Origin of the sequence: Dactylosporangium sp. NPDC050688, from assembly GCF_040654515.1 — a bacterium.
Taxonomy (GTDB): Bacteria; Actinomycetota; Actinomycetes; order Mycobacteriales; family Micromonosporaceae; genus Dactylosporangium.
Genome location: NZ_JBFAIC010000047.1, coordinates 22,376 through 80,046 on the forward strand (window position 1 = coordinate 22,376; position 57,671 = coordinate 80,046).

Genomic DNA, 57,671 nt, shown 5'->3' on the forward strand with positions numbered 1-57,671 from the left:
GGAGCGGTCGGGTGGGGTGTCGCGTGGTGGTGCGGTGGAGTTGCCTGGGGTGGTTCGTGGTGGTGCGGGTGGTGGTGGTTCGGTGCCGCATGTGGGTGCGCCCGCGCCGCGGATGCCGGGTGTGCGGGAGGTGGTGCCGTCGGGTTTGGGTGAGCAGGCTGTGCCGCCGGTGGAGCGGTCGGGTGGGGTGTCGCGTGGTGGTGCGGTGGAGTTGCCTGGGGTGGTTCGTGGTGGTGCGGGTGGTGGTGGTTCGGTGCCGCATGTGGGCTCGGGCGCGCCCGCGCTGCGGATTCATGATCCAGCGCACCTCGGCACGGTGCCGCCCAACGTCAGGTCGGCCCCACCGTCGCCGCATGGCGGACCCGATGGAGCTGGGCCGGCCCTGGGCGCTGCCGGCCGCCGGCAGGTGGAAGTGTCGCTGTCGCCAGGGCACGAGTTGAGTGCCGCCGACAGCCGAGCGGTCGGGAAGCTGTCGACGTCGAACGGGTCGGTGGTGATCCGCAGTGGTGAGGGACAGTTCCCGGCCTCCGGCCTGCCCTCGCTGCGGCGGGCGATATGGGCCGGCGCCGAGGGTGGTGAGCTGGTGGTGCCGGCGTCTCGGGTGACCGGGCTGCCGATGGACCGCTCGGTGGTGCCGACGCTTCGTGGCAGGCCGGTGCCGGCCGCGGACGCCGACGAGTTCCGAGTCTTCGGCAGCGAGGCGAAGGCCAGATCGGCTCACCCGACATGGTCGCCGGTCGCCCAGCGGTCGACAGGCCCCGGCGTGACCTCGGTGGGTGAGGAGAGCGTGGCGGCGCGGCAGGCCGCCGGGGTCCGGCCACCGACACATGAGCTGCCGGGCGAGTCGGTTCCCACGCCGCATGACAGGAACCGGCCGTGGAGCCTCGAGCAACCATCCGGGTCGGATGTGGTCCCGCGGCGAGCGGGAGCCTCGAACTTCGGCGACCCGGTCGGCGCGGACCCCGCACACGCAGCGAATGTCGAATGGACCCGGCGGCTCGACGGCCTGCACGAAACCCACAATGGTGGGTCGCTGCGGCTGGGCGACGGAGGCACCGGGCCGGGCGTCGTGCACATACCGCCGGGGTCCAAGGCGGTGCTCGACGGTGCGGGCGAGCTGCGCCTCGTCATACGGCCCGACGGGCGCAGCTTCGACCGTGACCTCGCCGGAGCCTGGTCGATGCGGACCGGGCGCGAGGAGATCACCGTCAGCAGGCTCACCGGGCCGGAGCGCCTGTCGCTGACCGATGGCAGGACCATCACCCTCAGGTCGGGTGACGAGGTCCGTCATGCGGTCACCGGCGACGTGGTGGCGTACCGCGTGGGCCGGGACTCTGACGTCTCGGATGCGGTCAGCGGGAACACGTTCCTGCGCGGGGCGGATGGACGCTGGAGTGTCGCGGACATTCACTTGGCCGAATTCCAGGGATGGCTGGCCAGCGCGAACAGGGCGGCACAGGCGGCGCGGGCACTGTTTGACATCGCCGAACGCTACGGGCCGAAGGTCGCCGCCGGCTCACGGCTCAACGAGCTGGACGACGCCGCGATCGCCAGGTTGCTGCGCTCCGAGCGGGACGGCGACGTGACCGCGGCCGTGTACGAGGTGATCCGCCGGCACACGGGCATGGAGATGCGGTGGACCCAGGCGGATGCGGTCGACGGGCTCACCCGCATCGAGGTGGTCAACATGGCGGCCGGCGAGGGGAAGTCGCTGGCGTACCACGCCGCGGTGGGCCGGCTGGCCTTCGGGAGAGGAGTCGCGCAGTACATCACCACCCGCGACAACCTGGCCGTACGTGACGCTGAGGCCCTTCGTGGCATGTACGAGCCGTACGGCGCCAAGATCCATCGAATGAACGAGGAGGGCAACGTACCGAAGCCGGTGCCAGGCGAGCCGACCATCTACGCCGGCACGCACAACGACATCGGATTCAGTTTCCTGGGGGGAAAGCCGATCCCTGGCCGGACCGCGGTCATGGACGAGATCGACGAGGCGCTGGTCTTCGACGACACCATCTACCAGCACAGCGCGGGAGTCGGCAATCCGGCGCCGAAGGCGGTCGCCGGTCTGGTGACCTGGGCCCGCGACTTCCTGAACTCGCACCGGGCCAGCGGTTCGCTCACCGCGGCCGACTTCAACCTCGGCCCGGGCCGGCGTGGGGAGTCCGGGCTGACCGGACAAGGCCTGACGAAGGTCGAGCGGATCCTTGGACGGATGCCGTCCGCGGCAGAGCTGAAGCGACTGAACCTCGCGGCGTTCGCCGAGTTCCAGTACCGGTACAAGACGCACTACACGCTGGACCAGCACAGCAAGATCGTCATCATCAACCAGACGACGCACAAGGTCATGAAGGACCTCGCGGCATCGACGGGGAGGTTCGGTCGCGAGACCCGTTGGAACGACGGGTTGGCGCAGGCGATCGAGGCCAAGCACAACCTCCCCATCCGCGCCGACGCGGACACCACCAAGAAGGTCAGCGCGGGGCAGATCTACAGCAGCGAGAACTACGATGTCGTCGTGGGCGCGTCCGGGACCGCCCTGGGGAAGGAAGTGCAGTTCGCCCGGCAGGGTCTCTCCGGAACGATCCGGGACGTCGCGCGCTACTTCAAGTCGAAGCTGGTCGAAGGCGACGACCTGGTGTTCGGAGCCACCGGGGAGAAGCTCGATGCCGTTGTCGCCCATGCGATCCGCGACGCGACCGCTGGCCGTCCACAGTGGATCATCGTGCACGACAACGCCCTTGTCTCGAAACTCTCGGACCTGTTCAAGGCCAGGAACGTGGATCACACCGCGGTCGATGCCGACTGGTTCCTGGCGAAGGGGTTCAGAGCCGAAGCGGCGTTCCAGCGGGTCATCGATGAGGGCGGCCAGGCCGGCAAGATCACCGTCGTCAACATGCAGGGTGCGCGGGGCGTCGACGTCCCGATCGGCCTGGACGTGATCAAGTCCGGCGGCCTGGACGTGAAGGTGACCGCGCGCTCCAGCATTTCGCATGACATCGACGTCCAGGCCATGAATCGCGCCGGTCGCAGCGGGCATCCCGGCCGTGCACAGTTCTACGTCTCACTGGACGACGACCTGTTCGTCCACGCCGGCAATCCCCGGGCGACCGTGACCGTCACCCGGTACGAGATCGCCAGGCACGCCGACCAGGACCTGCCCACCCTGTGGAGCGCCGCCGACTTCAAGCAGGCCGAAGCGGACGTGCGGAATCTGGTCCCGACCCTGCAGGCGGAGGCGCAGGTACGGTTCCTCGCCTCGATCACGCCGACTCCGAGCCTTACCGCGGCCGGTCCGGCCCACGCGGTGGACACCGGTGCGTCTGCCTCGCCGGGCGTGGGCACCCCAGCCGAGCACTCTCCCGCCGTGCCCGTTGCCGGTATGAGGCCACCGACCCCGGCGCGGAACGTCGGATCCGACGGGTCGACGCCCCTGACAGTCGAGGATGTGATGCGCCCATCCGGCTCAGGCCTCATCGACCCCGCTGTTCAGCTCTCGACGCTGCGCGCCGCCGCGCCGCCCGGATCAGGGCTGGAGATCCGGCCGCTGGCGGGTCAGCCGGGGTACGCATTGACCCGTGACGGCGGGACGAACCCGGTCCAGCCGGCGTCCAGCCGGGCATTCGGTCAGCGGTCCGTCCTGGTGGTGAGTCCCGGCGTGTCCGGCGCCGGCGACACCACCGTGGTCACGGAGTTCCTGGGCGGGCTGCCCGACCCGCAACGCGCTGCCATGTTGATCGACGTGGGCACCGGGCCACGCGTGCCGGTCGATGTCGTCCAAGGGTGGGCCGACCAGGGCTGGACCGGCCCGGGTGGGACCGCACCGATCATCGTTCCGGCCGACCGTCTGCTCGAGGCCCCGAACTCGAAGTGGTTCGTGCCGTACGTCGACACGAACCTGCTGGGGTCCACCTCGGATCACTTCGCCAAGTATTTCCTCGTGTACCCGTCAACCGGTCCGGCTCCCGTCGCCACACCGCACGACCTTCCGCCGTCCGGGGTGGCCAACCAGTTCAGGCTTGGCCAGGACTGGGTCCTCGACACCGCCCGGCCGGGCGCGGCGCTGGTGAGCCCACGCGCCGGCGGCTCGGGGCTGCTGCCTTCGCACCCGCTGACCGGCGGTCCGCCCGGGTCGATGCGGCTCGAGGTCACCGACTCCGCGACGATGCCGCCCGCGGTCAAAGCCCAGGTGCATCGACTGCTGAGCGAGCTGCCGCCCACAGTGCACCTTGTCGTCGACGGGCGGAGCGGGACGGACGTCGCGTCCTGGCGGTCCGGCCTGGAGGTCGCCGCCCTCGCGCAGCGCGTGCCGCCCGGCTACAAGGTGGAGAAGGTGCCGGCCGGTTATGCCGTCGGACGTGTCGGAGCTCGTCTCGCGGACCTGGAGGCCGCCCGGACGCTGCCGCCGCTGACCGGTTCGGTGGTGATCTTCCTCGATCCGTCCATCGGCGGTACCGCCGCGGTGACCCAGGTCCTCACCGCGGCCCAGATGACCGTGAGTGGTCAGGTGGTGGCGCACCTGAACCCGTCAACGGCGGTGGCGCCGGAGTGGGTCGCCAACACCGCCGGGGAACTGCGGCGGCGGGCCGGAGTTCCGGTCCTCATCTCCGCCAACGGACTGACCAGCCAGCCATCGCCGGATCAGTTCCTGCCGGTCGGTTCGGTCGCCGGCCACTACCTGGTGCTTGCGTCGCCGCGACGCCAGTCACCGGATTCAGCGATTAGCGATGCCGGTTCGACTTCGGATGCCGCCTCGGTGACGACGGTCGGCACGTCAGTGACCACGTCATCGTCCTACGGCGACAACGAACCGACAAACGGTGTCTCGACCGAGGAGATCCCGTCCGGGCTCTTCCTGCATGGCCCGGAATGGTCTGTCATCGCTCGGGAAGCGGCCACCGCACTGCCCCCGTCGAAACTCGGGACCAGAATCGTTCCGGATGCTGGCCTGTTCGCCGAGCTCGGATCGCTCGCGTCCGCCATCGGGACCATGAGCGGGCAGGTTTTCATCGATCCGCGATTCGCCGACGTCGAGCGGACGCCCGAGAGGCTGGCCGAGATCGCCGACACGCTGGGCGCCCCGGTCGTGGTCGGGGTCCACGAACTGTCCGGACTGCCGCCGGCGCACAGCATCGGCCTCGACGAAGCAGAACGAACGATCCAAGGCAGCGGCGTGGCCACCGCGTTCCTGGTGCCACCACGGGCCGGGAACCGGTCACCGTCCACGAACCTGGTGCGGCTGCGGGTGTGGCGCGACGATCTGCGGGCAAGGTTCGACGGCCCGGCCGTGGACGGGCCGTCGGCCGGAAACTTCCTGGCGGCATGGCGGGCGTTCAGCGACAAGGTGGACAACGCCGCAGGACGGGTGACGCAGACCGAGGTCGAGACGGTCGTCCGTGCGTACGTCGACGCGTCTGCGCAACTGCCCACGCACCTGGACCCGCTGCCGACGGTGGCGCAGATCCTCGGCCTGGCCCCGCCGTTGACACCGTTGCCGAACACGACGGGAGCCGACGGGCGCTACGTCGCTGGTGCGTTGAGCAAGGCCCTCAACGCGCTGTCGCTGGTTGCCAAGGCCGACGTCCGCGGCGCGGCGCTCGGCTGGAATCGCTGGGTGTCATCGCTGGGCACCGCCGCGGATCCCCAGGAGGTTCTCAAGACGGCGACCGCTCGGGTCACCGACATCTTCATGGCGGCGCGGCCCGTCGACGATCCGGCTTCAGTGCGCGCCGCGGCCCTGTACCTCGCCGGACGGGGCGCGACCCGGACTGTGCTCGGCTACCTCGCCGAGCCCGATTCGTTCCGCAGCGGACGCGTCATCCGCGCCGCGCTGCCCGCGGCAGACGCCGACCTCCTGAAGGCGCTGCGGAACCTGACACGCGGTTTCGCGAAGCTCAACTCGGAGAACGCCCTCGTCAACATGATCGGGGCGCTGGCCAACGCGTTGGAGCGCGAGACCGACATCCCTGACCTCCGCGACAAGCCCGCGATGGCCGCAGCAGTGGACATCGCACGCAGGTCCGTCCCTGGCATGGCCGGAGCCGGCTTCGAGGCGGACTTCAATCCCAACCGCGAGATGGCCGCGGCGCTGGGCATCTCGCGCGAGTTCATCCCTCGGTACTTCACCAACTCGGAGCGCGTCGATTTGGTGGAGCTCATCAACAGTATGATTGCCCGGAATCCCAGCCGGACCAATGTCCTGCGGTTGCTCGCGATCGCGGCTCTGGACTGCTGAAGCGCCCGATCGAACGGGCTGGACCTCACCTCGGACAGCCGGGGTGAGGTCCTGGGTGCGGCGGTGGTGGGGTTCTGCTCGCGTCTTCAGCACACCGTGTCGGGGAACGGCGCCATCATCAGCTTCGCGTACTCCTCGGCGGTCATGGTCGCACCGAGATCGGTGACGCGCAGCCGGAAGAGCCAACCGGCACCGAACGGATCGCGGTTGACCAGACCCGGGTCTTCCCGGAGGGCGGCGTTGACCGTGAGGACCACACCGGAGGCGGGGGAGTCCACATCGCTGGCTGTCTTCGCCGACTCGACGGCGCCGCATGGCTGTCCTACGCTCAGTTCGGCGCCGATGTCTGGCAGGTGGACGTACACGATGTCGCGCATGCCGTCGGCCGCGTGCCTGGTCACACCGATCGTGACCGAGTCGCCGGCCTGTTCCAGCCAGGTGTGACCAGCGCTGTAGCGCAGGTGTACCGGCACTGTCATCGGTATCTCCCCTCGGGTGCGCCGGGCGGCGCAAACCCTTACCGGAATACGACGTCAGCGGCGGCCCGGTTCACGCCTGCGGGCGTGAAAGCCGCGGCGGGGTGTCCCGGTTCAGGGGACCCCGTCCGGCAGTACCCGCCGTGACCCAAACATCGGGAACTGGGGTTGAGCGACGCCACGACCTAGCCTTCTGTGACGCGCTGCTGGGGCTGATCGGAAGTGGGGCCTGGTGAAGGGTCAACAGGACGGGCCGACTGGCACCGCCGGCGAGGAACCTGGTGGGCCGGCCAGGCGTTCAGATCCGGTTTCGCATCCGGAGCGCCGCCCCGACCCGCCAGCTGCTCGGCCCGGATCGCCGGCCGGATCGCCGGTGCCGTTGATCGCGTGGGAGCCACCGGCCGGGCGGTGGCCCACCTCGCCGGTGGAGTCGGAGCTGGCCGCCGCGGACACGGCGGCTGACGCGTCGCTGCCACCACGGACTGTCGAGGATCCGGCAGGGACGAGCCCCTGGTTGGAGCCGTCGGCGATCCGTCCCGTGCCGAGTCCCGCGATGTTGGCGGCGCCGGAAGACGGCCAGGTGGTGCTCCCGGACGAGGCTGAGCGCACCTACGGCATCCCCGTGGAGAATCAGGAGAAGTTCTGGCTGATCGCCACCCGGCACAACGTGGTGATCACCGTCCGGCCATCGAACCCGTGGGTGCCCGGACATCTCCGCGGGGGTGCGCTGCCCAAAGGTGAGGAGATCAAGGCCAAGACCATCAACAGGGTCGATGTCCAGTTGGGCGCCGACCCGAACTACCGGGGTCTGGTCGGCTTCTTCAAACCCGATTCGCCGGCACCTGAGTCGGAGCCGGCGCAGCGTCGCTGGAACCAGCGACGTCGTGAGCATCGGGCCCTGTATGAGACGATCACGAATCTGGTCGAGAGCGGCCGGTTCGCGATTCGCGACGGTCTGATCTTCGAGAAGGGCGAGGACGGAGTACTGCGGCCGATCACCGGCGACCACGATCTGTGGAACATCCAGGATCTGGACGGCAACGCGCTGCCGGCCGACCGCTATTACGACATCGTTCAAGAGATGATCGACAGCCGGATGGCGGTCAAGCACGGAGCGCACCGGTACTGGTACCCGACCTCCGAGTTCGGCGCGACCATCTACCGCGACGTCGTCATGGGGCACTTGCCCGGTCAGGAGCCGCTGCTCCGCTTCGATCCGAGCCGTCCGGCCGAGCCCGACGGGTGGCCGCGGATGACCGCCACCTACGCCGCCGAGGCTGACCTGCGACCGAATTCAGCGTTGGCCGACCATCAGGGCGCCGGCCGGCAGCGTCGAACCCCCACCAGGCCGACCCGGGCCTCACCCTCACGGAACTGCCACCGCCGGCTCGGCCGCGCGACCTTGCGCCGACCGAAACGGGGGAGCCGGAGGGTGCCCGAACCGGTCATCCTGTCGCCGCTGCCACGGCGCGCCGCACACGAACGCAAAGCGGTGCCTGTTCATATTCGCGGCCGGACCCGGCGTGGGGTGTTCCGCGGCCCTGGCGCACCACCGGCGCGTCGACCTCGACCGCCTTGACGGCGGGCCCGTCCGGAAGGTCGCCACGAGCCCGCACGGCTCTTCCAGCCGCTTCTCAGCTGGGCCCACATCATCGCCGCAGCGCCGGCCCGGCGCGTCGTCGCGGCACATCGACCCTGCCGGCGCCAGACAGCCCGCCTCCACCGTCATTGGCCGCTCCGCGCGAAAGGCCGACGCCGGCGCGCTGGGGGTGACGGGTCGCCCCAGTAGGCGATCACGACGGCCTGGACGCGAGCCGATCTTCTCCGATGACGATTCGACGGCGACGGCGACGGCGAGCGGCTGGATCAGGATCCCGGCCGTGCCGCCGCCAACGTCGAGCACGACGCCGGTGGCGCGGCGACGAGTGCGACCGACAGGCAAACCTGTTCACCGCACAGCCAGTCAGCCGCCGGCTGCGCCGTGATCGCCCGCGAAATAGCACAGCCCGATCACATCAGCGTGACCGGGAGGGCTGATGGCTCGACGAGCCACCCTGGAAACCCGGGACTCCGGGTTCTGGTGAACGACAGCAACAGCCACGACGTCTTATTCACTGACCGGCTACAACCAAAGGCGTATGGAGATCGCATGGCACCGGGAGTCAACCGCAAAACACTGGCGTCGCCGGCTGCGTGGCGGGCTGGCCGCGGCGGTGACGGTCCTGATCGGCGGCGCACTCGCAGTGGGCGGGGACAGCCCCGTCACGGCCAATTCGTTCTCGCCGAAGTGAATGGGCCAATGGGCGTTCCTCAACCACCAAACCGGACGGTGCCTGGACAGCAACGCCGCGGGCAACGTCTACACCAGCCCGTGCAACTGGAACAACACGCACCAGAACTGGCAGATTACCGAGCCCAAGGCCTTCCGACCGTCCCGTATCCGGTCCAGACAGCTCGCCGGTCTCGGTCGGGGCGGCCTGGCCCGTCAGGCCGGGGCCACCGGGTGTCAGATCCGACGCTCGGCACTGTGGCTCGCGAAGCAGGGACTGCCCCTGTCCCCACGCAGTCTCCACCGTGTGGTGACGGCTCTGGGCCGTCGCGCCGTCGACGCTCGCGCTGCTGACGTACGCCTGGGTGGTACGGCGAACGGAGCGCCGCGCACCCGCAGCGACGGCACCGGCTGGTGCTGGCCTCGTTCTCGGCCGAGGGCGGGGCCGGCACCTGCTCGTCCGCGGCGGACAGACCCGCGCACGTGCGCGGACGAACAATGTTCATATCGCTGTGCACCATTGGGGTAAATGTGACGAGTCCGAACTCGCCGAGGCTGCAGTGGCAGCCGTCCGTGTCACATTTGGCGGCTGCGGTGTTGCGGCGGTTGGGCGGTGCCGGCCAGCGCACTAGGCTGGGCAACTGGACGGTAACGGTCACGCGCTCGGGATTGGATGTGCGCCGTGCCGGCGCTGCGGTTCCCGACCGCGCGGGGGTGAACGGGCTGTTCCGGATCACCGCTTCTGATTTGCCGGGCTTGAGCGGGCTGTTGCCTGTCGTGCGCCAGGCACTCAACAGCGATGATCTCACGGGTATGGGAGTGCTCGCTGAGCTGTGGCCGGATTCCGATGATCCCGTGCGAACGCAGGCGGTGGGGGCACAGATTCATCGACTCGACGAACTGGTGGAGTTCGCTCAACAACAAGCTGTGTCGATTGCGGTGAGGCCAGACCTGTTCGCGGGCGAAACGCCGGACCATCGATGGGTCGCGCACGATCAGCACGGCCGGCCGACGTCTGATTCGGCTCTAGTGGTCGAGTACCGTCTACGACAATCGCAGGAGGCGCCCAGCGAGAGCGGTGAGCGGCTGACGCCTGCCGGAACCACACATGGTGCCGAACCCGCACCGGAACCGGCGCAGAGCCAGCCGCCGCAAACCGGCTTTGAGTCCGAGATTCCGCAGTCTCGTTCGGCTCTCCCGCGACCGCTGGAAGGACGCCGGCCGACGGTGGAGATGGTGCTTCCTCCGTCCGGGACACGGTTGCCCGACGATGTTGTCCGGCGACTGGAAGCGCAAGCGGAGACAGCACAGGGTTTCGCTGGCCGGGGCCGGGTGACCACGCCGAACCTGCCGAGGCCGCGGTGGCGGCCGTCCGTGTCACGTTTGGTGGCTGCGGTGTCGCGACGGTTGGACGGTGCTGGCAGGCGCGTTCGGCTGGGCGGCCGGACGGTGACGGTCACACCCTCGGGATTGGATGTGCGCCGTGCCGGCGGCGCGGTTCCCGACCGCGCTGATCCGGCTTTCGTGGCCGAGTACCGTGAGCGGCTGACGCCCGCCGGAGCCACGCATGGTGCCGAGCCCGCACCGGAACCGGCACAGAGCGGGCCGCCGCAGACCGGCGTTGAGCCCGAGCGTGCGTCGTTTCGTTCGGCTCTCCTTGACGAGCCGATGGCAACCACCGAGCCTGATCGGCCGATCGTGACCCGGCCCGGTTCCTCCGGCGTGCCCGACGCGGGTGCTGGCCCAACGACCGGCCCGCGACCGGCGGAAGGACGCCAGCCGGCGGAAGGACGCCGGCCGACGGTGGAGGTGGTGCTTCCTCCGTCCGGGACACGGTTGCCCGACGATGTTGTCCGGCGGCTGGAAGCGCAAGCTGAGTTGAGCCTACGGACGTGGCTGGTGGTGGTGCTGGAGGTCGGGGATCGGGATGAGGTGGTGCGTCAGGTCGGTGCGTTGTTGGCCGGAGGGCAGGTGCCGTCCGATGCGGTGGTCGCGTTGTATCCGATTCGGGGCACCCGCCTTTCGCCCGAGACGGTCGCGGAGGTTGCGCAGATGCGGCCGACTTGGCGGGTCGATAACTGGACCGTGCACGCGGGTCCGGTGGCGGTCTTCGAGGAGGACTTGACCGAGCCTGTAAGGCGGTCATGGTTCTCGGACGACCCGCAGTCGAGCGAGAACCAGGCGGTGCGGGTCGATTATGCGGGACGGCGGACGTTTCGCGCTCTTGATTATCAGGTCTGGTTCGTCCGGCGATTCGACGAGCACCGAAATCTGATTGATACGAGGCTTACAGAGGGGCCATATCGTCTTTCGAGCCATGCGAGAATTTCGAATCCCACACCGGCGGGACAGCAGCGGATACGTCGGATGGACATGTGGCGTTCGTCGCCGTGGCGTGCTTACGAGTATGACCGGGCGTGGGTGTTCCTGGAGCGGCCCGAGCCGGACGGTGACGAAGGCGGGAATCGTCGGTTGGTTTGGCTGCGTCAGGCAGCTTTGCTGCCGGGTGAGGACGTGCGGGCGGCAGAGCCGGATCTGGGACCGCTTCGGTTTGACGACCTGGAGGCCTCAGCCCGGGTCGTGGTGGTGCAGACCCCACAGCTGTTCTCACACAGCCGACGCGACCTGAACTCGGTTGGTGGTACGGCGCTGACCCCCAGCGGGATCATCTCGGCAGCCAGGCTGTTCGACGAGTTTCTCAATGACGCGCTGCCGCCGGCGGCACTGGGGAATCGCCCTCGGGTCCATGTGGTGGTGCATGGCTGGCCGGGTGGGTGGAACTCGACTGTGGTGCTGACGCATTCAGCGGAGGATGAATGGTGGCCGGAAGGGCTGGACGAGCTGATGACGGAGGCGGCGCCGGCGCAGGTCGGCGTCGCCCCGCAGCCCGCCCAGAGCGCGTCAGTGCCACTGCGGGTCAGCGTCGATCCGGTCGAGGTGGAGCGTTGGTACCGGGTCCTGCTCGCCTGGGATGAGCTGATCGCCGGTCAGAACGGGTTGGATCAGAGGGTCACACAGTGGCGGGCAGAGCTGGCCTTGTCACACCTTCCCGAGGATCATGCCGCCGCGCTGATGGCGCAGCGGGTGGAGCAGTTGGCGGCGTGGGGAGGCCGGCTGGTTGGGCTCGCCGCCGCCGTGCCACGGTTCGAGGCGCGGGTGGCGCTGGCCCGTCAGGAGCTTCAAAACCTTGACCAGCAACGCAGGCAGACCGGTGGGGAGCTGACGCAGGTTCGCATGCCGACGGACGGACCCCATGTGCCGGCCGCGCCGATGGCTCTGTACTCCCTGGTCAGCGGGGTCGGGCTAGCCGAGACGTGGCTCGCCACCAACATGATTCTCCTTGCCTCCCACGTTTTCCGGCCTGATCTCAGCGTCGAAGAGCAGGCCGTGGAGTCGGAGTGGGTGATCGGGGAGAACGGCATCACCCCTTTGACTGCCGGGCTCGCCCGGCGCCTGCCGCCCTTCGTCCGCCCAGGAACATCCGACGGCACCGGGAACTTGTGCCTGCTTGACTCCGTTCGCCAGCTCATGGCCCACCTGGCACCTGAGCTGTACACGGGGCTGACGAACCATCAGTTCCTGGACCAGCTACGCTCCCGTCTCGGCCTCGATCACCCAGTGCTGGTCGATCTCCAACAAGGCCGGGGTGCGGACGCGTTGCAGGATCGCTTCCCCGACATGCTCGCCGAACATACCGGGTTCCGGCTGCAGCTCTTCGAACACGTCACCGTGCGCGACGGCGACCGGACCACGACGGGATGGGCGCGCAGCCGCGTGTACGGCAACACCGGGCCGCTGCTCACCATCGGCTATTGGCCGGGCCACTACATCCCCCTATTCATCGACGACGGAGACATCCGCGCCGTCATCGACGCGGCCGTTTCGGACACCACACCCAGCCCAAATACCCACCCGGCCAGCGATCCACAGGCCACCGGGCAGGCTGAGATCGCTCGACGTGATCTCAGCAGGCGATGGCAGCGCATGACCGACAACCACGAGTGGCGCTTGCGTCCACTCACGCTCGCCGAACGGGCGACTCGGGACGAGCCCGACGCGGATGCCCGCCAGACGGTGCTTGATCAGCTGGAGCGAGTTGCTTCCCCCTACATGGCCGGCCTGAGTGCGCTCAGGCGGGAACTACGGACGCGGACGATCGATGATTTCGTCCAGCGCCTCAGCGAGGACCGGCTGGACTGGCTCGCCGGTCGGCTCGACGACCTGGAGGAGGCCGCCGACCGCCTCGACGCGGAGGTGGCCCGCCTCCGAGGCGTCCCCGTACCCGACTTCGATGAGGAAAGAACCAACACCACACCCCATGACGAAGCGCTCGTGGTCCACCCAACCCGAGCGTCCGTCCTGAACGATCACGTGGACAACCAGCCCGACTGGCCACACGGAGCGCTCTGGTTCCACGTGCACCCGCAACGCACGGTCGTGACCGACACCTATCCGTACAACGGCACCGGCTTCGCCCGCGCAATCCCACTCGCCGCTGACGCACTCCTCATGCAAACCCTCGAGGCCGAATCGATCGGGCACGAGTGGGACGACGGGGTGACGGCGGACGAACTCACCGGCCACGACGGGCCGGTGAGGGCGCTGACCTGGTGGCAGCGACCCGACGGCCAGGTCATCCTCGCCAGCGCCAGCGACGACAGGACAGTGCGACGGTGGGACGGGAACACCGGCACCCAGATCGGGCTACCCCTCACCGGCCACGACGGCCCGGTGAGGGCGCTGACCTGGTGGCAGCGATTCGACGGCCAGGTCGTCCTCGCCAGCGCCGGCGAGGATGGGACGGTGCGACGGTGGGACGGGAACACCGGCACCCAGTTCGGGCGACCCCTCACCGGCCACACCGGCCCGGTGAGGGCGCTGACCTGGTGGCCGCGACCCGGCGGCCAGGTCGTCCTCGCCACCGCCAGCACCGACCAGACGGTGCGACTGTGGGACGGGGGTCTCGGCATCCCGATCGGGCAACCCCTCACCGGCCACGACGGCCCGGTGAGGGCGCTGACCTGGTGGCCGCGACCCGGCGGCCGGGTCGTCCTCGTCACCGCCAGCGACGACAGGACAGTGCGACTGTGGGACGGGAACACCGGCACCCAGTTCGGGCTACCCCTCACCGGCCACGACGGCCCGGTGAGGGTGCTGACCTGGTGGCAGCGACCCGACGGCAGGGTCGTCCTCGCCAGCGCCGGCGACGACGGGACGGTGCGACTGTGGGACGGGGACACCGGCAGCCCGATCGGGCAACCCCTCGCCCTCCACGACGGCCCGGTGACAGCGCTGACCTGGTGGCAGCAACCCGACGGCCAGGTCGTCCTCGCCACCGCCAGTGACGACCGGACGGTGCGGCTGTGGGACGGGGACACCGGCAGCCCGATCGGGCAACCCCTCACCGGCCACACCGGCTGGGTGACAGTGCTGACCTGGTGGCAGCAACCCGACGGCCGGGCCGTCCTCGCCACCGCCAGCAATGACGGGACGGTGCGACTGTGGGACGGGGACACCGGCAGCCCGATCGGGCAACCCCTCACCGGCCACACCGGCTGGGTGACAGTGCTGGCCTGGTGGCAGCAGCCCGGCGGCCAGGTCAGGCTCGCCACCATCAACAGCGGCGGGCCGGTGGAGTTCTGGCAGGACCATGGGGACCACTGGATGGCCAGAGACGGTGCGCAGCCCAACCCGGCCGACGAGGCGACGGCGGTCGAACTCATCGGCCACACCGACTGGGTGACAGCGCTGACCTGGTGGCAGCGACCCGACGGCCGGGTCGTCCTCGCCACCGCCAGCAACGACGGGACAGCGCGACTGTGGGACGGGGACACCGGCAGCCCGATCGGGCAACCCCTCACCGGCCACACCGGGCCGGTGACAGCGCTGACCTGGTGGCAGCAACCCGACGGCCAGGTCATCCTCGCCACCACCAGCCGCGACCGGACAGCGCGACTGTGGGACGGAAACACCGGCACCCAGATCGGGCTACCCCTCACCGGCCACACCCACTGGGTGACAGCGCTGACCTGGTGGCAGCGACCCGACGGCCGGGTCGTCCTCGCCACCACCAGCCTCGACGGGACGGTGCGACTGTGGGACGGGAACACCGGCACCCAGATCGGGCAACCCCTCGCCCTCCACGACGGCCAGGTGAGGGCGCTGACCTGGTGGCAGCAACCCGACGGCCAGGTCGTCCTCGCCACCGCCAGTGACGACCGGACGGTGCGACTGTGGGACGGGAACACCGGCAGCCCGATCGGGCAACCCCTCACCGGCCACACCGGCTGGGTGAGGGCGCTGACCTGGTGGCAGCAACCCGACGGCCAGGTCGTCCTCGCCACCGCCAGCAACGACGGGACGGTGCGACTGTGGGACGGGAACACCGGCAGCCCGATCGGGCAACCCCTCACCGGCCACACCGAGTGGGTGACAGTGCTGACCTGGTGGCAGCGACCCGACGGCCAGGTCATCCTCGCCAGCGCCGGCGACGACGGGACGGTGCGGCTGTGGGACGGGGACACCGGCAGCCCGATCGGGCAACCCCTCACCGGCCACACCGACCCGGTGAGGGCGCTGACCTGGTGGCAGCGACCCGACGGCCGGGTCATCCTCGCCACCGCCGGCACCGACGGGACGGTGCGGCTGTGGGACGGGGACACCGGCAGCCCGATCGGGCAACCCCTCACCGACCCCACCAGCTGGGTGACAGCGCTGACCTGGTGGCAGCGACCCGACCGCCGGGTCACACTCGCCGCCGCCACCCGCCGCGGGCCGGTGCGACTGTGGCAGGGCCATTGGGACCACTGGATGGCTGCCAGCGCCGACGAGCAGGCCGACGGTGCGCAGCCCAACCCGGCCGGTGAGGCGACGGCGGTCGAACTCATCGGCCACAGAAACCAGGTGACAGCGCTGACCTGGTGGCAGCAACCCGACGGCCGGGTCGTACTCGCCACCGCCAGCCACGACCGGACGGTGCGACTGTGGGACGGGGACACCGGCGCCCAGATCGGGCAACCCCTCACCGGCCACACCAACTGGGTGACAGCGCTGACCTGGTGGCAGCGACCCGACGGCCGGGTGGTCCTCGCCACCGTCAGCGACGACGGGACAGCGCGACTGTGGGACGGGGACACCGGTAGCCCGATCGGGCAACCCCTCACCGGCCACACCGAGTGGGTGAGGGCGCTGACCTGGTGGCAGCGACCCGACGGCCGGGTGGTCCTCGCCACCGTCAGCGACGACGGGACAGTGCGACTGTGGGACGGGGACACCGGTAGCCCGATCGGGCAACCCCTCACCGGCCACACCGACCCGGTGAGGGTGCTGACCTGGTGGCAGCGACCCGACGGCCGGGTCGTCCTCGCCACCGCCGGCTTCGACGTGACGGTGCGGCTGTGGGACGGGGACACCGGTAGCCCGATCGGGCAGCCCCTCATCGGCCACACCGGCTGGGTGACAGCGCTGACCTGGTGGCAGCGACCCGACGGCCGGGTCGTCCTCGCCACCGCCAGCCTCGACGGGACAGTGCGACTGTGGGACGGGGACACCGGCAGCCCGATCGGGCGACCCCTCACCGGCCACACCGACCCGGTGAGGGCGCTGACCTGGTGGCAGCGACCCGACGGCCAGGTCATCCTCGCCACCGCCAGTGACGACCGGACGGTGCGACTGTGGGACGGGGACACCGGCGCCCAGATCGGGCAGCCCTTCGCCCTCCACGACGGCCCGGTGACAGCGCTGACCTGGTGGCAGCAACCCGACGGCCGGGTCGTACTCGCCACCGCCAGTGACGACTGGGCGGTGCGGCTGTGGGACGGGAACACCGGCAGCCCGATCGGGCAACCCCTCACCGGCCACACCGGGCCGGTGACAGCGCTGACCTGGTGGCAGCGACCCGACCGCCGGGTCATACTCGCCGCCGCCACCCGCGGCGGGACGGTGCGACTGTGGCAGGGCCATGGGGACCACTGGATGGCTGCCAGCGCCGACGAGCAGGACGACGGTGCGCAGCCCAACCCGGCCGGTGAGGCGACGGCGGTCGAGGCTGACCAGGGCTCCCTTCTTGAGGAACTCGACGAGCCCCGCACACCGACACGCAGTCCCGCAGCCATGGCCGATCCCATCGACGGATTCTCCTTGTCCGAGGTGGGCTCGGACGTGTCGTCAGTGGTCGGTCGTGCGGCTTCGAATGAGGTCGAGCTGCTCCTGAGGGCGTTTGCACATCAGGCGAAGGCGTTACTGGGGTCATCAGTTGGGCCGTCCGACGATGACGTCCTGGCGGAACTCCAGCGCCTTGCGGCCTGGTGGGCGCAGGCAACAGGTCTCGACCGACCGGTGACAGTGCATTGGGCTGTTGAGAGCGATGATGGCCCGCCGCACGGGCGCATGGGTGACGACCCCGACGGCCCGGGCCTGCACACCGGTCCCGGCGACGGGTCGCGCGCAGCGCGAGGCCACCTCGAAGGATCCTCGATCTGGCTGGCCCACGACGGCGTGGCTGACCGTCGCCGACTGCTACTGACGTTGGTGCACGAACTCGTCCACGCACTGCAGTACGCGACCGTGGCTACGCCACCAGCCACCGATTCCATCTGGACGCACGCAGCGGATCGCTGGCGCACCTCGATGACCGGCGCGGGCGCACAGAGGGCAGCACATCTCCGCGACGCACACCGGCAAGCGGCCGGGAGAGGCCTCAACGCCCAGCTCGCCGCCTATGTCGCCTACTGGACCATCCCCCACGAGGCCGATGCCCGCATCTTCCAAATTCGGCTCGCTGAACTGCTGGATGACCAACTGACCACGCCGAACCCGCCGGACTTGCTCCATGCCGGAGTCGTGCCGACCCTGCGAGGTGGGGCAGGATCCCCGGACTCATCCGGTGCCGACGACTCCTCTTCCCACTCGTCCGACACGCAAGTCCCGAACAGCGAGGCCCGGCTGGGCGAGGCCGGGTTGTTTGCGCGGTATGACGAGGTGCTTGCCGGCATGCCGGTGCTGGCTCGTCCTGCGGCGGTCCGGTCCACGATGGACGAGTTGGTGGGGCTGGTCGATTTCGCCGGGTTCACCGACCGGAGTTCGCTGGTGTTCGACAACGATGAGGTCGGGCGCGGGCTGGCTGCGGTGCATGATGGTCTGGTCGGCCGTGCGGATGACGGTTCCCGGTCGGTGTTGGTGTCGTTGGTGAACGACGCGCTGGTCGCCGCGGCGGTCGTTAGGACGTTCTCGGCGGATGCCGGGCACGGGCGGGCGGAGTGGCGGTGGATCGCTCCGCTCAGTGTGGCCCGGCTCAGTGCGTTGCTTGACTTCGTGGCGGTGGAGCTGGCCGACGGCCGCGACCCTCTGGCGTCGCCTGAGTTGGCGGCGGTGGGGTATGTGCCGGACGAGTCGGTGGCCCGGCGGTGGGCCCGGCTCGGGTTGCTGAACCTGAGTCCCGTGTTGGCGGCGGGCATGCTGGCGCCGGGGAGCCTGTTCTCGGCGTTGCTGGACAGCCCGGTCCTGGCGGAGGCGTTGCTCGCGGCGGGTGGGATTCCGGCGCTGGAGGAGGCGTCGCTGTGGCGGCCGGTATTGGCCGGTCTGCCCACGGTGGCCGGGGTCGTCATGGTGGCGCGGCAACTGGCCCGGCAGATCGCCGCTCCGCTGGATGGGCCGGACCGCGGCGAGGATTTCGTTGTGGCGCCGCGGGTTGTGGCTGAGCTCGATGAGGTGGGCGCGGCGCTGGACCGGATCGAGGATGCGGCCCGGGAGATCATGGCGAGCCGCCGCGGCGTGCCGGCGTTTGAGGCGCTGGTGTCGTTGGGTGGTGAGGCGGCGCGGGTTCTGGACCGTCTGGCCGGGTTGATCGCGCTGCGTGAGGTACCGGCGCCGGGGGAGCGTCCGACCGGGCCGAATTCGGCACTCGCTGCGGCGATGAACGCGTCGCTGGCTGTGCCGACGCCGGGTGAGACAGTCGACCTGCGCTCATGGCTGGACGATGACGTGGCACTGGGGTGGTTGTGGGACGCGGTGGCGTATGAGGGTGGTGTGGTCGTCCGCGGCGGTGATGGTCTGGAGGTGGCCCTGCAGGCGGGCCACGGCCGGGGCGGGCGGGGGTTCCTTGCCACGGGTGCCCGCGAGGTGGCGAGCGAGTGGGTCGGGCTTGCCGATGCTGGAGAGTTCCTGAAGGCGCGGGGGCTCACCCAGGCCGGTCTGCCGGGCGCCGCGACCCGGGTGTATCGTCCGGCGCCGCGGGAGGCCCTGCGTCAGCTCGGGCGGCGTTACCGAAGGGGCGATCCTGACGCCGGGCTGACGGCGGGTGATCTGCGGGCTCTGGTCCTGCGACTGCTCGATCCCGAGCCGGGCCGGGCGGATCGCGCTGTGGTCCTGGCTCTGCTTGCGGGCATGGACGACATCACCCTGACCGGACTGGTCCAGGACGGTGAGGTGATGGCCGCCCTGCGGCGGGCCGAGGCCGACCCGGTGTTCCTCTACCGGCTGACCGAACTCGTCGACGACCGGTTCGTGGAGGGGCGGGCCGGCCTGCCCGGGGACGTCCGTCCGGTGGGGGTCAGGCCGGCCGCGGCGGCCGACCTGCTGCCGCACCTGTTGACCCTGCTCATCGGTGAGGAGAACGACCGGTTCGTCGACGACGTCCGAAGGCTGCCCGATCGTGAACGGGCTGTGGTCGGGCGGTGGTTGGCGGCCTGGCGCGCCCGGGCCGGCGCCGATGCCGGATACGTCGACATGGGAGGCGCCTGGGTCGGCGTGGATCGCATCGACCTGATCCTCGACGAGCTGCACCGGGACGTGGCGGCCGAGGCCGTCGAGGAAGGCGCGCTGGACCTGGCCGTCCGCCCGGGGGACGCGCTGCGGGACCGGCTGGCCCGCTCGATCGACGTTTCCTGGAGTGCCGGTCCGTCCGGCTTCCAGCCGCGCATCCACGGCGTCGACGCGGACTTCGAGACCCGGGTGGAAGCCGCCCTGCGAACGTACGTGTACGGCGGCCTGGCGGATGACGTCGCACGGTCGGAGGCTGAGCGCGCCGACCCGAACCTGGACCAGCACCGGCAGAGCGTACTGGAGCGTGCCGAGGGCATCGCCCAGGCCGCCGCCGGGTGGATCGACGAGGTGTTCGGGCGGCTCGCCACCGCACCGCGGCTGGTCGCCGACCGGCCGGGCGCACCGGGAACCCTGCACGACCTGTACCAGTTCGAACTGGCGCGGCGAGAAGGGCTGGACGCCACCCAGCGGCACGCAGAACTGGTGGAGGCACTGCTGTCCTACCGGTCGCATGCTGACGGGGTGGCGCGGGTCTTGGCCGAACACCACGCCCGCATCGAGTTCGATGCCGATCAGCGGCCGGTCAACGACGAGTCCCGGGCGATGCTCCTGGCGGTCGAGCGGCTCCTGCAGGACGAGAGGCTGGTCGAGCGGGTGCTGGCCGCCGAGCGTAGCTGGCCGGCCTACACCATCGACAAGCACGTGTACCTGCAACTGGTCGTGACTCATCCGGACACGCGACAACAGCGGATCTGGAACGTGGGGGTCAGCGGCATGCTGGTCCACGAACTGTTCCACGCGATGCAGTCCGCGCAGTACATGCGGTACTGGTCCTCGCTGCCCACCGAGTCGCACGCGCGGCAGGTGTTGAAGGAGGGCGTGGTCTCCTGGTTGACCCGCATCGTGTGGGTCGATGTCGAGCGCGCCCTTCTGCGCGGAGACCCGGACCTGCGCGTGACGGTCGAGGGAAGGGCCCTGGCCGCCGGTCCGGCGCTGGAGGAGGACGACCTCACGCTCGTCCGCCCTCGCGACTATCCCGAGATTCACGAGGTCCGTGCCCTCGAGGCGGTGGTGGGTACCGAGAACATCATCTGGGCGTTCCTTCGCGGCGACATCGCGTTGATCACCGGCCCGTTGACCGTGGCGCTGCTCGGCTCTCCGCGGGCACCACTGAACATCGGCGAACTGGACGCGGTGGCCGGCCACCTGCGTAGCCTGTCCTCAGGCCAGGGCCTGTGGATCAACGCGTATCTGGACAGCGACGCCCCGGCAGACGCGGTCGCCGACGTGATCAGCCGGCCGGGAGCGGAGACGCTGTCGGTGTTCCGGGGCGCGAGCCAGCCCGTGGCCCCGAACGGTCTCGCGACGTTCGACGACCTGAACCTGTGGGGTGGCGGAGGCACGCCGGACAGCGGGGCCGATGCGGACTCTGAAGTGAGGTCCGGTCCTTCCCCGGACGGGCTGGATCCGGTGTCGGTGGTGAACGGGACGGCTCGGCAGTTGGCGGAGTGGTCGCAGCATGATGATCTCGCCGCGGAGCAGTTCTGTGTGGTGGCGATGGCCGCTGCCCGGGAGGTCATGGCCCCCGACGGGCTGCGCGGCGGCGGGATCCGTGAGGACGGGGACGTCGGCGACGTGGTGTGGCGCGGTTGGGGCACGCCCGGAACGTGGCCACTGGTGAACGATTTCGCGGACATCCATCGGCTCATCGAGCAGCGGCCGGGCAGTTTCGGGTTCGTGATGCAGGCGTGGCCGGGCCGGATCGGGCACGCCTACGTGGTGCTGCACCACGACGGCGCGGCGCGCTGGATCGATCCGCGGCACTCGGGCGTGGGCGGCGTGCGCCTCCTGCCGCCCGGCCGCTGGCCGGCGGGTGCGCTGCTGGACGTCGCCGAGCACGGCGGTCCGGCCCGGGCCGCCGGAGCGCGGCAGTTCGACCTGCGGGCCCGGCTCTACGGCAGCGACCGGGCGCCGCTGCCGATCCCCGCGTCGATGACCGCCTCGCCCCCGTCACGCGACGTCGCCGCCCTCCTCGACCGCGGGCTGCACTACGAGGGCACCGGCAACGAGGACGAGCAACGCGACTTCGTCTTGCTCCTGGACACACCGCAGGGCCTGAGGCGCCCGCGCGCCCGCAAAGGCCAGCTGGCGGGGCGTCCCGATGGGCTGTTCTGGCTCGAGCACGAAAGCATCGACTTCTTCACCGGGCCTGAGGGGCGGTTCTACCGGACTCAGGGCTCCGCGAGGCAGGCGGGCGGCGAGGGCGCCAAGGTGACCGTGTCCGTCGTGGAACGTGTCAGCGGGGTCGCTCGCTCGCATGTGCACGAGGTGACCCGGCCCGAGCCGGGGCCGATCTACGACGCCTACGCGGAGATGACCCGCCGCACGGCCACGATCGGCCTGAGCGACAGGGTGTTGATGAGCCAGCTGTACGACGGCCTCGGCTTGAACTTCTCCAAGGTCGGAGACATGGCCCTGCTGGCGCGGGGTCCGGTCGGCCCGCTGCAGGGATCCCGGTTCCACTGGAGCGTCGGTGTGGTGCGCGGCGGCCTGCGACGGATCCTGGGCTACCTGGCGCCGCGGCTGTGGCGTGACGAGTCGCGGGGCATGCCCACCAAGACGAGCCTCGACGAGAGCCTGCGGTCGGGCGACAGCATCGCCACCGGCTACGAGGCGTGGAGCCGAAGCCGCGGAATCCAGCCCGGTGCCGATGCGCCGGACGCGGCCGTCGCCGCCGAGATGATCAGCGGGTACACCGCCTGGTTGATGCATCACACGTTCGCGCCGGCGTACGCGAAGGCAAAAGGATATCCGCGGGGTGCTCCCAAGCAGTTCGTGGCCTTCATCGCCCGCGGTTCCTTCGCCGGCATGCTGAAGGGCTACCCGCCACCCGTTCGCGCGTTCCTGGCCGAGCACGCCGACGCGATCTGGGAACGGTTCAAGGAGTCGGCCAACCGCACCATCAACCGGCTCACCACCGCCTCCGGCGGCCAGTTCGAGCTGACCGACGACACCACCATCGCCACGAGCCGCGGGGACACGGTTCGGTTGCGGGACTTCTTCATGAGCGGACTCCGGCAGGACGTCCCGCCCATGGAGCACAGGGTCTTCTTCGGGCCGATCACCAAGGTGCCGCCGGACATCGCGGGTGGGACGCTGCTGGAGGAGCACCTCGTCGGCGAGGCGCGGGGCGTCGGCCTGGAGTTCATGTCCGAGGCGGACGGCCGGGCGTTCCACCGGAGCCTGATCCAGATCAGCGCCGAGGAGTACGAGCGGGTGCTGATCGTCGCTCCCCGACAGCGGTACGCCGACAGTCGGGCCTGGCTCCAGGCGTGGTCGGAGCGGTCCGGAACACCGGCCGGCGTGGTCGAGTATCTCCAGGGTGCCCCCGGTGCGGCGCCCGCATTCGTCGATGAGCTGCACCAGGCGGCGCTGGCGCAGGGCCGGCCGGTGGTCGTCATCGCGGCCGATCCACAGCCGACGGCCGGTGACGCGGTCGTGCGGCGGGACATCGACGATGCGGTCGTGGCCCGCCTCGAGGCGCTGCTGGAGGAGCGCCCCGGTCTGGCCCGCAGCGCGCTGTTCGTCGTCGCCGGCTACCACCCGCGGGTGCACGAGCTGCGCCGGCAGCACCGGTTGTCGACGCTGTATCCACTGGCCGCGGCGGACGCCGAGAGCCCTGCCGGTAGTCACCGGGAGGGTCCTCCGCCCGTGGTCTCCGACGCGGACGGGCGAGGCCCCGTCGTCGCCGGCTACCACCGGCGGGTGCAGGAGCTGCGCCGGCAGCACTCCCCGCTGGCCGCGGCGGACGCCGGGAGCCCTGCCGGTCGTCACCGGGATGGTGCCCCGCTGGTGGTCACCGGCGTGGACGGGAGAGGCCCCGTCGTCGCCGGGCTCGGACTGCGGTTGGTCACCTTCGACAACGAGGTCGACGACTCGCTGGGTCCGGCGCTGGACGGACGCCTGCTGACGACGGCCCTGCGGCGGGTCGACGCCGTCGCCGAGACGGCGCTGGCGCAGGGGCCCGATTCCGCCTACGGGCCCGGTCCGGGGCTTTCCGCCGACTACACCGCGCCCGACGGCACGCGGTACCGCTGGAACCCCGGGGAGGGACGCTCCCCGTTGCCCGGCACGACGCCGCAGCAGGCCCCGCCCGCCGGTGGCGGGATCCCGGTTGACCTGGCCCGCTCGATGCGTCTGCTCGCGGAGGCGTTCGACGGTTACCGGAAGGCGTTGGGCAAGGAGCACCTGGCCACCCGGATGGCCCTGGGCAACCTCGATGCCGTCGTCGCAGCGGCATCGGCAGCGCCGGACGATGCGAGCACCCTCGCCGCAATGCGGTTCGTGGCCGACGTGCACCGCGAGGCAGGCGATCCGGACCGGGCCACCCCGCTGCTCGAGCGGGCGGCGGCCGGCTACCGGCGGCCGCTCGGCGGCGACCACCCGACGACCCAGCAGGTGCCCGATGACCTGAACCTGTGGGGCGGCGGAGGCACGTCGGACAGCGAGTCCTCCGCGGACTCCGAAGCGTTCGACGGCGGATCCCGGACGCACTCGGCTCCCGGCCCGTCGCAACGGCTGGCGGATCCGGTGCAGGCGCAGCCGCGGCGGGGGGTGTGGCCGCCGTACACGGTGGGGGTGTTCGCCGATGGCTCCTACGCGGCGGCGAAGCCGGTGCCGGCCGGCGCGAACGGCCGGCCGGGGTTCACCGGGTTCCTCATCTACGGCCCGGACGGCACGCCGCGTGGCCGCTACGAGGCGTCCACCTATGAGGAGGGCGACTACGTCGCGACGGACAACCTGCACAACCTCTCGGACGTACCGGGCGCCCTGGACCTGACCACGTTCTTCGCGACCGAGCACAGCGACAAGCCGTTCTTCCAGTCGATGGACGTGATCAACGCGAAGGTGCAGCGGATCCGCGGCGGGGACTACCGGATGACGCTGCTGCCGGCGTCGTCGGCGCAGGTGCACTTCTACCGGGCGCCGCGGGAGGCGGTCAACCAGATCGCCCGGCAGCGGTTGGAGGCGCTGGGGTGGACGCTGGCGCCCGACGGCGGCACCGCGACGACGCCGCCGTTCGGCCCGCTCCGGGACGCAGACGGGCGGCCGCTGGAGCCGGCGGTCGGCGGGGACGTCCTGTCGCCAGCCGAGGTGCGGTACTTCTACGAGTTGGCCAAGAGCGTCGGTTGGACCTCGGCGACCAATCTGTTCGGACAGGCGTGGCACCAGGTGCAGAAAGAGCGCGGCCTGCGCACGGAGGCGGACAAGGCCCGTGAGTTCGTGCAGCACGTGGTCGACACCGGCGGGGAGGTCCGCCGCGACCTGATGCTGGACGGCTACCGCGTGTACCGCGCCACGGTGAACGGACAGGTCGTCACGGTGCGGGCCAGGGTGGAGCCGGACGCGGCCGGCGGGCGCCGGGTCGTGGCGGCGCGGCGGCCGACGCCGCTGGACCAGAAGCTGGAGCGGTTCCGCGGCGAGGACATCCTGGCCGACCTGGACCGTTTCGGGTGGCCGGTGCGGATCAGCCACGACAGCAGGTTCGAGGAGCACACCGCCGAGGGCGGAACCCCGCAGGTCCACATCGACCCCTTCGACGGCAGCTCGTGGGACGTGCTGGTGCGGGCCCACGGGACGCTGCGCGACATCACCGCTGCGGAGGACACCGCCCCGGCCGGACCAAGCTCGAACCGGGTCGTGACCCCGGACGACGGTCTCGCGACGTTCGACGACCTGAACCTGCGGGGCGGCGGGGGCGCGTCGGACAGCGAGCCCTACACGGACTCGGAGGAGTCCGGCGGCGAGTCCTCTGTGTACGGACAGGACGCACCGATGGCGGACGCGCCGGCGTGGGTGTCCGATCCGGCCGCCGGCCGGCTGCTGTCCCGCTACGGCGACGTCATGGCGGCGATGGGAATCCTGCGACTGCCGGAGCACCAGCTGTCGTCCATAGTCGACAGCTTGTGGTCACTGGCCGATGGTGGCGTCCTGGCCGATCGAGTCTCCGAGGTGCTGGACAACGACGAGATCGGGCACGGCCTGGAGCTGGTGGCGCAAGCGTTGGCCGCGGCCGCCGGTGTGGACGTGCCGGAGCTGGTGGCGCTGCTCAACGACGCGTTGATCGCGGCGGCGCTGGTGCCGACCCGGTCGACGGGGACTCCGGACGGCAGGGTCGCGCGGCATGCCGTCGAGCCGATGAGTGTGGCCCGGCTGAGCGTGTTGCTGGACCACGTCGCGGCGGTCCTGGCCGACGGCGCGGATCCGCTGGCGACACCAGAGCTGGCCGCCATCGGCTATGACCGTGGCGAACCACTGACGATGCGGTGGGCGCGGCTGGGCCTGTTGAACCTCGCCCCGGCCGTCGCGGCGGAGATGCTCGAGCCGGGCTCGCTCTTCTCGGCGTTCCTGCACAGCCCGTTGCTGGCCGAGGCGTTGTTCGCGGCGGCCGGGTCGCCGATGGTCACCGATTTCGGCCGGGTGCCCGAGGTGCCGCTGCCGTTGCCGGTGCTGGCGGGCCTGCCCACGGTGGCGGGCCTGATGGCCGTCGCCCGGGGTCTGGCCCGCCGCGCCGAGGCCGGTCTCGACGAGCTCGGGCCGATGATCCGGGCCAACATCGAGCCGTGGGCCCGGTCACGGACGGCCGCCGCGACGTCCACATTGGACAGCATTGAGGCCGAGGCTCGTGACCTGATCGGGACCGGAGCTGGCGCCGATGTGGTCCGGACGCTGCGGTCCATGAGTGCCAGAGCGACCCGGGCACTGTACGGCGTTTCCACACTCATCGCGTTGCGCCGCGCGGATCCGGCCCCGGCCGACGAGCGTGCCATCGCACCGGCGCGTCGGTGGTGGCTATCGGCCCGTCGACCGGCCCCGGACTCATCGGTTTTCGGCGCCGCGATCAGCGAGCTGCTGGCCGTGCCGGTGCTGAGCGGGGCGGCGGACCTGCGTCCGTGGTTGGTCCACGAGCTCGGCCTGAGTTGGCTGTGGGACGCGGTGGCGAATCAGGGCGGTGCGCTGCTGTTCGGTCCGGACGCCGCGATGCTGATGGTGCACGCCGAAAGCGACCACGGCCATCGACGGTTCCTGCTCACCGGGCCCAGCCAGGCGGCGGGCACTCAAGTGGAGCTGTCGGAAATCGGCCGGTACCTGAGCCATCATGAATTTACGCATGCTGATTTTTGGGCGTATGGATCCCGGGCGGTCCGGCCAGTGCCCCTTGCCGTGCTGCGAAATCTTGCGCTGCGGTACCGGCGTGGGGATCCGGACGTCGCGCTGCCGGCCGGCGACGTGCGGGTGCTGGTGCTGCGCCTGGTCGGAGCCGGGTCCACCCCGTCGGAGCAGCTGGCCGCGATCGCGCTCCTCGGCGCCGTGGACGACCCGACGCTGATCACGCTGCTCCGTGACGGCGAGATCATGGCAGCGCTGGGCGAGCTGACCGACCACGACGTGATTCGGTCGTTCATGGCGCTGGCGGGGCGTCGCTTCGAGGGCGGCGCCGCGGTCGTCAATTCGGGCAACTTCCGGCCGCGCGGCATCGCTCGGCCGGGCGCTGCGGACCTGCGTGCGCTGACCGTGAACCTGGCGGCAGGTGCGATCGACGCCGTTGTCGCGGAAGTCCGGCCGCTGTCTCCGCGCGAGCGGGCGGTCGCCGTGCGTTGGCTGGAGTCGCTGCGTGCTCGTGTGGCCGAGCCGGACCGCACGCATGTCGACTTCGGCGTCGGCCTGTCCGTCGCGGTCGAAGACGTGGACCGGGTTCTCGACGAGCTGTACCGCGACCTGGACGGAGGGGTGGTCGCGGCCACGCTACCAAAGCTCACGTTCGCGCCCTCTGCTTCCCAGGGCCTCCGGCTCGCCACGGTGCTCGGCCTGACGGCCGCGCCGGCCACGGCACCCGCCGCGCCGTCGAGCGAAACCGTCTCCGAGGGTTTCGTCGACCGGCTGCCCGGCGAGGCAGAGGATTTCGAGTCCAAGTACGAGCGGACGCTGTTGACGAATCTGTGGCGACGATGGAATTCCCGCGGCCGCGCCGCCGACCAGCAGCACCGCGAGGCGGCTAACGCCGACCGGCTCCAGCGCGAGTTGGAGCACTACGAGGCCATCGCACGGCTCGCCGCGCGATACATCGACCAAGTGTTCGGCAGACTCGCCCGAGCGCCGCAACTGACAGCCGACCGGCCGGGGCGGCGCGGCGATCTGCACAACGGTTGGTTCGCGATGATGGCCAGGCAGACAGCGGTGACCGAGTCAACGCGCCGGAACGTTGTTGTGAATGCGCTCTGGGGCTACAGGTCGAATTCCGTTGATCTGATCGACCTGCTCCGCGCCCACCACGCGAAGCCGCGCTTCAGCCGTTCGACGTCGGACGGTAGCCAGATTCCAGCCAACGCCGAGGCCGAAGCGATGACGCGCGTGATCGATCGCCTCGTCCAGCGTTCAGACGTCGTCGAGGCGGTTCTGGCCATCGAGCGCAGCTGGTCGGCCGTGACCATACAAAGGGAGGTCTACCTTTCCGTCCTGGTCCCCGACGCTGACGGCCGCGTCAACCAGCTCACGCGATGGACCACCGCGTTCACCCTGGTCCACGAGCTGTTCCACGTCATGGAGCACCCGGACTACGGGGCTTACTATTCGCAGCTGCCGGGCGCGTCGCGGGCCACACAGGTGCTGGCTGAGGGCGTGCCTACGTTGCTGAGCCGGATCGTCTACGCCCTCCTCGAGGCCGACTTCCTGAGCAGCGATCCTGATGCACGAGCAATCGTCGAGGGTGACGATGCGAACCTGCTGCCCCTGACCGCCGGGGACCTGGGGCGCGTCAGGGGGCAGGACTACGAGGAGGTCCACGAGGCCCGCCGACTGGCTGCTGTGGTCGGCGAAGAGAACATGACGGCGGCCTTCCTGCTCGGTGACGTCAACAAGATGCTCGGCCCCTTGACGCTGGCAGTGCTGGGCTCACCTCGGGCACCGCTGTCGACGGCGAGCGCGTCCACCGTGGTCGATCGGCTCGCCGCTCTCCCCGCCCAGCAGCGCAGGCGCGTGCTGGTGAGCGCCTACCTCGCGCCGGACACGCCGGTGGACCAGATCGACGAACTGCTCCGCCGGCCGGGGGCGGAGTCGCTGTCGGTCTTCACCTCCTCCGAGCCGGCCGCCCCGGCGCTGCCCGTGATCGAGGCGCCGGCGCTACCGGACCCGGGTCGCGCTATGCAGGCCGGACCGGAACCGGACGCGTCAAGCTTGCCGGTGCTGTCGGTGCCGGTGCCGGTGGCGGATCCGGCGGTCGGTGGGCGCCCGTCCGGGCCGAATGCGGGAACCCCGGCGGACGAAGTGGCGGCGGCGGCCGGGAGTGTGCGGGACTGGCGGGATCGGTTGGCCGGTCAGGTACGGCAGGAAGCGGCGCGGCTGGACGATGGTGGCGACCGTGTCCTCGCGGCGTGGAACGGGTTCAGCGCGGGCGTCGACGCATTGTCGACCCAAGTCGAGCAGATGCTGGCCGGGGCTGTCGGGGTGGCGGCGGTGCGGGCGTTGTTGGGCTCGTTGTGGACGCCGTACTGGGTGGTGACGGACCGGCTGGGCGGCCGGGGAGATTCCCTGCCGTCGTGGGGTGAGCTGTCCGGCCGGGCGCCACGAGTGGCGGGGCTGGGGCGGGACCAGTGGGGGTTGGGCGGCCCGGAGTTGACGCAATGGTTCCGGAGCGAGCTGGAGCGGGTGGCGCGGCGGTCGTGGGATCAGGCGGCGGGGCTCGCCGGTGACTGGAACGACTGGGTGTCGGGGTTGGGGCCGGCCCAGGACTGGCAGGGGGTGTTCGAGCGGGGGTCCGGGTTCGTCGAGACGGCGCGGAGGTTGGCCGGACGCAGGTCCGGCGACGGCGTGGACCGCCCGGGCGAAAGCGCGGTCAACATGGATCCGGTCGTGTATCGGGCCCAGATTGAGGAGAGCTCACCGCCGAGCGAGGCATCACCGGGGGCGCAGCCGCCCCGCTTCGACGAGCACTCACCTCTCAGTGCAGAGCCGCTCACGACGGACACCACCGCCACCGCCACCGTCACCGAGCCGCCGACCGACGGCGTCATACCGCCGCTGCGACGGCGACGGACCGACGGCGTCATACCGCCGCCGCGACGGCGGCCGACCGGCAGCGGCATACCGCCGCTGCGACGGCGGCAGACCGACATCTTGCAGCCGCTGCAAAGGCGGCCGTCACGCCTTCGGCTGGACGTCCAGCGGGTCGAGCATGATCTGCGCGAAAGTCTCGACCCCAATGATCATCAGGCGCTGCTGGATGCGGCCGGCGCGGCGAAGGAGCGGGCCGCCGAGACGCTGGTGGTACTGAGCCAGGTGGTCAAACACGTCGATCCGACCAGCAAAGGGCTGAAGTTGGTCGGCACCCAGCACCGGGCCAAGACCGTGGAGTCCTTGGCGCGCAAGTTCCAGGACCGGAAGCTGAGTGAGGGCATCGACGTGCGGTCGTTCCTCGCCCAGAACACGGACACCGTCCGGTTCGCGGTACAGGTGGATCCCGCGAAGTACGGCTCTACGGTCCGAGCTGTGCTGACTCGCCTGGTGGAGCGGCACAAGTACCAGGTACGTGAAACGGACATCGCGAACTTCTGGCGGCCCGGCAACCGATGGCACGGGCTTACCGTGACCATGCGGGATCCCGGGGGCAACCTGCTGGAGCTGGAGTTCCCGACCGAGCTGTCGTGGCAGGTCACCAAGGAGGCGAGGCCGGACTACGCGGTCGTACGGCTGGGGACGACCCCGATGGCCATGCGGGTGGACTCCTACCTGCGGCTGATCCGGCGGAACCGGGACCACGGTCTGGACGGCAGGCTCCCACAGGAGCTCGACCAGCTCCCCCTGAGCCGGGACGAGGGCTTCGCGCAGCTCGTCAGGGCGCGGGCCGCGGAGTGGCAGCAGTATCTCACCGATCTGGAACGTGAGGGCCGGACCTTCGCGGATGTCGTTCACGATCACGGCCTGCGGCTGGAGAACCTCCCGGGACAGGAGGAACTCGAGCTGCGAGACCGACCCCACCACCTGCTCCCCACGCCGGGTCGATTCCGCCTGACCGGCCCCACGAGGGCTCAGGGCAGCCTCAGGTCGACGATCCGTCGGCGGGTCACCGACCCGGGTGCCCCGAAGACCCCGGGAAGCAGTCTGCCTCTTGACCCGGCACCCGCGCGGCCGCGTGCGCGAAAAGGGCTCCTGACGCCCGAACCGAAGGGGCCGGAGTCCGTCCGGCGCAGCGCCGATGGGACCTCGGCGGAGCCGTTCGTCACCGACAAACGGGACTTCGGCTCGGCGGTGCGGCCCGCGCTGGAGAGCTTGGGACGGCGTGGGCCCAGCCGGCCCGGCAACCTGTGGCAGCGGCTGCGGGCAATCCTGAGCGAGGTCGCCGGGCACCGCCTCACGACGGTGGACGAATTCGGCGCGGAAGGAGATTGGCGCGGCAACGCCGGCGAACGTGGTCGGGCACCAGGCGACGTCGCCGCTCTGCCGGCAGATACGCCGCGGGACGGTGCGGCCGCGTCGGCCGAGGAAACCCGGCTGCGGCCCGAGGACCGGGCCTTCCTCGTGGGCGAGGGAAATCATCTGCTCGCCGCGCTGGTCCACACCGACCTCGACGACATCGAATGGCGGGTCGCGTGGGGAGACGCCGCCCAGGCCGAGCTGACCCGCCTGCGCGACGAGCGGGCCGGATCCCGGCGCGCGGTCAGCACGACGGCGCTCACCAACGTCGTGACGGAGCTGCGCGAGCACCTTCTGGCCGGCATCGACCGGCTCCCTGCCAGGGACCTGGCCGCTTTCCGGTCCATCGGGAGCTCATACCTGGCGACCGTCCCGCCCGGGGACGACGCCGCCCTGCGCACCAAGCTGGGTGACCTGCTGCGGCCGGATGCCGAACACGACCACTCGAAGGTGGGACCGATGCTGATCGGTGCCCTCCTCGACCGGTCCGTCCTGGTGGACGACGGTACGCATGCCACGTTGCTTCCCCGGGCCGGGTCGACCGGCACTCCGATCCGGCTCTACCGCCGCGTCCAGACCGGCTCCGGCCACGCCGAGTTCCACTCCTTTCTCGCCCAACCGGCGTCAGGGCCGCAGGGGGTTCCGGCCGAGCTCCCCGCCAAGGACCCCGGCAAGGCCCCGGCCGCGCCGCCACCCGAGGAGCCGGGCGTCGTCAACGACCCGCCCATCACACTGCGGTTCCGCCCCCTCAGCTATCGGGCCGTCGAGGCGACCGACGACGAGGTGGACACGATCGCCGCCGAGCTGGCCAGGCGGGTCGCCCGGATGGCAGCCAACCGGCCCCCCGAGGGAGCCCCCGTCGTCGTCACCGTCGAGGGCTACGGCTACGGCTACGGCGTCACGGTCGGCCGTCGCGGCGTTCCGCGCGTCATGTCGGCGAACGCGCTGGGGCGGCGCCGGGCCGAACTGGTGGCCACGCGCCTGGAACCGCTGGTCCAGACGCACCTGGTCAACACCATGGGCGACGACATGCCGATGTTCATCTTCCGGCACCGGGCCAGGACCGTCCGGGACGGCGGCGGGGACGCAGACCGCCGCGCGGTGACGGTCCGCGTCGACATCGCCGACTCGTGGGACCGCGACCGCGGAACGCTGAACGAGCTCCCGGCGGTCCCTGCCGCCTCCCCGGTCGGCACGGGCGAACTGGAACAGATCGCGTACGCCGCGGGGATCCCGGCCCACGCGCTGCCCGCTCTCGCCGACCTCGTCGCCCGGCTCAGACAGCTCGCCGAGGACCACGGTGTCGCGCAGACGGCGGAGGCCTGGGACCAGCTCCCCGGGTTCATCGTCAACAACTACCGACACCTGGTCGGCGATGGGATGGTCGCCTTCCTCGGCCACCTCGAGGTACTCCTCCGGCTCGAACTGACAAACCCCCGGCGTGAGTCCGCGCCGCCCAAGCCGGCGGACGCATCGGACAAGGGGCGAAACGCGACGGCCGAGGAGGGCCTGGACGTCCCCCAGCAGGTCACCGGCCGGGCCCGGCACGTGCGCGCCAACGAGACGATCCACGGCACGTTCCAGGTCGGCGCGCACAGCGAGGGCCACGCCGGGCCGACCGGCTGGTTCCGCTTCGGCAGCTCGGTCGGGTTCTCCTTCGGGGTCGCCCGCGAGTTCATGTCGGTGCGGCTCGGGGTGGCCATGAAGTTCCTCCGGAACCTCGTCAACCGTTCGACGGGCACGGTCCGGGACGCGGAGGTGGGCCGGGTGGAGGACACCCGCGAGGACGCCGCCCTGGTGTCCGCCGCCGCGAGGTACCACCTGCGGGTCCGTACGCGCGCCGGGCAGACCTGGGACGAGATCACCCCGGAGGTCATCACCACCGAGGAACGGCTGACCCTGTCGCTGCCGGAGAAGTACCTGACCCGCGGCGAGCCCGGGCTGGCCGCCCGACTCGCCGCCGCGGTCCGGCCGAACCAGTCGGTTCCCATCAACGCCCATCGGCGAATCCCGAAGGTCTTCTACGCCTCGGGCCTGACGAGCCTGCACCTGCTCGCCGACGACATCATCAGGCAACTGGAGAACGAACGCGGGCCGATCCCGCTGGGCCACCCCCTGCGGGCCACCGTGTGGCACCGGGTGTCCAATCTCGACACGCACCTGGACAAGGCGGTGAACCGGCATCGCGGGTACGAGTTCACGCTGGTGGAGGCCGGGCGGATCATCGCCAACGTCCGGATACGGACCCGCCGCAGCCAGGACGTCCCGGCGCAACCGGTGAGTGCCCCGAGCGACAAGGCACACGTCGAGGAGGTCCGCACCGCCATTTCCGGCACGACCGCCGGGACGTCGATCACCAACGAGGACGCGGCCGAGCCGAGCCTCGAGTTCGTCTTCGCCAAGGTCCCGTTCCTCAGGTTCGGTTTGAAGCTGCCCTACGCGCGCTGGACCTGGACCGATCGGGACGGCAGCTCCTCCGGACGGCTCGGTCTCTGGGTCCACGTGTCGAGGTACGCCAGCTTCACCTCCGCGTACCGGATGGCGTTCGAGCACCAGGCGACCGTGCAGGTCCGCCGGCACCGCAACGTGCTCACCAAGGTCCGGGACGCCACCGGAACGGTCGTGCGGCCGCGGACCCGGCTCGGCGGCCGGGGCGGAGACTACCGGCCGAGGACCGTGCTCGGCCGGGCGATGGTCCGGGTCCCCACGGCCGACGCCGTCGCGTACTCCATCGAGCCGCCGACCGCGCCGGACGTGGTGCCGCCGAAGGTCGCCCCGACGACGTTCGGCACCACGTCGCCGCCGGCCGTGCCCCATCACGCGCGCAAGGGCCGCGGCATCGGCATGGGCCTCGTCGACGTCGACGCGGAGCTCATCGACAGGCTGGTCGACCGGATCGAACGGGAACTGGACAGGTACGGCTACGTGGTCCGCGACCCCGACGATCCGTTCAAGCGGCACGCACTGTTCAGCCGCAAGCGGGACAGCCAGGTCAACAACGGCGTGGCACTGCGCAAGCTCCTCTCCGACGCGGCCATCCGGTCGAACTTCGACGGCATCCACCAGGACGGGTTCTCGTTCACGCTCCGCAAGCGACACACGGGCTGGTTCACCAACTTCCGCGTGCGTTCGGCCCGGGTGACGATCACCGCGAGAACGCCGCGGGACGAGGGCACGACGGCGCTCAAGGATCCGACCGCCAACCCGCGGTTCACCAAGGAACGGCACATCGTCAACCTCGAGATGGGGCTCGACTTCGCCGGTTCGTCGGCCGGCGGCGGCAAGGGGTTCGCCACCGGCATGAAGCTGCGCTTCATGCCGGCGCAAACCGGCAAGCAGCTCCAAGGTGCCGCCATCGGCGTCGAGTACGACCGGGGCGTCAGCGGCGAAGAGTCGGTCAACCACGTCAGCAACATGCCCCGGCTCATGGAGTACCAGGGCGTGCTCACCGAGTTCGACCTGACGACCAACTACGAGGTGGTCATCCATCACGACCAGCGGCGGTCATGGTGGCGGTTCGTCAAGAGACTCTCCAACCGTTCGGGGCTCGACCGGCGCCTCCCGCACCCGCTGCCCCCGATCCCGAGCACGGCGACCGTCCGCGTGGTGCCGGCCTTCAACACGAAGCCGTCCCACGACGTCGCGACGGCGCAGACGGTGCCCGGGCGCACCGACACACCGGTCACGGTCTTCGACCACGCCGCGGTGTCCTACCTGGACGTCACCGGGCTGTTGCCGACGGCGCGCGGCCGGATGGGGGGCATGGCGCAGACCGGCGGCACCGCGGACGAGGAGATCTCCACCTTCCTCAACCAGGCTCAGGTCGTGGCCCACTTCCCCGAGGTGGTCGGGGGACGCTACACCACCGATACGTTCTTCAAGTCGAGGTTCTTCCGGGACAAGCACCAGATCGTGTCGCTGAAGGCCAACGTCGGCGCGTCACAGTTCGTCGGCGCGACGAGCGATCCGTATGTGCTCGGTCTGATCAAACTCTCCCTGACCCAGGCCGGCCAGTCGGCCGGCCGGCGGCGGGGCATCGGGGGCTCGCCGATCGACCTGGCCTCCGGCGGTGATCCCGGGCAGTCGGACGTGACCGGGCTGAGCGGATCGCTGAACCATGCGATGCGCAAGGGCCTCAGTCACGACCGGGCGACCAGACAGACCGGTGGTCGCGAGTTGCTGGAGCTCAACTTCCAGCGTGCGTACAGCTTCCGGGCGCCCGTCAGCTACTCGCTGCTCATCGGCAAGACGAAGCGGGCGAAGCTGCTGCCGGACAGCAACCGGGTGCCGGCCCACCGGTCCGTTGACGACGTCGAGCCGATGATCTACGTCATGTCCGAGCCGGACGCGCTGGAGCACTACGCGAACGGCGAGGTACCGCTCGACGCGGATCAACTCCTGGACATCCTCACCCGGCGGAGCAGCGGCGAACTGCAGATCTCGGACCAGTTGATGGCCCGCGTCCTCATCCGGTGGTCGAAGGCAGCCGCCGGCACGCCGGATGATCCGCACCGCGAGCTGCGCGCCGACACCGCCCGCGAACTGGCCCGCGACCATGCCTGGGCGGACGTCGCGGTGCCGGACGAGGTGGCCAGGGAGTTCCAGGAGGAGTTCGGCGTGCCGTTGCGGACGCCGTTGCGGACCCGCCGGCTCGACCTGCCGCCGTACCTGCAACCGGGGAACGCCTCGCTGGGCCACGGCGGCATCCACTCGCTCAAGCTGGACGACGGCCTGCAGTTGTCCGACCTGCTGGCCGAGGAGGTGAACAAGCTCGCGCCCGGCCTGATCGGCATGCCCCACGACAGGATCCCCCGGGAGGCCGACCCGGTGCACCGGCGATGGTGGCACCGTCATCCGCAGGCCAGCCCGTACGTCGGACGCCTGCAGGGTGGGCTCGACCGCATCCAGGCCCTCTTCGACGGCGGGCGGGACCAGCCGCTGCTCGAACAGATGCTGGGCCCGGACGGGTTCACGCTGCCCTTCCCCAACCCGCACGCCTGGTTCGGCGAGAACGTCGTCGAGACGAACATCAAGGCCCGGCTGGTGACCGCGCCGATGCTCGGCGACAAGATCAAGGGCAGCGGCCTGGAGAACTACCGGCACCGCTACGTCGAACGCCGCGCAGCGACGCGGGTGGGGTTCAGTCGCGGCACCTCCGCCGGCTTCAAGGGAACGATCGACGATCGGCCCGATCCGGACCAGACGCTCGAGGAGAAGCGTCGCGACACGCAGCAGAAGGTCACCGGCGGTCCCGGCGTCAGGTGGGCCGACGGGTGGAGCCGCGCCCAGACGACGACCGAGCAGTTCACCTACGAGTCGACGGCCTACGACTGGGAGGACTACTACCGGGCGGACACCGGCGTCGAGTTCACCATCGAGACCCGGCTCGTCAAACTCGGCGGTCGCCGCGTCACCAACTGGCTGACCGGCAGGGTCATCGCCCGCTTCCGCCGGTTCATGTCGGCACCGGGCAGCGTCCCGACCATCATCCGGGTTCCGGTCACCACCATCCGGGTGGCGTTCGCCGTCCTCGGTGACGTCGCCAAGTGGCTGGTCAGCCCGATCACCGCCGGGTTCCGCGCGGAACGGGACCACCGGCACTCCGGCCTGACCCGAACGGTCCACGGCCGGATGGTGCAGAAGATCCCCCGGAGCGTCGTCGAGGCCAAGCCGATGTCGCCGCCGACCGGCCTTCGGGCCGCCCTCAACCCGACGGAGCTTCCCAAGGATGCCTACGTCGACGGGGTACAGCTGCACGGCGCGGAGGCCGCCAGCCGCCGGGTGCTCGGCGCGCTCTTCAACCGCCCGATCAAGTGGAACCGCTGGTGGCCGTCGCGCTGGGTGACCCGCGCCGGGTACCACACGAGCGTGTCCGTCCGGGCGCTCACCAGCCGCGACCTGCTGGCGGCGAACCTCCTGCCCGCCGCGTTCAACCCGGACGGCGTGCAGTTGGCCGAGGGGGCATTCGTGCCGGGGCACACGAGCCGGCGGGCGGACCTCACGTTGCGCGGCCGGCTCGAAGACATGGAGGTGATCGCCGAGCACGAGAGAACCGGCACGGGGCGGTACGTGAAGTACCAGCAAGGCGTGAGCGTCTCGATGACCCATGACACGCCCTACGTCTCGCTCAGTGCCGACGCGGGTGGCCCGGCCAGGCTGACGGTCACTGACAACGCCAGCCCGGGCGAGTCCTACGGCGCGCACCGTACCGAGGGCGACACCGGCGTGGACCGGCAGGCGCCCAGGTCACACACCAGCACGTACGCCGACGCGCACCGGCGCGAGGAGCACGTGAAGCAGCAGTACCCGGAAGTGCTCGTGCGGCTGCACGCCAGGTACCGGCTCGAGGGCCAGAAGCGGATCGTGCACTGGTGGCGCCCGACCTCCATGGGCCGGCGTCACACCAGCGACGAGTTCAGCGGGGACGTGTACGTCAAGATGCTCAAGTCCGACTACGAGGCGTTGGTGGAGGAACAACGCCGCGCCGAGTTCGGCCGCAGGACGGAGATCGAACGCCGCACCGAACTCGGTCGAGGCCTGCACGCCGCCGAGCGCGACCGCACCCGCCCGCGGGTCGGCGGACCCGGTTCGCCGACCCTGAACCTGATCGACGCCCTGGGGCGGATCGACCCCAAGGACGCCGAGGCGGCACCTGCCGATCGACCGGACATGGCCCTGCGGGCCCACGCGCGTCAGCTCGCCCGGCAGGTCCGGATGGGACCGGACGACGTCCTCGTCGTCGAGGTCCGCGAGCCCGAGCGGCAGCGCCAGCTCGTCCGGACCCTCGACACCTGGGCTGGGCACACCCTCACGCCGGAACAGATCGCCGCCGTACACGCGGCACACGCGGAGCACCCCGGCGTCGTGGACATCGTCACCCTGATGACCGACACGGTGGGCAGCACCGACCCGACCGGCCCCAGGACCGAACCGCCCCTGCTGGCACACCTGTACAACGAGCCGCTCCGCGCCGCCCGTGCCCTGGCCCGCGAACTGCATGCCCCGGTCGAGCTGCGGGTGCACGCCGCGACAGGGGCGGTCAGCACCCGATTCAGCGTGGCGCCGGACGGCTGGTACATCGGGCTCGATCCCGCGATCGGCAGCGCGAGGCCGTCGGTCGTGGAGGCGGCCGTCGATGGGCTCCCTCAGGAACTGATCGACGAGGTCGTGCGCCTGGGCATCGGCCGGGACGAACTGGCCGGGCTGGCCCGCGACAGCCTGGGGTCGTTCGCGACCGAGGTGGCACGGTTCATCCAGGACCGGCAATCGGCACCGGAAGCGGCATCCCTGCCGCTGACCCGCGAGCAGGGCGACGCGCTGGCCGAACGCGGGCTCATGGCGGAGGATCAGGCGCCCGGGCCGGACTCGTGGCTCGAATCGCTCATCACGACCGCGCGGCAACACCCCCGGCCGTCGCCCGAGATCGAGCGGATTGCGGAAACGACCGCCGACGAGCTGAAAACGCTGATCGCGAAGTTGCGCGGCCTGCCGGACAACGCTCCGCTGCCGCCATGGCCGGCCATCGCGACCATCCTGGGTGTCAAGATCGAGACGATGACCGGCAGCGGAGGCTCGACCTTCAGCGGGCCGGACACCGGCCTGCCGCCGCTCGTGCTGGCCGAGGTGGGCGAGAACGAGTTCCGCCCCACCGAGCCGGTCGACCTGGCGTCGGCCCGCGCCGTTGCGTCGGCATCGGGGGGTGCGACCGGTACCCGTGATGAGGGCCGGGAGGTGCTCAGCCGGGCCGTCAACACCCCACTGCCCCCCGATACGGACCTGCCCCTCGAATTGGGACTGTCCCTCGATCTGGGCCTTCCGTTCGACCTGGACCTGCCCCTCGGTACGGACCTGCCCCTCGACACGGACCTGTCGTCCGGCCCGGCACCGCTGCGCGACGTGCCCGCCGATCCGCAGGCCGGCCATCGGCACGACCTCGGCGCGGACTGGCAGAGCGCCTACGACGAACTGATGCGCGACATCAGCGACGTCGACATGGCCGACCAGCAAAGAGAAGGCTCCGAGTTCCAGAGTGTGGTCGAGCGCATCGGGCGGCGCGCAAACATCGGCGGCGACAGCTCACGGGTCGAGCAGGTCCTCCTCGCGAGCTTCGGCGAGCAGCTGCGCCAGAGCCTCGGCGACTGGGCCACTACCGCGGATGGGGTCGCGCTGATCCGCGGACACGTCGTAGGCGCCCTGCAGGACGACATTGGCCGGTATCTCAACGGTGACGGTGACCACCCACTGACGGACCACCTGGCGAGTTGGGGAATCATCGATGTGGAAAACCCCGGCGAACGTCGGCGTCTCATCGATGCGATCCGCGCGAACGGCCCGTGGGACCGTGACTCGAGCATGGCCATGGCCGACATCGAGCTGTCGGCGCTCGGCCTGGCCGCGGTGGCACTGGACCAGGCGGAGCCGCACCACCTCGGTCGGCAGGGGGTCCGGCCGACGGCCTACCTGTGGGCTGCGCCGGACGGCATCGACGCGGTCGAGCGGTCGTCGCCGCACGACCCGGTGTGGGAGGTTTCGGAGTTCCCGCCGACCCGACTCACTCCGGCGCCTCTGTCGTTGAACCGACGGGCCGCTGAGCTCCTCGGCGGCTACGAGCTTCTCCTCGGCGCGCGGTTCCGTCGAGCTCGACGGGCGGCCGAGGCGGGCCGGCACCGGGCCACGCCGGCGGAGCTCGACCGTGCCGTCGACGCCTTCTACGAAGCCCTCGGCACGCACGAGGAGTACAGGCTGGCATACACCCTCGGCATCGTGCTGCAACGAGGCTTCCAACTGCTGACGATGGTCATGGTGAAGCCCGACGACCGGGTCGTGCAGGCGCTCCAACGGCTCAACGACGAGTTCGGCACGCGCTACCCGGTGGACGACCCGCTGCATCTTGACGGCATCGTCGCGGTGGCCGAGGAAGCTACGCGGTCGATCCAGTCGTCGGTCACGATGAGCCCGTCGAAGGCCCGCGCGCTTCTGCACGAGGAGTACGTCACCCAGCCCGAAGGTCCGGAGCAGCAGTCGAACGGGCCGTCGGCCACGGAACGGCTCGCGGACGGAGATTTCGTCCTCATCGCGGTGGATGCGGATGTGGCCATGGCCCGCCTGCCGGTCTGGGCTCGCAACCAGATCAGCGAACTCGGTTGGGGCCGGTACCTGGTGGACCGGACGAGTACGAGTCGGGGCGCACTGCGCGCGGTGCTCGCCGTTGCGACCGGAGGCGCCTACGACGACCTGCCGATGACGTCAATCCCCGGCCTGGCGCCGCTGCACGGCGTGACCTGGAGTGATGTCGCGGGTGGCGCGGTCCTCTGGGGCGCATGGGCAGAACGGCCGACCTTGGGCGCATTGAGCCGGCTCCAGGCCCAGGCCCTCAATTTCGCTCTGCGCACGCGCATCGGCACCTGGCCCGCTGACATCTTCGGCGAGGCGCTGAACCCGTGGCGGCCCACCACGCTTGACCAATGGGTCGAGCAGCGCGTTCGAGACTGGTTCGGCCTCGGGGCGCAAGCCAAGGTGGGCCCGGCCGAACGGCTCGCCGCCCAGCGACTGGACGATCTGGTGGCCGGTCAACCCCTCGCCCAGTTCGCCTCCCGCGCCGATCTGCAGGCGCTGGCGACCGAGGTGGGCATACTCCGCGAATCGCCGGACGAGGCCCTCGCTGCGCTGTTCGACACCGTCCGCACAGAGCATCCCCGGGCGCTGCTCGCGGGCGATGGGATGGTGACCGGACGGCTCGGTCGTCCGGCACCGTCAGCGCTGGTGAAAACGCTCGTCGACGCTCGCACCGTCGCCGACGACCTGGTGAGCCTGCCGCCCGACCTCGGCGAGGAGCTCGACAACTGGGCGTGGGTGTTGGAGGGGGCCGCGGCCGTCCGATCGGACCCGACCACCGCCGGCGACCCGCCCGATCCGGCCTTCGCGCATGCCGTGGACGAGGCACAGAAAGAACTCGACGAAACCCGCCGGGAGCGGGAGGCACACGTGGCCGGGATCGCCGAAGCGTTGCGGCGCACTGAGGGCGGTCTCAAGGCCTTGGACCTCCTGGACGCCCTCGACACTGCGGTGACGCTCACCAGGGGCGCCGTGGCGCTGCGAAAGGTGCACGCGTCAATCCGGGACCACCGCAACTCCATCAACCGCCTGTTCACCCCACACACCGATCGACTGCGGCCGGCCGTCGATGATCACCTGAACCTCGGCAGACGGGTCTGGCCCCTGGCACTGCGCGAGCGGACGCTCTACCTGCAGCAGTGGATCGACGCAGGCCAGGCCGCCGGCCATGACGTGGCCTCCGTTCGCGACGACTGGGAGCGCGTTTCCCAGAAACTCGACCGTGCCCGTGACATCGCGAGCCGCTGGCAGACCGAGACACCGCCGGCCGCGGGCTGGGTCGCGTACGAACTGGTCAGACTGCGGGCCGAGCAGCAGGCGGTGACCGCATTGGACAGCGACCTGCGCGCCCTGCAGGCCCGTCTGGAGTCGTGGCCGTCCGACCTCAAGCCACCCTCCCAGGATGAGATCTCCCCCCTGCGCCGGGAGCTGCTCGGCCTCCGGCAGCGACTCTCCGACGCCGCCGGGCACCGGGCGTCGGTCGACCAACGCGCGCAGAACCTGCTGGGCGCCCTCGACGTGGCCGGCGTCGGCGAAGAAGCGGCACACGACGTGTCCGCTCTGCGGACGCCGATCGCCGGCGCCGTCGCCGCCGTCACGGACGCCACCCGGCGGGCACTGGCCGCCGACTCGGACACCAACCCGTACAACTACTCGCCGCGCCAGGTGCGCGAGCGCCATGCCTTGCTCACCGAGCAACTGCGAGCCGCGCAGGCCCTCGAACAGGTGGTGACCGAGGGCGAGGAAGTCGCACGCGGGATCGCCGCGCCTGCCGGCCTGGTGCGGCAGATCGAGCAACTTCGCGGCGAACGGTCCGCGCTCGCCGAGGCAGTCGATCCCGAGCTGGCTTTCGGCAACTTGCGGGACGCGTTGGGAGCATTGACGGCGGCCGGGGTCGACACGTCCTCGATCCAACGCGACATCGACGAAACGCAAGAACGGGTAGCGAGGAGGCCACAGCCTTCCGCGCGGCTGTCGCACGGCCGGATGCCAGGAGCCGACCTGCTCGAGGCCCACCGGGACCTGATCGCATTGCAGACGGAGGTCGCCGCCGCCAACGAAGACCTCAACCGTGTCAAGGAGTTGTTCGCGCAGGTCGACCGCCTGCGCGCCGGCGCACCGGTGACGCCGATCGAACTGCCGGTCACCGCGCAGTTCCGTGTTGTCACGGACTACGTCGTGCGCAGCAACCCCGACTCCACCACTACACCGTTTCGCCGTTACGACGGCCTTGACGTCGCCGGCGGGCAGGACGCGGCCGCTCTCGCTCTGCCCGTGCAACGGCTTGAACTGGAGGATCACCGCCCGCCGCTGCAGGTCTCAGGCGACGGAACACTGGCCGTCAGCGCCGCGGCCGGAGCGCAGGAGTTCTACGCCACCGAGCAGGTCGTGAACCGGGCGAACGACGCCCTGCTCCTGGCCGGGAGCCAGATCAGGCTGGTTCGGGATCCGAACCACACCATCACCTTCGACCTGGCCGGCACCGAGCGGACGCTGGACCGCATGATCCCGGAGTTCTCTGATGGCCTGCCCGACAATGCCTGTCGTGACTTCGCCGCTGCCGTGGTCGGAGATCTCCTGAACTTGGTCGTCTTCCACGGGCTCACGTCAGCGGCGGGTGGCGCGGTGAGCGAAGTCAACGCGGACGACTCGCTCGAGATCACCGGCATGCACACGCTCGCTCGGGCGATGGCGGCGTTCGTCGACGACCCCGGGACCGACCCGTCGGCGATCAGGCCGGGATGGGCGGCGGTTCAGGTCAGCCGTGATCCGCGCGAGACTGGTGGACCCGCCCTCTTGAGCGTCCTTCCCGGCAAGGAGTACGGCAGCGCGCTCAGTCTGGCCCCGGAGAACGTGGCTCGGCGCCGCAAGCTCGATGCTCTCGCCCGCGCCATCGGCGTGAACGCGCACGCCTACGTCGGTGTCGGCGGCGCGTACGTGACGAACAGCATCACCGCGCAGGGCCGGGACGGAAAGCCGGTCCTTACGAACTTCGCCCGCGAGGACGTCAACAACCCTTGGGGCTATGTCTTCGCCGCCCCGGTCGCCGAAAGCGAGGACGGCCACGTCCAGGTAACCCTGACGAACAACACCAACGACTTCGAGGTAGACCGGGCGATCCGGCGGGCGATCGACCTGAATCTCGCCCAGCACGCCGGCCGTGCAGCGGCACTACGAGCAAGCCTGGCCGAACAAGCCGGAGCCGATACGGACGGCGCCACGCGCCGCCGACTGGCTCTGGTCGACGCGCTCGCCGAGCTGGAGCGCGGACGGCGCGAGGTGGATCCGGCCGGCCACACGGAGGAGCTCGAAAGACTGACCCAGACCACGGTCAAGGCGATGCACGACATCGTGCGCCACACCCTGCCACACCCGCGGGATCTCTGGAAGTTCGCCATGCACAGCCGCTTCCCGGGCCAGACCTTCCATGACCTCACCGCACGCCTCGACCCGAAGCAGGAAACGCCCCGGGTGGCCAACCCGTTGACGGTCATCACCCTCCCTGGCCTCAACGGACTGAACCGGCCTATCCGGATCACGTTCGCCCCTGGCAGCTCGGCGATCCCGCCGAGCAAAGAGGGCGTCGTCAACACCGCGCGTGCCGTCGCCGCCTCCGTGGCTCGGCAGGTCGTGCGACAGGCCAGCTTCTGGCAGAACCAAGGGTCGGGACTGCCGACCGTCGTTGTCGAGGCTCACGGCGATGAACGTTTTCGGCTGGCCCGGGCCGGAGCCGTGGAACAGGCCCTTCGGGAGGAGATCGCCGCGCTGCTGGACCGTCTTCGCGACGCGTCCCCCGCCTTCACCGCCGAAGACATCCCGATGCGGGTCGAGGCCGCGCGGGCGCCCACGTCGGACGACGAAACCCACATCGCGATCCTCGAACCGAACTGGGCGGCACTTTCGAGGCCGCGCCCGCGCATGTCCGGAATCGTTGCCGAGAACTACCGCACCGAGCTCGAAGAATTCCTCGGCCAGTATCCGGAGCTGCGGATCCCCGACGACCAGATCGACCGCCGGGTCGCCGACCTCGCGTCGATCGCGGTCAATGTGAGTCTGGAAGATCGCGGAGGTGTGCTGCGCAATCCGGATATCCGCGCACAGATCACCCGACTGGCGGCAGTCCTCTACGAGGACACGGAATTGATCTCGGTGATACACGATCTGCTCCTCTCCGCCTCGCTCGTGCCGACCCGCCAGATTCCGGGCGATCGACAGGTCTTGCAGGTCCTCTCGCCCACTGTGCTGGAATCGGTACTCGAAGGGCTCAACGACGATCTGTACGCGGACCGCGGCCCGTTCGACAGTTCAGGCACGCTGGCTCATATCGGCTACCGGCCCGACCAGAACCTGGCTGAGCGGCTGGCCCGGCTGAGCCTGCTCAACCTCCACCCAGATGTGCGGGAGTATCTGCTGTTCGGGGGGCTGCCCGGCTACGGGGCGGGGCCCGCCGACGGGGGACTGCTCAATCTGGTTCTGGGCAGCAACGCTCTGGGCGAGATGATGCTCGTGAGTCAACGCCCCGCTTCCCGTCCGTCCTTCGGCGCCGCGGCGGCCATTGACCAGGACGTCCTGCTCCGGTCCTCGTCGCTGATCCCGGTCCTGCTCCTTGTCGGGGAGCAGTTGGCCCTCGAGACCGATTCCCGTATTCGGTTCGATCCGAGTCAGGACCGGGCCGGGAGTGCGCAGCGGACGTTCACGCAGGGCGTGCTGCGTGAGATCGCCAACGTCAGGTCCACGTTCAGACGCATCGAGCAGGCCATGAGATCCGTGCTTGACAGCGATGCCGGCCCGGCGACCGTCCGTCGCGTCACGGAGGTCCGGTTCATGATGATCAATGACTGGCGAGCGGCGATGCAGCGCCTGGCGGTGATTGCCGGATCCCCCGTCGTCCGGCGGGCGACGTTGTCCCGCCCGCTGCTGTCCAGACGCTCCTCAATGTCCCGATCTCCGTCGCTGACCTCGTTGCGTTCCTCGCAGAGCCAGACGGGCATCAGCTCACGTCCTGCGCCGCGACTCGACACGGACCTCTACCGCAGATACGTCTACAAAGCCTTTCGATTGCCTGGCGTCGTCGAGCCGCAGCCGATCGGGGACGAGGCGTTCGAAGATGCGCTGGCCGGGCAGAGGTTCTGGGACCACGTGCGAAACGAGGGGGGAATACTGGTCGGGCCACACGACGCGCTGCGCCATGTGTCGGTGTTCATCTCCCCTGCCGGGCCGATGCTCGAGGTGGTCGACTACGCGGCGATGCGGACCTGGGTCATCCGGCAGGACGAGATCGTGGACTGGGCACGCGGGCTTCCACAGCCGCCCCTACGGCAAATCGCATCGGGTCGAGCCGTGCTCGCCGGCAACGTGGCCTTCGCGGCGACACGGCTGATCGCGGGCGGTCAGCCGTGGTCGGCGCAGGAACTGCTCGCCGCCGCACAGGTGACGAGCCGAGGACCGAACCGACACGTCGTCTGGTTCAACCGGACAGACACCGAACGCGCCGGACAGCTGGTGCCGGAGCCCGACGAGCTGTGGCTCATGCTGAACGGCCACGACGGCACCTCCTATTTGGACGGACGTCCGGTTCCTCCCGACATCCTGGCCCAGGTGTTGGTGGCACTCGGTCTGGCGTTCTCCACCGTGGTTCTCCTGGTGAGCGAAGCCGGGCGAGGGTTGTTCGTCGCGAACCTCCACGCCAGTCTGGAGGCAGGCCTTTCGAGCGGGGAGAAGCCGGTCCCGGTGACGGTGCGGGCGACCGAGGAGCAGGTCGCGGTCGCGGCCGACGGCACCGTGTTCGCCTTGGAGGTGACGCGTCGGGCGGACGGGGCACCGGATGCCAACCGGTTGGTGCGATTCGAGGACACGACCACCCCGCGGGCCGGGCGGGCAGGGGCATCGACCTCCCTACCCGCAGGCGCGGATCCGCTCGAAGAGCACGGCGCGATCACGCTCATGGGGTTCAAGCGGACCGCAGTCGACAGTGCGGAGCTCAGCTCGGAGACCACCAGCCAGCGCTCCGAGTGGCTCGGGGCCGATCAGGCGTCGCTGCACCTGGTGGATCAGGTGGCGCCGGCCCGGCCAGGCGGGACCACCTCCGCGGTCGGCCGCGCCCTCACCGACCCGGACGTCATTCGCAGGTATCACGAACTCGCCACCACCCACGTCGACAAGCTTTCCGCGTCGGTAGCGGGTGGACGGCTCTCGGCGCTGGGGACACTGGCGCGGCACCTTTCCGCGGTGGCCGAGGTGCCGGCCCTGGCTGTGACGGTCGGGCCACTCGAGCCGGGACGCGCCAGCAAGATCGACGAACCTCACCAGTCGGTGACGCTGTCCGCGGCGATCAACGATCCGGCGACCCTGGCGGCTGAGCTGCTGGTTGCGTTGATCCGACTGCACTCGCCAGGAGCGCTCGACGACCTGGAGCGGGTGATCGAGCAGGCCCGCCAGCACCTGGGCGACCTCGGACCGCTGGTGCCGCCACCTGATCCAGCGCCCCAGCGGGAGAGCGAGGCACCACTGACCCGGGCCGAGCGGGAGGCCGCGTTGGTGGCCGAGTTCGGGCCTGACGGTGCCGATCTGCTGCTGCTGGACGCGGCGGCGATCACGCGCCGGGTCGGCCTGGGGGCGCCTGACGGGACCGACCTGGCGGACACATATCCCGTGCTCGGCTCGCTCGACGAGGCGACACGTTCCCGGCTGACCCCGGCCGAGGAGATCTGGCTCGTCGCCGGAGAGGCGCCGGTGCTGCTCGACGTCGCGGAGGCGCTGCGCGTGGACCACGACGCCGCGGTGGCGATCGCGCGGGAGTTCGGTCGCCAACGACGAGGACCGGATGCGGCGGAGCCGGACGACACCCTGCCGATGCTGAACCGCCCACTCGCGGTCCAGGCCGCCGTGCTGGCCGATGCTCGCCGGTATGCGGCGTGGACGGCGCCCGACGGAGACTGCTGGTTCAGTTCAGTCCTCCGGGCGGCGGCGGAGGTGCAGCATCCGACGCCCCAGATCTCGACATTGCCCAGGTTGACCCCGCTCGAACTGCGCCGCCACCTCGGCGAGCTGCTCGACAGGTCGCCGAGGCACAGCGAGATGCTGGCCAACATGGCCGGCTCGCTGGAGCGGTACCGAGCCTTCCGGGGCGAGATCGACCAGCCGCGGCAGTGGACGCACGAGCTGTGGGACGAGCTCCTGCGGATAGCGCCGGACCTGCTGGGGATCCGGATATCGGTGCTCAACGTCGACGGGTCGGAGACCATGTACGGGTCGGCCGGCGGACCGGTCCTGCACCTGGTACGTCCGGGCAACCATTACATGCCGGCGTTGCGCCGTCCCGCACCGGTGACGTCTCCGGCGGACCGCCCCGGCCCGGCTGCGGATCGCCGCGGCGACAGTTCCGCGGGCGTCGATCGGCCGGCTGTGGACCGGCCGCCTGCCCGCTTGTACTTCCCGAGGCCGGGCGTCGCGGCGGACGCGGTGGCCGGTGCTGCGCTCCCGGGCGTGCCTGGTTGGCTCGTCGTCGGGGTGCACGGTGATCTGGACTCGGGTCGGGTGTGGCTGGATGACGCGTTGGTGGACTGGGAGCGGCTGGCGGTTGCGATCGAGCGCTCGCAGCGTTGGCAGGACGCGGTGGCGCGGGCTCGGGCCGCCGGGACGACGCCGGACGTCATCCTGGTGTCGTGCGACGCGGCCGCCCCTGCGCAGTGGATGGTGGCAGCGCAGTTGTTGCGGCAACGGTTGGACGCGCGGCGGTTGATGGCGTCGACGCATCCGGTGGAGCAGCTGTCGGGTGGCGTGGTGCGGGCGGTGGCGGAGGAGCCGGCCCGGTGGCTGCTGTTCACGGCGGATGGGGTGGCGACGTTCGGTCCGGACCTGGCATCGGCGGTCGCCGCCGCGGATGTCGAGGAGTTCGGTCGCTCGCCAGAGGTGAGCGTGCCGGATCAGGGCGCCTTCGACGCCGCGGGCGGCCAGCACACCTGGGGCTCCGGGATGGAGCGCGAACACGTACACACCCGTTTCGTCCGCCCCGGCACCATCCTGCCGGCTGTCACCGGAGTCGCGAGGCGGGCGGACGCCGAACTGCGCGTGGACGCCGACGGCGTGACCGGCAAGGTGTTGGAGGTCGTGACCGGGGTCATGCCCGTCCACGACGATGAACGGCGTACCGCGACCAAGGCATCGACGTATGCGGCGCTCGACGAGATCGATCGGCGACTGCAGGGCGAATTTCGTGAACAGCCAGTGGATCAACGGCTGCCCGGGTTCACCGTCGAACCTGCCGGCGAAGGGTTGACGATCTTCAAGCCGCGAAGGGGAGACTGGACGGGGGACCAGCACACGTTCGGCATCGTGCTGGAGGGAATGTGGTGGATTTCCCAGTTGCACCAGACCTACGAGCCCCGTGCTGAGGACGCGACCGACAACCCGGCCAGCCACTTTGGACGGTGGCTGGCCGAGCGGTGGTTCGGCGGCATCGATTCGTTCTTCAGCCCGGCAGCCACGCTGGCCGGCTACGGCAGATTGCTGTACACCCTCCACCACGGCCAGATGTCGCTCTACTCGGACGACCGACCTGCGGCCAAGCACCATGTCAGCCTGCTGCCGCGGCACCCGCTCGACCGCGTGCACGACGGGCTGCCGGACGAGCTCCAGTTGGTACTGGAGGTGGACCAACCGATCATCGAGGGGCGGCTGGCGTACCGGTACCAGCTACTGCACCCCGTGACCTACCAGAAGATCATCGACCTGCGCGGTGGCCCGCCTGATCTGAGTGCGCCACTGCCTGACCGCAACTACTCATTGGGGCAGTATCTCCGGACCGGCTTGGCGCCGAACCCAGGCATGTCGATCTCGCCATGGGAAGCCTGGAAGATCCACACCGCGGTGCCAGACCTTGACCAGCTCATGCATGCCGCGCTGGTCGCGACGGAGTTCCGCGCACTCGGCGACCAGTCCGACGCCATGGCGTCCATGCAGTACAAGGCGGATCACGGCTTCTGGCAGGTGGCTACGCGCCGTGCCTACTGGAACGTGGTCAACCCCCGGGTCGTGGTGAACGCGGGCTTGACCCCGGATGACCTCGACGTGATGGCGGCTGAACTGCGGGGCCTGGCCTCGCGGGTCGAGCCGGCGGGTGCGGCGGCGCTGCTGCTGGGTGCCGTGTGGCGGGGCGCGGCGGCGTTGCTGGCGTCGCCGGGTGCGGCGGCGTCCGATGTGGGGTTGGGCAGGGACGGGTCGCGGTTGGACCTGTCGTTGTTGGCGCCGGAGTTGCAGGCGGTGCCGGAGGCGTCCCGGTCGCGGGTCGCCCGGGCGGCGGTGGAGAGTCTGCACATCCGGATCAACCCGGCGACGCGAGCCCGGGTCGAGACGGTGGACGCGATCGCGGTGGACCTGTCGCCCGAAGCGGTGCAGGAACTGCGGCGATGGTTTCCCAACGCGTGGGTGCACATTGCCGGATCGAGCTTGGAGCCGGTGCGGTTCGCCCAGCCCGCGGACAGGTACGCCGGTGCGAACTCGGCGCCGGTGCTGGTGGACATCGACCGGTTGGAGCAGCGTCTTGAACAGTTGAGGCAGGCGCGCGGATCGTTTGAGGGCTTGGCGGCGGCGATCGGTGTTCCCGGTGGGCCGGACGCCGAGCGGATTGTCCGGGACGTGGCCTACGTTACGGCTGCGGTCGTCGGGCCCGGCTTTGTCGAGGCGGATCTGGTGCCGTTCGGGCGGCTGGCCACGATGACCGAGCTCACGCACCTGGACTGGGAAACGTTCGAAGTGCTCGTCCAGCTTGCGCGGCGCTGGCCACCTGACCCGGTGCCTGCGCTGGTCTTCGACACCGGGCGGGTCGCGGTGTTGGCTCAGGTGGCGGCCTCGTTCGATCACCAGCCCACGCTGCGCGAGGTGCAGGATGTGGTGCGCCGGTCGCCGGAGCTGTCCGGGGCGTTGGGGTATTTCGCGCCACCCGACGTGTTCACGTTCACTGACGAGCGGGTCCACACGCCGCGGCTGCTGGCCCGGCTACGGACGCTGGCCGGTCAGGATGGCTGGGCAGCCTTGGCGGTTCGGGTGGCCGGGGAGTCGACTCCGGGTGACCCTCGCGTGTGGGAGGCGGCCCACGTGGCGGCCGCAGCGTTCGGGGGCGAGTTCAGCGAGGCGGACCTGCTCGCGGTGCGGCGGCTGTTGGACCTGTCGGCCGCGCCCGACAGCCCCGATCGGGACGAGTCGATCGGCTGGCGGCGCATCCTGAGGTTCACGTGGCGGCTGCTCCACCGCACAAAGATCTCGATCGAGGAGCCGGCCCGGCTGCTGCTCGAAGTGATGCGGGAACTGGGGCGTGGCGATGTCACCCAGCCCGACCTGCGGCGCCTGATCACGCAGATCGACCCTTCCAGCAGCCCGGCGGTCGCCGAACTGGCCAAGCTCTGGCGTGCGGAGCTGCTGAGCCAGCTTCCCGTGATGGACGTCCACGCGGTTCGGCTCCAGCTGCACAACTGGCGCCGCCGCGTCCCGCCCGACCAAAAGGCGGACGCTGACGTCAAACAGATGCTCCAGGAGGTGATCGCCCTCGCCGGTGCGGCGTACTCCCCGGCGCTGCCGAGCAAGAAGCAGCTGTTGGACATGCGTCGGCTGCTGGCGGTGCCGGTGCAGTCGGGGGGTCGGCGCCCGCGTACCTGGTCCGAGCTGCAGGAGCTGGTGCGGGCGCTGCGGGGGCCGGCGCGACCGCAGCCGGTCGCGGTGGACGGCGTCGAGGGCGATGTGGCGGACGTGCGGTCGTTGCTGGACACCGTGTCGGAGGTCAGGCCCGCTCTGGAAAGCCAGCCGGTGCGCCTGAGCGATCTGCAGCGGCACTGGACCCCGCCCGCGCCGAGCCCGCTGACGTTGCGTGGTGGTGGCCTTTCCGATGCGGACCTGTCCGACGTGGACATGTCAGACAGCGACGATGACGACCACGGGCAGCCGAGCGATCAGACAGCCCGGCAGGGAACGATCCCTACATCGTCCGCGAACTCCGCCGGCGTGGGGCCTGTGCAACGTTCCTCCGTCCCGCGGCCGAGCGTTGAGCGGCCTGGCCCGTCGCGGACTCCCGACGGCCAGGGTTCCGCCGCGGCCGTCGACCAACCTGCGAAGGTGTCGCACCCCGGGATCAGTTGGGCTCCGGCCCGGGGCGCCGCACGCGGTCGTCGGATCGGGATCGGAAGTCCAACTCATCGCTACCTCAGCGCGAAGAATGCCGATGAGCGGCGCCAGGTGCTCCGCGACGTCCTGCTCTCCGGGCCGGCCGGGGCGCGAAGCCAGCTCGCCCGCCTGGCCCAGCAGCACGGTGCCGACGCCGTCCAGCGTGGGGACGCGGCCATCATGGCCGCGGTCGCAACGCTGCTGGAGCGCTCGCAACTCCGACCCGAGGAGACAGCGGCGGCCATCGCCCAGATCCGTCGCGGCCGAGGGCACCTGCCCGACGCCGCAGCCGACGCCTGGCGGACGACACTCACGGCCGTGCAACGCCGCAACCCGGCCACCGCCCTGCAGACAGCGATCCGGGCCCTGGACCCGCCGGCCACCACCCCGGGGCCGGTCACCGCGCAATCGCCCACCCGGGCACCGGCCACCGCGCCCACGCTGACACCGTCCACAATGGATGCCGGAAGACCGGCGCCGGCTCCCGCGGCCGCGCCGGCGTCGCCCGCTGGGGATTCGCGCCGGCTGACCCCGGACACTGCGGGCGCGCCGGCGCCATCCACAGTGGAGCCAGCCGCTCAGCGTGGCGCCGACGGAACGCTCCACGATGCTCCGGTGGCCCGGGCGTTCCACGCGGCCACCGACAACCCCGGCCGGCGCGCCGTACTGCTCGCCGCGCTGCCGGGATCGGATCATGCCGCTGTCGCCGCGCTGGCACGGCTTGCCGACGATCACGCGGCCACGCCGGAGGACCGAGCCGATGCCGTCGTGCTCAATCTTCTCGCAAAGGCCATGTCCGACGCTCCCGACTTCGTCCTTCACGGTCGCGGCATCGCCGGCCTGGAAAGGGCGGTCGCGTACGAATGGATCTCCGCGGTCCTGCTGTCGCGGGCACGCTCACCCCAGCACGCCGAGCGCCTGACCGCCCTGCTCGTCAAGGAACTTGCCCAGTGCGTGTGACCGGTGGCGCCGTGCACAGGATGCGGGGATCGTCGTCGGGGACGCTCAGGGCGACCACGCGGTCGCGTCGGGCGGCCGACGGTGCCGGGGCAGTTGCCGCTCGCTCCAATCGTCCGGCGGCACCGTCTGGCCTTGTACGGACGGCGTCGCACCGACCCGGCCGGCGCGATCTGACCGTTCGATCTGCGGCTGGTTGTCGCACATGGTGAACCGAGGGCGCCTCCCGCACCGTTCTACGAGCATCCGCGCCGGCGCGGGGGCCACGCCGCTGACTGAGGACGCCCCGGCCGGTGATCCGGCCCGGCGCGTGACCGCGCCGCCAGTGATGTCCATTCACCTGAGCAGACATTCATCCCACCGCAGAACCGGAGGCGACATGCGAACGCAGATCCCCCTGCCCACGTTGCGCCGCGGCAGACGCCGCAAATACGCCCTCATCGCCGCGATCGTCACGGCGATGACCGCCGTCGTGTCGTGGACGGTGGCCGGCCCCTTGCGGCTGGTCGGCGCCGACGAGGCCCCGCTGTCACAAGGTAAGCCGGCTACCGCGTCCTCCACCGAGGGCGGGAACTGGTCGGCGGCGGCCGCCGTCGACGGCGACACGTCCACGCGCTGGTCCAGCGCGTTCAGCGACCCCCAGTGGCTGATGGTCGACCTCGGCGGGCAGGCGACGATCGAGCGCGTGGTGCTGCGCTGGGAAGCCGCGTACGCGAAGGCGTTCCAGGTGCAGGTGTCGCCGGACGGGGCAACTTGGACCTCGCTGTATGACACGGCCACCGGTACCGGCGGCACGCAGTCCCTGGCCGTCGCCGGACAGGGCCGGTACGTGCGGATGTACGGCACCACCCGCGCCACCGGGTACGGCTTCTCGCTGTGGGAGTTCCAGGTGTTCGGCACGCGGGGCACCGACGCGAACCCGGGGACGCCGGCGAGCGCGACGGTGCCGGGCGTGCCTCCGGCGTCGTCCGTCCCGCCTGTGCCTGGCCCGAGCGCGTCGAACGGCGGTCAGGCCCCCGGCGGCCAGCCCGGTTACGTGCTGGCCGATCCGCCGGTGACCGGGGTGGTGCCGTCGCGGGCGACCCCGCCGAACAAGGAACACCGCGAGTTCCAGGCCAACTGCGCGGTCAGCCACCGGCTGCCCGACGACCCGATCGTGTTCCCCGGCCTGCCGGGCGCCTCGCACGACCACACGTTCATGGGCAACACCACCACGAACGCGGCGAGCACGACCACGTCACTGTTGGCGGGCTCGACGCTGTGCCGGGTGCCGGGGGACCGGTCCGGCTACTGGATGCCGACGCTGTACAACGGTGACACCGCCGTGCTGCCGGTCGGGCCGCAGGTCATCTACTACAAGAGTGGTGTGCGGGACTACACGAGTGTGCGTCCCTTCCCGGTCGGCCTTCGGTACCTCGTCGGCAGCCCGAAGACGACCGCTGAGCAGTTCAAGTCGTCGCCGGCCTACCAGAAGGGCTGGGAGTGCGGCGCAAGCTACGAGAACGTCGACTTCCCGGCCAACTGCCCGGCCGGCACCCAGTTGAACCTCCGGATGCAGGCGCCCGGTTGCTGGGACGGGCGGCACCTGGACACCCCCGACCACATCAGCCACATGGCCTACCCGTCCGGCGGCGTCTGCCCCACCACCCACCCGGTGGCCGTCCCGATGATCGAGTTCAAGATGGCGTTCCCGGTCAGCGGTGACATGTCGAAGGTGCGCCTGTCCAGCGGCCGCGGCTACACGTTCCACTACGACTTCTACAACGCCTGGGACATGCCGACGCTGACCGCGCTGGTGAAGCAGTGCATCAACGCCGGCCGGCAGTGCGACGCCCGCGGCTTCGACCAGTTCGAGCCGGGCGCCGGCGCGGCCCTCGACGAGCTGTACCAGCTGCCGGGCAGCCGGACGGCCCTGGACCGCACAGGCTGGACCGCCACGGCGTCGCGCTCCGGCGACACGGACAGCCCGGCCAGGATGCTCGACGGCAACACCGGCACCCGCTGGACCAGCGGCGCGCCGATGACCAACGGCATGTCCGTCACCGTCGACATGAAGAAGTCCCAGCCGGTCGGTCAGGTCTCCCTGCTGGCCACCGGTGCCGACCATCCGCGCGGGTTCGAGATCTACCTCTCCGCCGACGGCGCCAACTGGACCGGCCCGGTCGCCCGCGGTGCGGGCCTCGCGGAGCTGACCACCGTGTCGTTCCCGAGGCAGGACGCCCGCTACATCAGGGTCGTCCAGACCGGCAGCAGCAGCTCGTGGTGGTCCGTCGCGGAGTTCGCGGCGTACTCCGGGTAGTGCAGGCCCGGCCGCGGCCGTCAACGCCGCGGCCGGGCGGCACGGCCGCGACCGAGGCCGGCGACGACCCGGTCCTGCCGATTCCCGCGGGATGTCCAGTGTGGACAGGCTGATCCGGTGGCACCTGGATGGGGACTTTCGACTCAAGTGCCCGATCCAGGCCGCCGATAAGCTGCCATCAACCCTGCTGGTCACTCTGGAGGCACAATGACCCGGACCCAGCGCGATGCGACGCCCGCCACCGCCTCGCAATCGCCCGACAGTGATCCCGACGAATCGTTGCGGCAGCTGTACGATGCCTACGGCTCCGTCGTCCTGAACTACCTGATCCGGCTCACCGGCGGCGACCGTCACAAGGCCGAGGACATCCGGCAGGAGACCTTCATCCGTGCGTGGCGACACCCTGAGGCGCGCGGGGGTGACGGGCAGTGGAGCCGGCCGTGGTTGTTCACTGTCGCCCGGCGGATCGCCATCGACCATGTGCGAGCCGCGTCGACGCGACCGGCCGTGCTCGGTGACGTTCGCCTCGAGGATCGCTCGCCGGCGGACGACGGTTACGACTGGCTGTTGGATCGCGAGGAGGTCAGGGTCGCCCTCGCGTCGCTGCCCGATCGGCTGCGGGACGTCCTGGTCCAGGTCTATTTCCTGGACCACTCGGTCGCGGAGGCTGCCGAGGCGCTGAACATCGCCCAGGGCACCATCAAGTCGCGGACGTTCTACGGGCTGCGGGCGCTGCGGGGCGCACTCGCGGAGCGGGGATTTCTGCGGCACGATGACGAGCCGGTCGATGACCTCAGCCGGACCGGGCGGCCTTGCCCGCGATCGTGACCCGGCCGTCCAGCTGGATGACGGTGGAGCAGCCGAGGTCGTTCGCCGGCGCGGCAACGTCACCGGCGTAGGTGTATGGCGTGTTCCCGGCAACCCACTGGGTCACCAAGATGGTCATGCCCCGCGAGTCGACCGCGTAGAGCTGGCACCGCGCGCCCGGGGGGCAGAGCTCGGTCACGCTCGCGGTGACACGGGCAGGTTTGGTCGCGCCTACGACGGTCGCCGACATCGTGACTCCGGTCGCCGTGTTCCGTGCCGGTGTGGGCCAGGGGTACCGCCGTCGGCGGCTGGTCACCAGTCCCAGCCCGACGGCCGCGGTGACGAGCCGGAAAACGCGGCTTCCGGGGCCGGCTGGCTCACGACCGCGGGTCCGAGGCGGCCCCGGGACTGGCCGCCGGCGGTGTCGCGGGACGCTCGGAGGCCGGCGACGACGCTTCGGCCGGGGTAGCCGATGGGCGCTCGGCCGCACCGGTCCCCGGTGCGAACTCGTTGCCGATCGAGCGGACATCCTCCGTGCTCAGAAACGAAAGGAGGGTCAGCACCTGGCTCAGCTCGGCGCGCTCGGCCCGGCACTCGGCGCACCAGGTCAGATGCTGGTCGACCACTCCCGCCTCGACCGAGCAGAGCGCGCCAAGCACATACAGGCCAAGCTGGAGCTGGACATGTTCCGGTCCAGCCGGGGGTTGGGTCATGCCTGTCTTCCTTGGCGTGCGACACGTTGCTCGGTGCGCAGCGTGTGTTGCCTGTTACACGTCCCACGGGCCCGGACGGTTCAACCGACCGGATCCGCCCACCGTGGTGAGCGCCTGACCGGACCGCCCACGGCACGGGCAGACCGAGTATGACATCCCCGGCCGTACATACCGCCGGAACCTGTTCGTGTTGAACCAAAAGGCCTTACGTCTCGTCCAACTGTTACACCGGCGTATCACCGCCGTTGGTGCATGCTCCGAGGAGATGACTGTGATGTTTCAAGGTTCAATGCCCAGATACGAGGCGGGCGCCTGCCGGGTGGCCATCATTGACGAGCAACCGATCACCCGGGCCGGAATGGAGCGGGTGCTGGCCGATGAGCCGGGGTTCACCGTCGGCACGTCGGTCTCGTCGGTCGAGGAGATCGACATGCTGGACGGAGCCGGGGCGTACGGCGTGGCCGTCGTGGCCATCTCGTCGCGGGATGTGCGCAGTTGCGTCGACATCGTGACCAGCGTGTCAGCAGTGGCCTATCCCGTGGTGACGTCCACATGGGACAGTGAGGACCTGCTGTGGGGCGCGATCCGGGCCGGCGCTCGAGGCTGCGTCACCCGCAGCTGTGACCAGCGCGAAATGGTCATGGCGCTGCGCATCGCAGCGACCGGGGCCCTTTACGTCTCACCTGACCTGATCGGGCACCTGCATGAGCGGCTCGGGGCAGCCCGGCGGCCCGAGAGCGAGGCGACCGTGGGTCTGGCTCCCCGAGAGGTCGAGACGGTCCGATGGATCGGCCTTGGTCTCACGCAGCGACAGATCGCCACCCGGATGGGTCTGTCCGAGGCGACGGTCAACACCTACGCCAAGCGGATCCGGAGCAAGCTGAAGGTCAACAACAAGGCCGAGCTGACCAGGGCAGCGATCGGCCTCGGTCTGCTGAGCGACGACCGCGGTGCCCGGCATGACTACGCCGCCTGATTATCCGTTCGCGTCCGGCCGGTGGCCGAGGAGGCAGGGATGACGATGGACCAGACAGGTCACTCCGCTGCCTGGTTACAGCGGGCCGACGCCATACAGGCCGAGCTGACAGAGGCCAGATCCATGCTGCTCAACATGGAGGTGTCCGGAACCTCCGGCCCGGTCACCATCAGCCTCGGTGCGACGGGCGAGCTGCACGACATCCGCTTCGACGGGGGTGAGCTGCCGGACGCCGCCAGCCTCCGGCTCGACATCCTGGCCGCGCACGCCCGGGCCCTGACCGCCGTGCGCGAGACGGCCGAGGACATGATGCGCCCATTGCAGACGTTGGTCGGGGAGTTCGAATGGGACGGGCGGTAAGGCTGCAGCTTCGGCGCAGTGCCGACCCGTCCGCGGCGAGCAACCCGGCCAGCAGGTTGATGTCGGCGTCGGTCAGTCTCA

General features: G+C 70.5%; 12 protein-coding genes. 8 read left to right on the forward strand and 4 right to left on the reverse strand.

Translation table 11 applies throughout. The features are described 5' to 3' along the window. Positions 1–1,306 precede the first annotated feature (1,306 nt). Positions 1,307–6,235, forward strand: a complete 4,929-nt coding sequence (locus AB0H83_RS34315; protein WP_360102391.1) for a hypothetical protein — start codon at positions 1,307–1,309, stop codon at positions 6,233–6,235. An 86-nt stretch (positions 6,236–6,321) separates the two neighbouring features. Here AB0H83_RS34315 and gcvH read toward each other — a convergent pair whose 3' ends face one another. After that, positions 6,322–6,714 (reverse strand): glycine cleavage system protein GcvH, encoded by a 393-nt coding sequence (gene gcvH, locus AB0H83_RS34320; protein ID WP_360102393.1) that lies wholly within the window; start codon positions 6,712–6,714, stop codon positions 6,322–6,324. A 370-nt stretch (positions 6,715–7,084) separates the two neighbouring features. Here gcvH and AB0H83_RS34325 point away from each other — a divergent pair, with 370 nt between their 5' ends. Together AB0H83_RS34325 and AB0H83_RS34330 are read left to right on the forward strand one after the other, a co-directional pair. Beyond that, on the forward strand, positions 7,085–8,290 hold the full coding sequence (locus tag AB0H83_RS34325; RefSeq protein ID WP_360102395.1) for a hypothetical protein: 1,206 nt from the start codon (positions 7,085–7,087) through the stop codon (positions 8,288–8,290). 559 nt (positions 8,291–8,849) lie between these two features. Continuing rightward, positions 8,850–9,002: a hypothetical protein gene (locus AB0H83_RS34330; RefSeq protein WP_360102397.1), complete on the forward strand. Its 153-nt coding sequence runs from the start codon at positions 8,850–8,852 to the stop codon at positions 9,000–9,002. 554 nt (positions 9,003–9,556) lie between these two features. Here AB0H83_RS34330 and AB0H83_RS34335 read toward each other — a convergent pair. Then, positions 9,557–9,982, reverse strand: coding sequence for a hypothetical protein (locus AB0H83_RS34335; RefSeq protein ID WP_360102399.1), 426 nt, complete (start codon positions 9,980–9,982; stop codon positions 9,557–9,559). 1,788 nt (positions 9,983–11,770) lie between these two features. Here AB0H83_RS34335 and AB0H83_RS34340 point away from each other — a divergent pair. The 3 genes from AB0H83_RS34340 (at position 11,771) to AB0H83_RS34350 (ending at position 55,562) form a co-directional block, all read left to right on the forward strand. Then, complete coding sequence (locus AB0H83_RS34340) at positions 11,771–52,438, forward strand: tetratricopeptide repeat protein (RefSeq protein WP_360102401.1); 40,668 nt, start codon at positions 11,771–11,773, stop codon at positions 52,436–52,438. Between the two features lie 376 nt (positions 52,439–52,814). Then, positions 52,815–54,734 (forward strand): DUF1996 domain-containing protein, encoded by a 1,920-nt coding sequence (locus AB0H83_RS34345; protein WP_360102403.1) that lies wholly within the window; start codon positions 52,815–52,817, stop codon positions 54,732–54,734. A gap of 207 nt (positions 54,735–54,941) precedes the next feature. Then, positions 54,942–55,562: a sigma-70 family RNA polymerase sigma factor gene (locus tag AB0H83_RS34350; RefSeq protein ID WP_360102405.1), complete on the forward strand. Its 621-nt coding sequence runs from the start codon at positions 54,942–54,944 to the stop codon at positions 55,560–55,562. Here AB0H83_RS34350 and AB0H83_RS34355 read toward each other — a convergent pair. Both AB0H83_RS34355 and AB0H83_RS34360 read right to left on the reverse strand, forming a co-directional pair. Next, a complete protein-coding gene (locus AB0H83_RS34355) occupies positions 55,528–55,680 on the reverse strand; it encodes a hypothetical protein (protein ID WP_360102407.1) in 153 nt (50 codons plus the stop codon). The two genes, AB0H83_RS34350 and AB0H83_RS34355, sit on opposite strands and share 35 nt — an antisense overlap. Before the next feature lie 238 nt (positions 55,681–55,918). Beyond that, positions 55,919–56,254, reverse strand: a complete 336-nt coding sequence (locus tag AB0H83_RS34360) for a zf-HC2 domain-containing protein (protein WP_360102409.1) — start codon at positions 56,252–56,254, stop codon at positions 55,919–55,921. Between the two features lie 289 nt (positions 56,255–56,543). Between AB0H83_RS34360 and AB0H83_RS34365 the strand changes: the two genes are divergently transcribed. Both AB0H83_RS34365 and AB0H83_RS34370 read left to right on the forward strand, forming a co-directional pair. Next, positions 56,544–57,230, forward strand: coding sequence for a response regulator transcription factor (locus tag AB0H83_RS34365; RefSeq protein ID WP_360102411.1), 687 nt, complete (start codon positions 56,544–56,546; stop codon positions 57,228–57,230). Positions 57,231–57,269: 39 nt separating this feature from the next. Further along, the gene (locus AB0H83_RS34370; RefSeq protein WP_360102413.1) at positions 57,270–57,590 is read left to right on the forward strand and encodes a YbaB/EbfC family nucleoid-associated protein; all 321 of its coding nucleotides are present in this window, start codon (positions 57,270–57,272) and stop codon (positions 57,588–57,590) included. The last annotated feature ends 81 nt before the right edge of the window (positions 57,591–57,671 follow it).

Bases quoted from the DNA above. Each gene is read 5' to 3' on its own strand.
- gcvH (WP_360102393.1), bottom strand. From the start codon at position 6,714: ATGACAGTGCCGGTACACCTGCGCTACAGCGCTGGTCACACCTGGCTG.
- AB0H83_RS34330 (WP_360102397.1), top strand. From the start codon at position 8,850: ATGGAGATCGCATGGCACCGGGAGTCAACCGCAAAACACTGGCGTCGC.
- AB0H83_RS34345 (WP_360102403.1), top strand. From the start codon at position 52,815: ATGCGAACGCAGATCCCCCTGCCCACGTTGCGCCGCGGCAGACGCCGC.
- AB0H83_RS34350 (WP_360102405.1), top strand. From the start codon at position 54,942: ATGACCCGGACCCAGCGCGATGCGACGCCCGCCACCGCCTCGCAATCG.
- AB0H83_RS34355 (WP_360102407.1), bottom strand. From the start codon at position 55,680: ATGACCATCTTGGTGACCCAGTGGGTTGCCGGGAACACGCCATACACC.
- AB0H83_RS34360 (WP_360102409.1), bottom strand. From the start codon at position 56,254: ATGACCCAACCCCCGGCTGGACCGGAACATGTCCAGCTCCAGCTTGGC.
- AB0H83_RS34365 (WP_360102411.1), top strand. From the start codon at position 56,544: ATGCCCAGATACGAGGCGGGCGCCTGCCGGGTGGCCATCATTGACGAG.
- AB0H83_RS34370 (WP_360102413.1), top strand. From the start codon at position 57,270: ATGACGATGGACCAGACAGGTCACTCCGCTGCCTGGTTACAGCGGGCC.